This is a genomic window from Acidithiobacillus sp. (genome assembly GCF_049965315.1).
Lineage (GTDB): Bacteria > Pseudomonadota > Gammaproteobacteria > Acidithiobacillales > Acidithiobacillaceae > Acidithiobacillus_B.
Map to the genome: position 1 here is coordinate 1 of NZ_JBMFWL010000004.1, position 53,651 is coordinate 53,651.

The 53,651-nt window shown below is 64.6% G+C and carries 61 protein-coding genes and 1 tRNA gene (1 of these 62 running past the window's edge); 40 read left to right on the forward strand and 22 right to left on the reverse strand.

The genetic code is table 11. The features are described 5' to 3' along the window. Nucleotides 1-251 precede the first annotated feature (251 nt). A complete protein-coding gene (locus tag ACP5MM_RS01855; protein ID WP_427934021.1) occupies nt 252-698 on the forward strand; it encodes a hypothetical protein in 447 nt (148 codons plus the stop codon). A 58-nt stretch (nt 699-756) separates the two neighbouring features. Further along, complete coding sequence (locus ACP5MM_RS01860; RefSeq protein WP_427934022.1) at nt 757-1,449, forward strand: lysozyme inhibitor LprI family protein; 693 nt, start codon at nt 757-759, stop codon at nt 1,447-1,449. A gap of 62 nt (nt 1,450-1,511) precedes the next feature. Here the strand turns inward: ACP5MM_RS01860 and ACP5MM_RS01865 are convergent, their stop codons facing one another. From ACP5MM_RS01865 to ACP5MM_RS01895, 7 genes are all read right to left on the reverse strand, one after another. After that, complete coding sequence (locus tag ACP5MM_RS01865; RefSeq protein WP_427934023.1) at nt 1,512-2,129, reverse strand: Yip1 family protein; 618 nt, start codon at nt 2,127-2,129, stop codon at nt 1,512-1,514. A gap of 391 nt (nt 2,130-2,520) precedes the next feature. Beyond that, nucleotides 2,521-3,105, reverse strand: coding sequence for a [NiFe]-hydrogenase assembly chaperone HybE (gene hybE, locus ACP5MM_RS01870; RefSeq protein WP_427934024.1), 585 nt, complete (start codon nt 3,103-3,105; stop codon nt 2,521-2,523). Further along, nucleotides 3,102-3,659, reverse strand: a complete 558-nt coding sequence (locus ACP5MM_RS01875; RefSeq protein ID WP_427931298.1) for a TorD/DmsD family molecular chaperone — start codon at nt 3,657-3,659, stop codon at nt 3,102-3,104. The genes hybE and ACP5MM_RS01875 overlap by 4 nt, the downstream gene beginning before the upstream one ends. Beyond that, nucleotides 3,640-4,674: an NrfD/PsrC family molybdoenzyme membrane anchor subunit gene (gene nrfD, locus ACP5MM_RS01880; RefSeq protein ID WP_427931300.1), complete on the reverse strand. Its 1,035-nt coding sequence runs from the start codon at nt 4,672-4,674 to the stop codon at nt 3,640-3,642. The genes ACP5MM_RS01875 and nrfD overlap by 20 nt, the downstream gene beginning before the upstream one ends. Beyond that, entirely contained in the window at nt 4,671-5,294 is a 624-nt protein-coding gene (locus ACP5MM_RS01885; RefSeq protein ID WP_427931302.1) for a 4Fe-4S dicluster domain-containing protein, read from the reverse strand. Before ACP5MM_RS01885 ends, nrfD begins: the two co-directional genes overlap by 4 nt. Nucleotides 5,295-5,304: 10 nt before the next feature. Then, nucleotides 5,305-8,055: a molybdopterin-dependent oxidoreductase gene (locus tag ACP5MM_RS01890; RefSeq protein ID WP_427931304.1), complete on the reverse strand. Its 2,751-nt coding sequence runs from the start codon at nt 8,053-8,055 to the stop codon at nt 5,305-5,307. 266 nt (nt 8,056-8,321) lie between these two features. Beyond that, a complete protein-coding gene (locus tag ACP5MM_RS01895) occupies nt 8,322-9,398 on the reverse strand; it encodes an agmatine deiminase family protein (protein ID WP_427931306.1) in 1,077 nt (358 codons plus the stop codon). A gap of 52 nt (nt 9,399-9,450) precedes the next feature. Here ACP5MM_RS01895 and ACP5MM_RS01900 point away from each other — a divergent pair, with 52 nt between their 5' ends. From ACP5MM_RS01900 to ACP5MM_RS01910, 3 genes are all read left to right on the forward strand, one after another. Beyond that, nucleotides 9,451-10,149 (forward strand): pseudouridine synthase, encoded by a 699-nt coding sequence (locus ACP5MM_RS01900; RefSeq protein WP_427931307.1) that lies wholly within the window; start codon nt 9,451-9,453, stop codon nt 10,147-10,149. An 8-nt stretch (nt 10,150-10,157) separates the two neighbouring features. After that, entirely contained in the window at nt 10,158-10,601 is a 444-nt protein-coding gene (locus ACP5MM_RS01905; RefSeq protein WP_427934025.1) for an NUDIX hydrolase, read from the forward strand. 313 nt (nt 10,602-10,914) lie between these two features. Next, nucleotides 10,915-11,436 carry an RNA pyrophosphohydrolase gene (locus tag ACP5MM_RS01910; RefSeq protein ID WP_427931311.1) on the forward strand — a complete coding sequence of 174 codons (522 nt, stop codon included), beginning with the start codon at nt 10,915-10,917 and terminating at the stop codon, nt 11,434-11,436. Here the strand turns inward: ACP5MM_RS01910 and ACP5MM_RS01915 are convergent. Genes ACP5MM_RS01915 through smpB form a run of 4 tightly spaced genes read right to left on the reverse strand, consistent with a single transcriptional unit; the run spans nt 11,433 to nt 14,626 of the window. Next, nucleotides 11,433-11,933 carry a disulfide bond formation protein B gene (locus tag ACP5MM_RS01915; protein ID WP_427931313.1) on the reverse strand — a complete coding sequence of 167 codons (501 nt, stop codon included), beginning with the start codon at nt 11,931-11,933 and terminating at the stop codon, nt 11,433-11,435. The genes ACP5MM_RS01910 and ACP5MM_RS01915 overlap by 4 nt on opposite strands. A gap of 29 nt (nt 11,934-11,962) precedes the next feature. After that, on the reverse strand, nt 11,963-12,505 hold the full coding sequence (locus ACP5MM_RS01920) for a thioredoxin fold domain-containing protein (RefSeq protein ID WP_427931314.1): 543 nt from the start codon (nt 12,503-12,505) through the stop codon (nt 11,963-11,965). Further along, the gene (locus ACP5MM_RS01925) at nt 12,502-14,172 is read right to left on the reverse strand and encodes an ArnT family glycosyltransferase (protein ID WP_427934026.1); all 1,671 of its coding nucleotides are present in this window, start codon (nt 14,170-14,172) and stop codon (nt 12,502-12,504) included. Before ACP5MM_RS01925 ends, ACP5MM_RS01920 begins: the two co-directional genes overlap by 4 nt. After that, nucleotides 14,165-14,626, reverse strand: coding sequence for an SsrA-binding protein SmpB (gene smpB, locus ACP5MM_RS01930; RefSeq protein ID WP_427931317.1), 462 nt, complete (start codon nt 14,624-14,626; stop codon nt 14,165-14,167). The genes ACP5MM_RS01925 and smpB overlap by 8 nt, the downstream gene beginning before the upstream one ends. 216 nt (nt 14,627-14,842) lie before the next feature. On the opposite strand from smpB, the gene ACP5MM_RS01935 reads away from it, so the two are divergent. Beyond that, nucleotides 14,843-16,000: a phospholipase D-like domain-containing protein gene (locus ACP5MM_RS01935; RefSeq protein ID WP_427934027.1), complete on the forward strand. Its 1,158-nt coding sequence runs from the start codon at nt 14,843-14,845 to the stop codon at nt 15,998-16,000. A 9-nt stretch (nt 16,001-16,009) separates the two neighbouring features. After that, a complete protein-coding gene (locus tag ACP5MM_RS01940) occupies nt 16,010-16,468 on the forward strand; it encodes a type II toxin-antitoxin system RatA family toxin (RefSeq protein ID WP_427934028.1) in 459 nt (152 codons plus the stop codon). A 189-nt stretch (nt 16,469-16,657) separates the two neighbouring features. Here the strand turns inward: ACP5MM_RS01940 and ACP5MM_RS01945 are convergent, their stop codons facing one another. Then, nucleotides 16,658-17,002 carry an outer membrane protein assembly factor BamE gene (locus ACP5MM_RS01945; protein ID WP_427931322.1) on the reverse strand — a complete coding sequence of 115 codons (345 nt, stop codon included), beginning with the start codon at nt 17,000-17,002 and terminating at the stop codon, nt 16,658-16,660. Nucleotides 17,003-17,068: 66 nt separating this feature from the next. Here ACP5MM_RS01945 and fur point away from each other — a divergent pair, with 66 nt between their 5' ends. Next, nucleotides 17,069-17,521, forward strand: a complete 453-nt coding sequence (gene fur / locus ACP5MM_RS01950; protein WP_427931324.1) for a ferric iron uptake transcriptional regulator — start codon at nt 17,069-17,071, stop codon at nt 17,519-17,521. A gap of 132 nt (nt 17,522-17,653) precedes the next feature. Continuing rightward, nucleotides 17,654-18,037 carry a TraR/DksA family transcriptional regulator gene (locus tag ACP5MM_RS01955; protein WP_427931326.1) on the forward strand — a complete coding sequence of 128 codons (384 nt, stop codon included), beginning with the start codon at nt 17,654-17,656 and terminating at the stop codon, nt 18,035-18,037. On the opposite strand, the gene proB is transcribed toward ACP5MM_RS01955, so the two are convergent. Genes proB through rplU form a run of 4 tightly spaced genes read right to left on the reverse strand, consistent with a single transcriptional unit; the run spans nt 18,034 to nt 20,915 of the window. Continuing rightward, complete coding sequence (proB, locus tag ACP5MM_RS01960; protein ID WP_427934051.1) at nt 18,034-19,167, reverse strand: glutamate 5-kinase; 1,134 nt, start codon at nt 19,165-19,167, stop codon at nt 18,034-18,036. The genes ACP5MM_RS01955 and proB overlap by 4 nt on opposite strands. An 11-nt stretch (nt 19,168-19,178) precedes the next feature. Further along, a complete protein-coding gene (cgtA, locus tag ACP5MM_RS01965; RefSeq protein ID WP_427934029.1) occupies nt 19,179-20,279 on the reverse strand; it encodes an Obg family GTPase CgtA in 1,101 nt (366 codons plus the stop codon). Between the two features lie 52 nt (nt 20,280-20,331). Beyond that, entirely contained in the window at nt 20,332-20,592 is a 261-nt protein-coding gene (gene rpmA, locus ACP5MM_RS01970) for a 50S ribosomal protein L27 (RefSeq protein ID WP_123102372.1), read from the reverse strand. An 11-nt stretch (nt 20,593-20,603) separates the two neighbouring features. Further along, complete coding sequence (gene rplU, locus ACP5MM_RS01975; RefSeq protein WP_427931330.1) at nt 20,604-20,915, reverse strand: 50S ribosomal protein L21; 312 nt, start codon at nt 20,913-20,915, stop codon at nt 20,604-20,606. A 199-nt stretch (nt 20,916-21,114) separates the two neighbouring features. Here rplU and ACP5MM_RS01980 point away from each other — a divergent pair, with 199 nt between their 5' ends. The 9 genes from ACP5MM_RS01980 (at nt 21,115) to ACP5MM_RS02020 (ending at nt 29,143) form a co-directional block, all read left to right on the forward strand. Next, nucleotides 21,115-22,083, forward strand: coding sequence for a polyprenyl synthetase family protein (locus tag ACP5MM_RS01980; RefSeq protein ID WP_427931377.1), 969 nt, complete (start codon nt 21,115-21,117; stop codon nt 22,081-22,083). Between the two features lie 13 nt (nt 22,084-22,096). Beyond that, nucleotides 22,097-22,173: transfer RNA gene (locus tag ACP5MM_RS01985), tRNA-Pro, on the forward strand. A 214-nt stretch (nt 22,174-22,387) separates the two neighbouring features. Then, nucleotides 22,388-22,912: a hypothetical protein gene (locus tag ACP5MM_RS01990; RefSeq protein ID WP_427931332.1), complete on the forward strand. Its 525-nt coding sequence runs from the start codon at nt 22,388-22,390 to the stop codon at nt 22,910-22,912. 70 nt (nt 22,913-22,982) lie between these two features. Beyond that, on the forward strand, nt 22,983-23,183 hold the full coding sequence (locus ACP5MM_RS01995; protein WP_427931334.1) for a hypothetical protein: 201 nt from the start codon (nt 22,983-22,985) through the stop codon (nt 23,181-23,183). After that, nucleotides 23,180-25,237 carry an O-antigen ligase family protein gene (locus ACP5MM_RS02000; protein WP_427934030.1) on the forward strand — a complete coding sequence of 686 codons (2,058 nt, stop codon included), beginning with the start codon at nt 23,180-23,182 and terminating at the stop codon, nt 25,235-25,237. The genes ACP5MM_RS01995 and ACP5MM_RS02000 overlap by 4 nt, the downstream gene beginning before the upstream one ends. 2 nt (nt 25,238-25,239) lie before the next feature. Then, nucleotides 25,240-26,622: a phosphomannomutase/phosphoglucomutase gene (locus ACP5MM_RS02005; protein WP_427934031.1), complete on the forward strand. Its 1,383-nt coding sequence runs from the start codon at nt 25,240-25,242 to the stop codon at nt 26,620-26,622. A gap of 253 nt (nt 26,623-26,875) precedes the next feature. After that, the gene (locus ACP5MM_RS02010) at nt 26,876-28,549 is read left to right on the forward strand and encodes a peptidoglycan D,D-transpeptidase FtsI family protein (protein WP_427934052.1); all 1,674 of its coding nucleotides are present in this window, start codon (nt 26,876-26,878) and stop codon (nt 28,547-28,549) included. Beyond that, nucleotides 28,546-28,857, forward strand: a complete 312-nt coding sequence (locus ACP5MM_RS02015; RefSeq protein WP_427931339.1) for a hypothetical protein — start codon at nt 28,546-28,548, stop codon at nt 28,855-28,857. The genes ACP5MM_RS02010 and ACP5MM_RS02015 overlap by 4 nt, the downstream gene beginning before the upstream one ends. Then, the gene (locus tag ACP5MM_RS02020; protein ID WP_427934032.1) at nt 28,850-29,143 is read left to right on the forward strand and encodes a hypothetical protein; all 294 of its coding nucleotides are present in this window, start codon (nt 28,850-28,852) and stop codon (nt 29,141-29,143) included. The genes ACP5MM_RS02015 and ACP5MM_RS02020 overlap by 8 nt, the downstream gene beginning before the upstream one ends. A gap of 35 nt (nt 29,144-29,178) precedes the next feature. Here the strand turns inward: ACP5MM_RS02020 and ACP5MM_RS02025 are convergent, their stop codons facing one another. Further along, the gene (locus ACP5MM_RS02025) at nt 29,179-31,038 is read right to left on the reverse strand and encodes an ABC-F family ATP-binding cassette domain-containing protein (RefSeq protein ID WP_427931343.1); all 1,860 of its coding nucleotides are present in this window, start codon (nt 31,036-31,038) and stop codon (nt 29,179-29,181) included. A gap of 139 nt (nt 31,039-31,177) precedes the next feature. Between ACP5MM_RS02025 and ACP5MM_RS02030 the strand changes: the two genes are divergently transcribed. From ACP5MM_RS02030 to xerD, 9 genes are all read left to right on the forward strand, one after another. Further along, nucleotides 31,178-32,029 carry a uracil-DNA glycosylase gene (locus tag ACP5MM_RS02030; RefSeq protein WP_427931345.1) on the forward strand — a complete coding sequence of 284 codons (852 nt, stop codon included), beginning with the start codon at nt 31,178-31,180 and terminating at the stop codon, nt 32,027-32,029. A 37-nt stretch (nt 32,030-32,066) separates the two neighbouring features. Beyond that, the gene (gene ffh, locus ACP5MM_RS02035; RefSeq protein ID WP_427931347.1) at nt 32,067-33,443 is read left to right on the forward strand and encodes a signal recognition particle protein; all 1,377 of its coding nucleotides are present in this window, start codon (nt 32,067-32,069) and stop codon (nt 33,441-33,443) included. Nucleotides 33,444-33,511: 68 nt separating this feature from the next. Beyond that, nucleotides 33,512-33,772 carry a 30S ribosomal protein S16 gene (gene rpsP, locus ACP5MM_RS02040; RefSeq protein WP_427931349.1) on the forward strand — a complete coding sequence of 87 codons (261 nt, stop codon included), beginning with the start codon at nt 33,512-33,514 and terminating at the stop codon, nt 33,770-33,772. After that, nucleotides 33,756-34,271, forward strand: a complete 516-nt coding sequence (rimM, locus tag ACP5MM_RS02045) for a ribosome maturation factor RimM (protein WP_427931350.1) — start codon at nt 33,756-33,758, stop codon at nt 34,269-34,271. Before rpsP ends, rimM begins: the two co-directional genes overlap by 17 nt. Further along, nucleotides 34,271-35,050, forward strand: a complete 780-nt coding sequence (gene trmD, locus ACP5MM_RS02050; protein ID WP_427931352.1) for a tRNA (guanosine(37)-N1)-methyltransferase TrmD — start codon at nt 34,271-34,273, stop codon at nt 35,048-35,050. Before rimM ends, trmD begins: the two co-directional genes overlap by 1 nt. Beyond that, the gene (rplS, locus tag ACP5MM_RS02055) at nt 35,037-35,381 is read left to right on the forward strand and encodes a 50S ribosomal protein L19 (protein ID WP_123102350.1); all 345 of its coding nucleotides are present in this window, start codon (nt 35,037-35,039) and stop codon (nt 35,379-35,381) included. The genes trmD and rplS overlap by 14 nt, the downstream gene beginning before the upstream one ends. Then, nucleotides 35,381-36,592 (forward strand): hypothetical protein, encoded by a 1,212-nt coding sequence (locus tag ACP5MM_RS02060; RefSeq protein WP_427931354.1) that lies wholly within the window; start codon nt 35,381-35,383, stop codon nt 36,590-36,592. Before rplS ends, ACP5MM_RS02060 begins: the two co-directional genes overlap by 1 nt. After that, complete coding sequence (locus ACP5MM_RS02065; protein ID WP_427931356.1) at nt 36,550-37,053, forward strand: methylated-DNA--[protein]-cysteine S-methyltransferase; 504 nt, start codon at nt 36,550-36,552, stop codon at nt 37,051-37,053. The genes ACP5MM_RS02060 and ACP5MM_RS02065 overlap by 43 nt, the downstream gene beginning before the upstream one ends. 15 nt (nt 37,054-37,068) lie before the next feature. Further along, nucleotides 37,069-37,971, forward strand: a complete 903-nt coding sequence (xerD, locus tag ACP5MM_RS02070) for a site-specific tyrosine recombinase XerD (RefSeq protein ID WP_427931358.1) — start codon at nt 37,069-37,071, stop codon at nt 37,969-37,971. A gap of 166 nt (nt 37,972-38,137) precedes the next feature. Here xerD and ACP5MM_RS02075 read toward each other — a convergent pair whose 3' ends face one another. The 3 genes from ACP5MM_RS02075 to ACP5MM_RS02085 all read right to left on the reverse strand — a co-directional run bounded on the left by ACP5MM_RS02075 (nt 38,138) and on the right by ACP5MM_RS02085 (nt 41,260). Further along, nucleotides 38,138-39,637, reverse strand: a complete 1,500-nt coding sequence (locus tag ACP5MM_RS02075; protein ID WP_427931359.1) for a Do family serine endopeptidase — start codon at nt 39,635-39,637, stop codon at nt 38,138-38,140. 92 nt (nt 39,638-39,729) lie between these two features. Next, nucleotides 39,730-40,599 carry a tetratricopeptide repeat protein gene (locus ACP5MM_RS02080; protein ID WP_427931361.1) on the reverse strand — a complete coding sequence of 290 codons (870 nt, stop codon included), beginning with the start codon at nt 40,597-40,599 and terminating at the stop codon, nt 39,730-39,732. A gap of 106 nt (nt 40,600-40,705) precedes the next feature. Then, nucleotides 40,706-41,260, reverse strand: coding sequence for a hypothetical protein (locus ACP5MM_RS02085; RefSeq protein ID WP_427931363.1), 555 nt, complete (start codon nt 41,258-41,260; stop codon nt 40,706-40,708). A 213-nt stretch (nt 41,261-41,473) separates the two neighbouring features. On the opposite strand from ACP5MM_RS02085, the gene ACP5MM_RS02090 reads away from it, so the two are divergent. From ACP5MM_RS02090 to ACP5MM_RS02150, 13 genes are all read left to right on the forward strand, one after another. Then, nucleotides 41,474-42,625, forward strand: a complete 1,152-nt coding sequence (locus tag ACP5MM_RS02090; RefSeq protein ID WP_427931365.1) for an iron-containing alcohol dehydrogenase — start codon at nt 41,474-41,476, stop codon at nt 42,623-42,625. A 79-nt stretch (nt 42,626-42,704) separates the two neighbouring features. Continuing rightward, complete coding sequence (locus ACP5MM_RS02095; RefSeq protein WP_427931366.1) at nt 42,705-43,814, forward strand: S-(hydroxymethyl)glutathione dehydrogenase/class III alcohol dehydrogenase; 1,110 nt, start codon at nt 42,705-42,707, stop codon at nt 43,812-43,814. Nucleotides 43,815-43,822: 8 nt separating this feature from the next. Next, the gene (gene fghA / locus ACP5MM_RS02100) at nt 43,823-44,659 is read left to right on the forward strand and encodes an S-formylglutathione hydrolase (protein ID WP_427931368.1); all 837 of its coding nucleotides are present in this window, start codon (nt 43,823-43,825) and stop codon (nt 44,657-44,659) included. Nucleotides 44,660-44,845: 186 nt separating this feature from the next. Then, on the forward strand, nt 44,846-45,622 hold the full coding sequence (locus ACP5MM_RS02105) for a hypothetical protein (RefSeq protein WP_427931370.1): 777 nt from the start codon (nt 44,846-44,848) through the stop codon (nt 45,620-45,622). Between the two features lie 165 nt (nt 45,623-45,787). After that, entirely contained in the window at nt 45,788-47,032 is a 1,245-nt protein-coding gene (gene glyA, locus ACP5MM_RS02110) for a serine hydroxymethyltransferase (protein ID WP_427934033.1), read from the forward strand. 5 nt (nt 47,033-47,037) lie between these two features. Next, complete coding sequence (gene nrdR / locus ACP5MM_RS02115; RefSeq protein ID WP_427931373.1) at nt 47,038-47,535, forward strand: transcriptional regulator NrdR; 498 nt, start codon at nt 47,038-47,040, stop codon at nt 47,533-47,535. Further along, complete coding sequence (gene ribD, locus ACP5MM_RS02120; RefSeq protein ID WP_427934034.1) at nt 47,522-48,622, forward strand: bifunctional diaminohydroxyphosphoribosylaminopyrimidine deaminase/5-amino-6-(5-phosphoribosylamino)uracil reductase RibD; 1,101 nt, start codon at nt 47,522-47,524, stop codon at nt 48,620-48,622. The genes nrdR and ribD overlap by 14 nt, the downstream gene beginning before the upstream one ends. Next, nucleotides 48,622-49,281 (forward strand): riboflavin synthase, encoded by a 660-nt coding sequence (locus ACP5MM_RS02125; RefSeq protein WP_427932434.1) that lies wholly within the window; start codon nt 48,622-48,624, stop codon nt 49,279-49,281. The genes ribD and ACP5MM_RS02125 overlap by 1 nt, the downstream gene beginning before the upstream one ends. After that, nucleotides 49,278-50,414: a 3,4-dihydroxy-2-butanone-4-phosphate synthase gene (gene ribB / locus ACP5MM_RS02130; protein ID WP_427932436.1), complete on the forward strand. Its 1,137-nt coding sequence runs from the start codon at nt 49,278-49,280 to the stop codon at nt 50,412-50,414. The genes ACP5MM_RS02125 and ribB overlap by 4 nt, the downstream gene beginning before the upstream one ends. Next, entirely contained in the window at nt 50,411-50,875 is a 465-nt protein-coding gene (ribH, locus tag ACP5MM_RS02135; RefSeq protein WP_427932437.1) for a 6,7-dimethyl-8-ribityllumazine synthase, read from the forward strand. The genes ribB and ribH overlap by 4 nt, the downstream gene beginning before the upstream one ends. Then, entirely contained in the window at nt 50,872-51,324 is a 453-nt protein-coding gene (nusB, locus tag ACP5MM_RS02140) for a transcription antitermination factor NusB (protein ID WP_427932439.1), read from the forward strand. Before ribH ends, nusB begins: the two co-directional genes overlap by 4 nt. 116 nt (nt 51,325-51,440) lie before the next feature. Further along, nucleotides 51,441-51,773 carry a DUF2934 domain-containing protein gene (locus tag ACP5MM_RS02145; RefSeq protein WP_427934035.1) on the forward strand — a complete coding sequence of 111 codons (333 nt, stop codon included), beginning with the start codon at nt 51,441-51,443 and terminating at the stop codon, nt 51,771-51,773. 115 nt (nt 51,774-51,888) lie between these two features. Then, nucleotides 51,889-52,446 carry a tetratricopeptide repeat protein gene (locus tag ACP5MM_RS02150; protein WP_427932443.1) on the forward strand — a complete coding sequence of 186 codons (558 nt, stop codon included), beginning with the start codon at nt 51,889-51,891 and terminating at the stop codon, nt 52,444-52,446. 69 nt (nt 52,447-52,515) lie between these two features. Here ACP5MM_RS02150 and ACP5MM_RS02155 read toward each other — a convergent pair whose 3' ends face one another. Then, complete coding sequence (locus ACP5MM_RS02155; RefSeq protein WP_427932445.1) at nt 52,516-52,860, reverse strand: LapA family protein; 345 nt, start codon at nt 52,858-52,860, stop codon at nt 52,516-52,518. A 40-nt stretch (nt 52,861-52,900) separates the two neighbouring features. Then, nucleotides 52,901-53,651, reverse strand: the 3' portion of a protein-coding gene (ubiB, locus tag ACP5MM_RS02160; RefSeq protein WP_427932446.1) for a ubiquinone biosynthesis regulatory protein kinase UbiB. It continues 929 nt past the right edge of the window; the window shows 751 of its 1,680 coding nt (coding positions 930-1,680); the start codon falls outside the window, past its right edge — the gene reads right to left on this strand; the stop codon is at nt 52,901-52,903.

Here is a 53,651-nt window from a genome sequence, read left to right on the forward strand (position 1 = left end):
GAAGCGGCGGCAGCCCTGAGCCAGTTCGTCACGGCATTGTCCAGCCTGATGGAAAGCCGTTATGGGCGACAAATAAGGCACGCCCGGCACTACCCCCCTCAAGCGCAGAAAGAGCCCTTCTGAGGGTAACCACCCCGCGCGGGATGGCTATCGCTATCCCGCGCTTCTCCGGGTGCGTGTTCTTGCCGAAAGACCGTGGGACAACCCCTCCGTTTCGACCTCAAACAGCTTGGGATAAGGCACCTAATTTATTGCGGGACGTAACAAACGGTAACGTCCTGGTTTGGGGTTTCCAACCTCACAATGCGCAGGTGCAGTCGCTGGCCGTGGTCAATCGCCAGGGCGCGGTGCAAGTCCTCGGCATCGTGGACGGGCTTTATCTGTCTCTGCCCTCGGGAAAAACCCGATGGGAGCCCGGAAAAGACGCCCGGATCGCCCTTTTCGTTCGCGATCCGGCCGCCCTGACCCAGAATTTGTCCGCCATCCGCGCCTGGGCGGCGGCCAGCGTCCTGGGCTTCAATCAGGATTGTCCGGGCAAGGACCAGGCCCGCTGCCAGACGGCGCTGAAGCAGCCCCTGCCCATTCAGGCCTATAACCTGAATTGCAGAACCGCCAACGGAAAAATCATCAACCAGCACTGCGCCGTTCCCTTGCCGCAAGTGCCGGGTAACGTCTCGCCAGGATTATTCTGGCAGTGAGAAGCCGAATCAATCAATGATGCAGGATGTTGTTTCACCTGATAGAAGGAGCGTATCCATGTCTGTAAACACCTTGTCCCGTTATGGCACCCTGTTGATCCTGTCCGCCGGGCTATGGGCGTCACCTGCCCTGGCGCAGACGGGCCTCCCTGCCGCCCAGTGCGGCCGGGCGGCCACGCCCAGCGAAGGGGCACTTTGCGCCAACCCCCAATTGCGCGCCCTGGACGCGGAACTCGCCGAGGCCTACCACCACGCCCTGGCCGCTACTGCCAAGGGCAGCACCGGGCGCCAGGAACTCATTGCCGAGCAGCGGCAGTGGCTTGCCATGCGTGATGCCTGTAAGGCGGATGCCGGGTGTTTGGCGGCGGCGTACCGCGAGCGCCTGGCGCAATTGCACCCAGGGGCCGTGCTGGAGCTGTCTCCGCTCGCGCTTCCCCAGTTCCTGGCGAAGCATCCAGACGCGGTCATTCAACTCACCAGTCAAAGTCCGGGCTGTACATATTGTACGGACCAAGATCGCAGGACTTTCGCTGAGGTGGTGGCGCATCTGCCCGCGCATGTGGCTATCGCCAGGATAGAGTGGACACCGTGGTACCTTTTTCCCAAGGAAACTGCTTCGCTCACCGGATCCATGCCGGGAATTCCAATGATCGCGATATTGCGTGATGGGAAGGTGGTCGATCGCATTTCAGGTGCGCAGATAGACCCGGCATCGCTGTCCCAGACCATGGCCTCGGTGTTTCGGGAGTGATCGGGCTTGGGCAAAGACGACCGCCCATCTCCCAAGAGATTGAACGGCCGCGCCCATGGGGTCTAGAAGGGCGTGCCGGCGCGGGAGGCCAGCCACATGCCTCCCTTGATCATCCCGAGGAGGATGGCGGTCAGCACTCCGATGATGGCGATCACCGCGGTGTAGGTGCCCGCTTTTTGCGCCGAGCAGCGCATGGTCAGTGGTAAGCCGAGGAAGATCTGATAGATGGCGTACACCCATGCGGCAAGGCTCGCCAGGGCGCCCAGAAAGGGCACGGGGAGCGCCTGAAAGACCCCTGCAAGCCAGACCGGCGTAAAGGCATAGGCCACGGTCTTGGTGGCCTGGGCAAGATCGGGCTGGCCATCAAAGGACTTGGCCAGGGCCATGGTGGCCCAGGCCAGGACCGCCACCAGGACGATTTGAAGAATATAGCCCATGACCAGGTTTTGGATGACAAAGGGACCGACGCCTCCCATGCCGAGCATGGTCGCAGGACCCATTATCCGTGACCACATCAACGAAGCCCCTATACTGGAAAATACGGGTGGAATGGCCGCCAGCCACAAGATCCAGCCCAGGTAGAGGGTGCGAACGGAAGTCGCCTCGTCGGCAATCTGCGGCCAGATCTCTTTGGGCTTGGTCAGGATGGCCATGATGCGCTGCACGGATGGTGTCTGCATAACTGCTCCCTCCTCAGTTGAGATTGTCGTAAAAGTGTGGGTTATGGCCAAGCCGGGAGTCAAGCCGTCCGCCCCGGTGCCATGCCCATCGGCAAGGGATGGACCATGGGCCGTGATGGCCGGGAAGCGGTGCAATCTTAATCCATGAGTTCAGGCAGGCGTTGCCGGACATTTCGGCGACGGAGTTTGCAGCCTTCGCACAAAGGCAATACATTGCCATCGAAGCTGAATCCGTGACCTTGTGGACGGTTGCTGCGGGTTGGGAGGCCACGGTTTGCGCATGAGGGGGTGCTTTCGGACGAGGTTTCCGGGAGCAGCCTTCTCTGCCGCACTGGGGGATGGTTCGGCTATAGACCCGCCTGTCCTGACGGTGGGCGCTTGGAAACAAAAATCAAAGCGCCCCATCTTTCGGAGTGGGCATGAGACGCCGCAAAAAGGCGCGGCGGTCGCATTGTTGCTGTTTTTCCAGGTTGGCGCGGGTTTGTTGGCGGAAGCTGAGGACTTGGCCCCAGGCGGCGAAAACGGCGTTGGCATCGGGGTAGCGGCGAAGGCCCTGCACTTCGGGCTGGAGGAGGAAGTGGCCCAGTTCGGGCAGATGGTGGAGATGGCCCTGGCCGATGAGCCCCGGGACGGGCAGGGGGAGGAGGGGGCCGAGGGCGAGGCAGGGATGGGCGGCTCGCTCGGCGGCGGTCCAGCCTTCGGGGAGGGGAAGGGCGGGGATGGCAGTGGGTATGCAGATGCGGTAGAGGGCGATAGGGGTGAGCAGGTGGCCCAGCCACCAGCCGGTGACGGGGCGTAGATCGCGCAGTTCCACGCCCAGATGCGGATGGGCCGCCTGGCTGTCGCGAAAGCAGGCCTCATGCCAGTGGCGAAAGGCGGCGGTAATCTGGAGAGTGAGGGCTTCCGCCGTTGCGGCGGGCAGAATTTGCCATGTCCCGGTCATCCCGGATTCGTCAACAGTGCTTTTGCGCGTCATGCCTGGAGCTCCGGGGTGAGGCAGGCGTAGACCAGCCCCGCCAGTTCCTGGGCAAGGCCGCGGTAAAAGAGCAGTTCGCTCTGAGCCGTGAGGTCGCTGAGGAAGCGATCCAGCCAGTCGCCGAGGGTATCCTGGCAAAAGCCCTGCAGGACTTCTGGTTCACCTTGCTCCCGGAGGAAGGCGGCACATTCGCAGATGGTGCCCAGATAATCGGCGGGGAGACCGGTGGGCAGCAAGCCCAGTTCGCCATAGAACCTTTCCAGGGCGGCGGCGCGATGGCCGTTCAGGGTGCCCTCTTCCAGATAGGCCGAGGCAAAGGGCGGACAGAGGGCCGGGAAGGTGAAGAGCCGGGTATGTTCCCCCTGCCAGGCATCCAGGGGGAGGGCGCTCAGTTCCCGCAGGGCGGCGGCCAGCCAGGGGGGCTGGCAGGGTTGTTCCTGCAAGAGGTCCAGGGACTCGGCATCCGGTTCCGCCAGCGCCATGGCGCAGAAGCGCCAGGTGGCGATGGTGTCGGGGCGCCTTGCCGAGGCCGCTTCAGTGGCTGGTAAGGACATGATAAATACCCGCGCCGAGGACGCCGTCGTGGCCGGCATTGCCCCAGGGAAAGACGTAAACCCCGCTGGCCAGGAAGTAATGGCGCAGCAGGAAGCCGCCCAGCAGGACCATGCAGGCCGTGAGAATTACCGGGGCGCTGCGTTGCCAGCCCATGAAGGTGCCCTTGCTTTCCATGACGAAGGGCAGGATCAAGCCAATGCCGAGGAAGCCGACGATCCAGCCCCAACTGTGCCAGAGGATGGATAGGCTGGCCTGGCCGCTGAGACTGCCGGGCAGTACAACAAAAAGAATACTGAAGATGAGCACGATTTCCACGGCGATGAGGATGAGATCCAGGCGCTCATACCAGCGGGCCATGGTGCCATGCTGGCGCAGCACGGCGTAGAGAACGAGGAGTTGATAGGCCAGTGCCGTGGAAAATGCGGAAACGGTGAACAAGGGCGGGACCAGGTCATTGGCCCACAGGGCCGCGGCGGGAAAGGAGCGCAACAGCAAACCGGTATAAACCGCCGTGCCTACCCCATTGAGGATGGCGACCCAAGCGATGGGGGTGCGCAGGCGCGTGGCCCAGTCACCAATGAGACGGATCAGTGGCAGATCGAACCATCTTCCCAACCAGGGGCCGGCCACGGGCAGCTTGCGCAACCACGGCTCATCCAGCAGCAAGGGCCAGACATAGAGCAAACCGAAGACCATGGCCCAGATGATGAACTGGGTGCCCCAGGCGATCCAGGACCAGGGCAGGAAGAGCACGTTCCAGGGCAGCAGGATTTCCCAGACCCGGATGGGATGGAGCAGATCCACCAGCAGGAGGGCGGAGCCGAAACCCAGGAAGGCCTCGCCGGAGAGGGTGCCCCAGAGGGTGATGGCGCGTCCCGCCTGGAAATAGCGGTGGCTGAAGAGACTCAGGGCGATGAGGGCGGCGCCCAGACCGCCCAGGAAAAGATAGGCGGCGACCAGCACGCCCCAACGGTCCTGGGTGGCGAAGGTGGTGGCGAAATGAACGGCGCTCATAGCAGTTCCTCCGGAATCTTGTGGACATAGTAGACGTTGGGGCCGGTGCCCAACTCCGTGAGCAGGCCCTGGGCCTTGCCGGTGGCGACGACCTTGGTGAGGAGATCGTTGGGGTTGTCCAGATCGCCAAAGATGCGGGAGTGGGCCACGCAGGTCTCCACGCAGGCCGGTTGCAGGCCTTCCTGCAGGCGTTCATAGCAGAAATCGCACTTGTCGATGCTGGGCACGGTGCGCTTGAGGAAGTCCTTGCCGTAATAGGCCTCGCCGTGGCTGATATCCTCACGGTCGGCACCATAGCGGGCATCGTAGGGGCAGGCCATGGCGCAGGCCTGGCAACCCATGCAGATTTCCGGATTGACGCGGACGATGCCGTTGGCCTCCTTCCAGGTGGCGCCGGTGGGACAGACGCTCACGCAGGGCGGGTTGTCGCAGTGGTTGCAGAGCTTGGGAAAGAACTGGCGCAGGATCTTGTCCCCCACCTCGATCTCCTCGTCATAGACATAGGTGCGGAACTTGTCGGGGTTCCACACCGGGGTCTGGTTTTCCATGGCGCAGGCCGCCATACAGGCGTTGCAGCCGACGCAGGTGTCCAGATTGATGAGCATGGCATATTTGGTCATGGATGATTCCTCAGGCGCGTTCCAGGCGCACGGTGAATTCCTGGGAGCGGAAACCGCCGCTCACCGGTTCGATGAAGTTGGGAGTGATCTTGTTGAGGGCCGTGCCCATGCCCACCGCGTGGGTGAGCGCGGGGTTCTGGTCGCCGAAGCCGCTATAGAGAAACACCGTGTCGGCGCGAATGAGGCGGGTGACATGGACGGCGGCATCGGCCTTCTGCTGGGTGAGCAGATTGGTGACGCGCACCTGGTCGCCCTCGCGCAGCCCGAGCTTTTCCGCCCGCTGGGCATGGACCCAGAGGCCGGTATAGATGTCGCCGCGGAACTTGTTGATGCCCACCAGCGGCTGGAAGTCGTTGTTGGGCGAGCAGTGGGAGACGGTGGGGACCATGCCGAAGGTGAAGTAAAATTCGTTGTCTCCCATGGGCGCCTTGGCCTCTGGTCGGCAATCGGCGGGGATATGGGTGGCCAGCACGGAGAAATACGGGTTGTCCCACAAGCCGAATTGATCCCGCAATTGACCATACAGGTTGCTGTAGAACTCGGCGCGGCCGCTGGGGGTGGGCAGGGCCATCTTGCGCGGCATGCCGTAGTTGGCGATGAGATCCTCGGCCTTGGCGACGGGATAGACCCCCTTTTCCCGCAGGACGGCATCCAGCTTTTGCGGCGTGATGCCGAGCCCTTTGGCCTTCATTTCAAAATCCACCTGGCGGCTGGCCATGTTGAAGGGGTTTTTGATGCCTTTGGCGCGATTTTCGGCAGTCAGGGCCTTGAGGCGGGCGGCGGGCACGCCGGCGAGTTGCTCCAGAGCCCGATAATAGGGCTCGCTGCTGCCGCTGATGATCTCCGTCAGCTTCAGCAAGGCATCGGGCAGAATGACGTTGTCGTAGAGGGGCGGCACGGCCTGATAACGGGTGATGAGCATGTTGTCGGGATTGGTGCCGTTGCCGTAGATGGCCGGCTCATCGCGCTCCAGGTAGGTGAGTTCCGGTAGGACCACGTCGGCATAGGCCAGGGTATCCGAGGGCATCACGTCCATGACGACGACCAAGTCCATGTTGGGATGGTTCAGGACCTCTTCCCAGAAGCCCTCGGGCGCATCGCGCAGGGGATTGGTGCCGTTGAAGAGGATGGCTTTGCAGAGATAGGGCGCGCCTTTCCAGGTCAGCTTGCCTTTGACGGCGGAATCCAGGCCGACTTCCGTGGTGAAGGGAAACGCCGCCCAGTCGGGGGAATCCTTGGGGGTCTGATCGCGGTGCACCGCCGCCCAGGCCGGATAGCCGTGGGGATAGGTGTTGGGATCGGCTGCCGCCTTGGCGCTCCAGTAAACGAAGGGCATGCCCGCCAAGCTGGCCATGGGCGGCGCCTTGGGGTCATTCTTCACCTCCCACATGTGCCGCACCTGCTCGCGGTAGTCGCCGCCGAAGATCCAGCCGCCGGGCACGTCGAACCCGCCCTTGAGGCCCTGGATCATGGCCTGGACCCTGCGCAGCATCTGGATGTTGCCATAGCGGGCGCCGGACCATCCGGGGATGAGGATGGGCGACTTGGCCTGATGAAAATCGCGAACGATCTTGCGGATGTCGGCGGCGCTGATGCCAGTGTTGGCGGCGGCCCATTCGGGCGTGTAGGACTGAATCTCCTGATGCTGGGCATCAAAGACCGTCAGCATGGCCTCGCCATTGTGGCTAAAGCCTTGGGGTGCGCGAAGCAGGGGGGTCACGCTGTTGCCGTTGCTGCCTTGCAGATTGTGGTTGCTGAAGGCGGGGAGAAAGACCACCTGACCGCTCTTGGCGTCGATGACGGCGGGTTCTTTTTGCGCCGAGAGATAGAGTTCCCAGGCGTTGTGGGCATTTTTGCGCACCAGGAAGGGCATGTTGCTGTGGCTGACGAGAAATTCCTCATCATACCAGCCGTTATTCATCATCTCCCGCAGCATGGCGAGGGTGAAATCCAGGTCGGTGCCGGGCTTGATGGCGTACCACTCGTCGGCCTTGGCCGCCGTTTCCGAGGCGCGCGGGTCGAGGACCACCACCTTGGCCCCTTTCTCTATGCCGGCGGCGAAACGCACGGCACGGCAGGTGGAGACGCCGCCGATGCTGGCGTTGCCGATGATGGAGAGGATGTAGTCGCTGTTTTCGTAATCCTCAATGTTCTCGCCGTGAACGACATAGTTGCCGGTCATGGAGTTGGTGCCGAAATGGCCGTTGAAAACGCAGTTTTGGGTGGGCGAGGTGATGAGATTGGGGATCTGATTGGCGGCGGTGAAGCAGAAGGTGTTGGGAATATAGAAGGAACAGGTGCTCCAGCCGCCATAGATGGTCCATTCCCACGGCTTGATCCCCTTGCTCTTCTGGGCGATGTAATCCCAGGCCTCATCCCAGGTGGCGGCGCGGAATTTCATCTCCCCGCGCTTGCTGCCGGCCACGCGGATCAGCGGGGTCTTGACGCGGTTGGCGCTGTAGACCTGGCGCAAGCCTGACTGGCCGCGGGCGCAGATCTTGTCGCCATTGAGGGTGGAGTTGGGGTTGCCGCCCAGCTTCATGATGCGCTCCCGCCCCTTTTTTTGGGCGACCGTGATGCGCAGGGAACAGAAGGAAGAGCAATAATTGCAAATGGAATAGGCGAAATGATCGGCCGGATCGGGCTTGTCGGGGCCGGCGATCCGAATCCAGTTCGGGTGGTAAAGGGTGGCGCCGACCGCCCCCAGGCTGGTGTTTTTGAGAAAACTGCGGCGGGTCATTTTGGGGAACTGCCAAGCCATGATAAGGCCTCCTGCCTGCGAATGCGCGTTATAGCGAACCGGTTTGAACCGGCGCGGGATGGTGGTTTTGTTTCTAACGATATAACGAAATGCTAATATGCTTATATAATACTCTTGAAGACCGAAGTCACAAGAGATGAACATCGTTTTATCTATTGTTTTATTGAATCTGCATATTTAATAATTTGATGAATTTATGGGATGCCGCCGGGCGCGGGTTGACGCCAGGAACGATTACGGCTTGGGCCCAATGGCCGTTTCCCGGACTATTGGCTGCTGCGGGGCAATTGCATGGTGATACAGTGCAGGCTGCCGTGTTGGCGGGTCAGTTCGAGGCAGGGGATCGGGATGATTTCACGATCCGGGAAGGCTCCTTGCAGGCGTTCCCGGGCCACGTCATCGGCGGGATCATCATAGGCGGGGAGCAGCACCGCGCCGTTGATGATGAGGAAATTGGCGTAACTGAGGGGCAGGCGGGTGCCATCATCGTCAAAACGCGCCTGGGGCCAGGGCAGGGGGATGAGATGGTAGGGACTGCCGTCGCTGCCGCGGAGGCCGGAAAGTTCGGCGGCCATCTGCTGGAGCGGCGCAAAATGGCTGTCGTCCGGGTCGTCGCAAGCCTGGTAGCTGATGCTGCGGGGGCTGCAAAAGCGCGCCAGGGTGTCGATATGGGCGTCCGTATCGTCCCCTTCCAGGTGACCGCTTTCCAGCCACAGCACCCGTTCCATGCCGAGATGCTGGCAGAGCAGGGCGCTGATCTCGCCGCGCGCATACTGCGGGTTGCGGTTGGGGGAGAGGAGGCAGGCACTGGTGGTGAGCAGATTGCCCGCGCCATCCGCTTCGATGCTCCCGCCTTCCAGGATCATCCCCAGGGTGCGCAGCGGAACATCGCCGTAGGCCCCTTGGGCGTGAAGACGGCGGGTGATCTGATTGTCGAGGTCAGCGCGGAATTTGAGGCCCCAGGCATTGAAGCCGAAGTCCAGGAGTTGGCCCTTGCCCTGTTCATTGAGGAGGGTGATGGGGCCGTGGTCGCGGGCCCAGGAGTCGTTGCTGGGGCAGATCTGCAGGTGGCATTGCGTCAATCTGGCCCCGGCGGCGCTCAGGGTCTCGAGGCAATGGTCTGCGCTGGCCCGGTCGTGACAGACAATCAATACCGCTTCGCGCTGGCTGATCTCTCGGGCGATCCGGGCAAAGACGGCGCTGACTTCCGCCAGACGCGGCGCCCAATCGCTTTCCGGGTGAGGCCAGGTAAGCTGCACGGCCCATTGCGGGGCCCATTCGGGGGGAAGGCGATAGGCCTGGGTCATGTCCGTCTCCGGTAGAGTTTCCCTTTTCTCCATCATACGACCAAGCGCCCTTTTCGTCAGCCGCTGGTAGCGCTTACACTGCATTACCATGAACGCATCCTCCGAACGTGTCGATCATCTCCTTTCCCGTCTGGGTTATTGCAGCCGCTCCGAAGTCCGCGACCTGTTGCGCGCCGGCCGGGTGGCCGTTGACGGTGTTCCCCTGTCCCGGCCCCAGAGCAAGGTTCCACCGTCCCTGGTCACCCTGGACGGGGCGCCCCTGGAACATCCGGAGTGCCTCTATATCCTCTATCACAAACCCCTGGGCAAGGTCTGCGCCCATGACGACGCGCGCGGCATCTATGCCGATTTTCCCGCACGATGGCGCCTGCGGCGGCCCTGTTTTGCCAGCGTCGGACGGCTCGACAAGGAAACGAGCGGACTCTTGCTGCTTACGGATGATGGCGACTGGCTGCATCGCCTCATCGCCCCCCGTTTTGCCGTGCCGCGTCGTTATCGGGTGCTGCTGCAGTCGCCCCTGCGGGGGGATGAGGCGGAGCAACTAGCGAGCGGGACCTTATTGCTGGAGGGCGAGGACTCCCCCTGTCGCCCCGCCGAATTGGCGGTGCTGGGCGAGCAGGAAGTATTGCTCACCCTGCGCGAGGGCCGTTACCATGAAGTGCGCCGCATCTTTGCCGCCCTGGGCAATGCGGTCGTGGCCCTGCACCGCGAGTCCTACGCCGATCTCACCCTGGCGGGCCTGGAACCGGGCGCGTGGCGGGAACTGACCCCTGCAGAAAGGCCATAGGAGTGACCATGATCTGGATGCCGCATGTCACCGTAGCCGCCGTGGTGGAGGAGGATAAACGCTTCCTCCTGGTGGAAGAGGAGGTCGAAGGCAGGCGCTGCTTCAACCAGCCCGCCGGCCATTGGGATCCGGGGGAGGGGCTGCTGGATGCGGTGGTGCGGGAAACCATGGAAGAGACGGGCTATCCTTTCGTGCCGGAAAGCCTCATCGGCATCTATCACTGGGAGCACCCCCGCAAGGACCTCACCTATCTGCGTTTCGCCTTTGCCGGCCGGGTGGGGGCGCGGGATCCGGGGCGGCCTCTGGATACGGGGATCATTGGTCCGCAATGGCTCTCCTTGGCGGAAATACGGGACCAGCCGGGGCGGATGCGTAGCTCCCTGGTGCTGCGCTGCGTGGAGGATTTCCTTGCGGGACAGCGCTATCCGCTGAACATCCTGCAGCGGCTGTAAAGCCAGAAACGGCGGTTGGCAAAGGCGCTTTTCGCTCCAGCGGTCTTTGCCTGTTGTTCTACGGCTCATCCCTCTGGCGGTTGAAAACTCGCCCTGCGGGCTCAAACAGTTCACTTGCCGGGCGCGAGATTTCACCTAGAACGACGACGGTGCGGGCCGAAGTCGCGGCAAAACACCCGGGCCAACCGCCCCATATCGGATAAAGCGCAATGGCCTTCCTGCCGCCGGACAATGCCGCCGCTGCGCAACTGACGGCGGCCCCTCCAACATGCTATCTTTGTGCCAATGACATCGGCAGAGACGATGAGGGGCCATGATCGACGCAGACGGCTACCGCCCCAACGTGGGCATGATTATCTGTAATCACGAAAACCAGGTCTTGTGGGCCAGGCGGGTGGGCGAGAACGCCTGGCAGTTTCCCCAGGGCGGCATACAGCGCTCGGAAACGCCGGAGCAGGCCATGTTGCGGGAACTGGAGGAAGAGGTGGGCACCGCCAAGGTGGGTATCATCGGCCGTACTCGCGGCTGGCTGCGCTACGACGTGCCCCGTTCTCCCCAGCGGGCCCGCCGCCGCTATCGGGGCCAGAAACAGATCTGGTTTCTGCTGCGCTTCGAGGGCGAGGAGGGGGAGATCAACCTGCAGACCAGCCAGCCGGAGTTCGAGGAATGGCGCTGGGTGGACTACTGGGCGCCGGTGAATGAGATCATCGCGTTCAAGCGTCGTGTCTATTGGCAGGCCTTGCGCGAGTTGGCGCCCCTCATCGGCGCCGGACCGCCGCCCACGGAGCCCCGGGGCTTGCCGCGACCGATCATGATGGCACCGGAGCGTCGCTAGGCCCGTTGCCGGGCGCCGCGAGCGGCCAGGCCCAGGAGCAGGGCGTTGACGGCAAAAACCAGCACGCTCCAGTGGGTGATGGGGAGGCCCAGCCAACGCTTGCCACCGGCCGTCACGCAGGAGCCCTGACCACTGAGGCTGGCGGCAAAATCGGACCCCCATGGCCCCCAGGCGGGGGACGTTTCCAGAAAACGCACGGCGCTACAGCTTTCCACCTGCGGTGCTGCGGCAACGAGATGCCATTGCCAGGCCCCGGCTGCGGCACCGCCCAGGGCCGCCAGCGCGGCTACCCAGAGGAGAGCAGGGCGCATGCCGCCGCGCCAAAGGAGGGCGGCGCCCGCACCGGCGATCATCAGCAGGTCGGCAATGCGCTGATAGATGCACAGGCTGCATGGGGCGATACCCCGATCGAACTGCAGCCAGAGGACAATGCCCAGGGCGGCGCTCCCGCTGAGCACGGCAAAGGCAGCGATACCATCAATCCCGTATTTCCGCATGGTCCCGTTTCCTCGCACTCCGTAGGGGCTCAGGGCGTCTGCAACAGCGCCGGCCAGTCGCTTTTCCGGGGCAGGCCCATGATGAACCCCATCTGTCCGCTCCTGTCGCGATAAATCAGAAACGGCACCCCATTGCCGCCGGCCATCTCCAACAGATTTTCATTGTAGCGGAGCTCTCGTTGGGCCTGAGCATCGGGCGCAATGGCGGCGATGCCCCCGCTGGGTTTGCCGCTGCTGCCAAAATGAATTTCATTTTCCTGGAGGGCCTGGCGCGGGTCCTTGGCTTGGAGGATGGCCGCCGCCTTGCCGGCACTGCTGGGAAAGAGGATGGCCACGGGGATGAAGCGCGCCCGCAGCCGCCCGGCGCTGATGGGTTTTTGCAAATCTCCATAGAGCAGATGGCAATAGGGACAGTTGGGATCAAAAAAGACATAGACCACGGGGCCTTTCCGCCCTTCCTCGACGTAATGGGCATGATCCAGTGCCTGCCAGAAGCTGGGGGCATGCTCGGCCAGGGCCGGGGCGGCGAGGCTGCTCAGGCAGCAAAACAGCAGGATGCGCAAAACGCTCATGGCTTCTCCGCAAGGACACTGGTCAGGCGCAGCAGGGCGATCCTTTTGCGGCTATAGAGTTCATAGCCTGCGTAGAGTTCCTGGCTGTGGATGCTTGTGGGCAACGCTTTTCGGACGGCGGCGAGATCCGCTTCGGGCAGGGCGAGGAAGGCGGTTCCCTGCCCATCCGCCACGATCCGCGCCAGCCGGGTCAGCCGCTCCGGTTCATGCCCGGGCATGGCGCCGCGGCCGGCGTAAAAGAGAAAGCTCGGCTGGAACCAGTGCCAGGTGGCAATGGCATAGGGCTGCGCCCCTTCCATGGTGCGGATCATTCGGCCCATGGTCACGGAAGGTTTGAGGGAGTCCAGGGCCGGCATGGCGACGAGAACGAGGACGCCCGTGAGGGCTACGGCGCCGATACCCAGGCTGCCGATGATCGCCATGAGCCGGCCGCCCCAGGCAAAATAGAGGGCCGCCAGCGCCGCCAGGAAATAGGGGAGACCCAGATAGGCGACATCGCCCAGGGGCGGAATCTCCTTGGGGACCAGCCACCAGCCCAGGCCGGCCAATGTCAGGCCGATGCCCAAGAGCGCGCTCAGGGAGAGCAGGACACCCCAGCGCCGCAAGGGAATGATCCCGTGCAGGGCCAGGTGCAGGCGCTGGGCCAAGAGCAGAAAGAGGGGGGGGTAGGCTTCCCACACATAGTTGGGCAGTTTGGTGGCCGCCAGGCTGAAAAAGACTACCCAGGTGATGGCCCAGAGCAGCATGAAGGCATCTTCGGGCGCCTTGGTGAAGAGGGTCCCGCGCCGCTGCCAGAGTTCCGCAGCGGTCTGGGGAAGGAAAATGGACCAAGGCAGCAGGGCCAGGGGAATGGTGAGGAGGTAGTAGTAAATGGGTCCGCGGTGCCCCTCCATGCTGGCGGTATAGCGACCGATGTTTTGCTGGTCGATGAAGAGGCGATCCCAGAGCCAGTGGGTTTCGACCCCAACGGCCAGGTACCAGGGCAGGGCGATCAACAGGAACAGCGGCACACCCAGGGCGAGTTGTCCTTGCCGCCAGAGATGGGGCAGATCGCGGCGGCCGAGGAGAAACAGGACGATGATCAGACCGGGCAGAAGGAAGCCGATGGGCCCCTTGGCCAGGGTGGCCAGGGCCATGGCGGCATAGCTGATGAGATAATCGCGCCGCCGCTCCTCGGCCAGGAGATAGCCGCGCAGGTACGAGATCAGGCTGACGGTGACGAAGAAGATCAGCAGGGGATCGGGAACGGCCGCGCGGAAGATGATTTGGCTGTGCAGAGCGGTAGCGGTCAGCAGGCCCGTCAACAGGGCCGTGCGCTCCCCGTAAAGACGGCGGAGGGCCAGGGCAAGATAGAAGACCAGCAATGCCCCCAGGGCTACGGAGCCGATGCGCAGCCCCCAGCCATTCATGCCCAGGAGACGCACGCCAGCCCCCATGAGCCAGTAGTTGAGAATGGGCTTGTCCGGGCGCAGGGCCTCGTTGAAGGTGGGGACCACGAGGTTGTGGTGGGCCAGCATTTCTTTCAGGGCTTGGGCGTTGTTGGGTTCGTCGATATCCCAGAGGCTGGCGTTACCGGTGTGGAAGGCCAGCAGCCAGAAGGCGAAGAGAAAGAGGAGCAGTGCTTGCAGCAGAAAGGATTGCGATGGGGCGCTGGCGGGTTTATGCATCCCGGGCGCCACCCTTGAGGATGCGGGCCTTGTCCCGCTGCCACTCCCGTTCCTTGAGGGTGGCGCGTTTATCATGTTCCTGCTTGCCCTTGACCAGGGCGATCTCCACCTTGGCCCGCCCCTGTTTCCAGTACATGGCCAGCGGCACGACGGTAAAGCCCTTGCGCTCCACGCTGCCGATGAGGCGGTTGATCTCTTCCTTGTGCATCAGGAGCTTGCGCGTGCGCGTCGGATCGGGGTTGATGTGGGTACTGGCGGTGGGCAGGGGGCTGATATGGGCGCCCAGCAACCACAGCTCGCCGCCCTTGACGAGCACGTAGCTGTCCTTGAGATTGAGCCGCCCGGCACGCAGGGACTTGACCTCCCAGCCCTGCAAGACCATCCCGGCCTCGAAGCGCTCCTCAATGAAATACTCGTGTTTCGCCTCGCGATTCAGGGCGATGGTGCTGCTCATAGTGCCACTCCCGACGAACTCAAGGCGCATTGTAAAGCAAAAGGGCCGCGGGGATAACGCCTGTTGACCAGATGGCCGCCGCAGCCGGAACAGGGACTGTAGCGGTCGGGGGCGGCCGGGCTGGGCATCATGCCCATGGGCGAAGCCCGGCGGCTTGCCAAGCTGAGAAAGCCCCTATACTTTGCAGAGGTCCGCATCCGGCCCGGGGGGAGGGTATTGTTGCAGCAGACGCGGCGTACACCGTGGGTAGGCATTGACGCGGGCATCCTCCTGACGGAGATGGCGGATATCGCCCGTTGGCTCCTGGATCAGTTCCGCGGAGCGGAAACGGAGATCCTCCTCGAAAATTATATCTTCGAAGGAGGGGTCTGGCCGGGGCAGGTCCTTGACATCCTGGAGGCCAAGGCCCGCTCCGGTGTGCGCGTCCATGTCACCCTGGATGCCATCGGCAGTCGCGGCTTTCCGTCGGCCTGGAGTTCCCGGTTGCGGGCCGCGGGGGCCCATGTCCACTGGTATCACCGGCTGCGTTTCATCGGGATGGAGCATCGCCTGCGCCGCACCCATCGGCGCATCATCGTGGTGGATGGCCAATGGGCGGCCGTTGGCGGCTTTGCCTTTGCCGATGCCTGGCTGGGGGCGGGGGAAGGCAGCCCGCCCTATCGCGATGCCCTCTTTGCCTGTCGTGGGCCCATCGCCCAGCACTTGCGCCTGGCCTTCGCCCGCCATCACCCCGACTTCCCGGCGTTGCCGCTGCCCTTGCCGGATTCCGGGGCAATAGAGGCGGGGGCGGCCTGCTGGGGCAAGGGCCGCCTGCTGGAGGGCCTGCCGCCCCGGCGCCGCGGCATGCGCCGGCGTTTCCTGGCCGTCCTGCGCACTGCCCGCCGGGAATTGTGGATCGCTACCCCCTACTTCAATCCCGACCCCGTAGTCCGTCGCGCCCTGCAGCAGGCCGCCCGGCGAGGGGTGGACGTGCGCTTGCTGCTGGCGGGCCGGATCACCGATCATCCACTTTTGCGTTTTGGCATACAGGCGTATTATCAGCCGCTGATGCAAGCGGGCGTGCGTATTTATGAATATCAGGGTGCGTTCCTGCACGGCAAGTATGCCTTGGCCGATGGTTATTGGGTGACTCTCGGGTCGGCCAATCTCGATTTTTTGAGCTTATGGTTTAATCGCGAGCTCAACATAGAATTACGTAGCCCCTTGGCGGTCTTATTGTTACGCAGCCTTTTCGTGCGCGAGTTCGCCCATGCGCAGGAGCTTGCCATGGGCGGCTGGCAGCGACGGCCGCGCTGGCGGCGCACACTGGAGTGGCTTTTGGCCGTGCTCGACCGCTGGGCGCAAGCGCGCGCCCTCGGCCGACGCAAATATTGAGAGGTTTTCATGCATCATATTCGCAAGACGGCTGTTCTGCCTTACAGCGCAGATCAGATTTTTGCCTTGGTGGAGGACATCCCCGCCTATCCGCAGTTTTTGCCCTGGTGCGGCCGGAGCCGGATCATCGAGGATCATGGTGATGAGGCGCTGGCCGAAATTACCATTTCCCATGGGGCATTCGGGAAATCCTTTACGACCCGCAATCGTTATCAGCGCCCCAAGCTGGCGGAACTGCGCCTGATCAACGGCCCCTTTCGTTTTCTGGAAGGATTATGGCAGTTGGAGGCCGTCAGCGGCGGCACGCGCGTCACCCTGGATCTGCGTTTCGAGTTCAGCTCGCGCCTCATCGGCGCCTTTTTGGATCCCATCTTCAAGCAGGCTGCCGAAACCATGGTGCAGAGCTTCGCCAGCCGCGCCCGGGCCGTCTACGGCCCCCCCGGTGCCCGCCTTCCTGCCCAATCCTGACCTGCGCCCCGGTCAGCCGGGGCATTGGGCCACGGGCCTTGATCCGGCGGCCCATGTCCACATCCTGCCAATGCCGTGCTTGTGCAGGTCGCGGCCATGGGCCGCTCCTGCGGGTCGGGGGCACGCTGCATGATGATGAGGCGCGGCGGATGCCTGGCCGTTAGGCGTTCTGTAGCGTTGTGCCGGAGGTCAGGATGCAGCCGCCGCCGTGGCCTCTGCCGCCTTCACGTCGCCCTGGACACCCAGCAATTTGCCGTCCTTGTCAAAGAGGACGTAGATCTTGCGCACTTCGAGGGTGCCATAGGCCGGCTTCAAGCTATATACATAGACCCACTGGTCAGGGTGCCAGGGGTCCCGCAGGAGGGGCGAGCCCAGGATGGTGCGCACCTGCAACTGATCCATGCCGGGATGCAATTCGGCCAGTTCCTTGGCGGTGACGACATTGCCCTGCTGCACGTTCACGCGATAGATATTGCAGCCGGTGAGCAACAGGCCGAGAAGGGGTATCAGGAGGAAAGGGCGGAGGCTTCTCATAGTCCTTGTCTTGGGCGATCGGTGCATCTATCCTAAACCATTCTTGGATGCCATTTCTACGAGCGAATGAATAGCGACGAACTCAAGCGTGCCGGCCTCAAGGCCACTCTGCCGCGTCTCAAGATCCTGCGGATCTTCGAGGAAGGCGCCACCCGCCATCTTACGGCCGAGGATATCTATCGGCAGCTTCTGGATGCCGGCGAGGAAGTGGGGTTGGCCACGGTCTACCGCGTGCTTACCCAGTTCGAGTCGGCGGGTCTGGTGCGCCGCCATCATTTTGAAGGCGACAAGGCCATTTTCGAGCTCAATGAAAGCGGGCACCATGATCATATGGTCTGCACCGCCTGCGGCAAGGTGCTGGAATTCTTTGACGAGCGTCTGGAAGCACGGCAGCGCGAACTGGCTGAGGAAGAAGGCTTTTTCATTACCGACCATAGCCTCTATCTCTACGGAACCTGTCTGGGAATGCAGGAGCGGGGGGTCTGCTCGCTCAAGTCGGCCGATGAAGCGGATCACTGATATTTCCGCCGTTCAAGCTCCAGCGCCGCGCCGCGGTGCAGTGCCAAGTCCAACGATGTTCGATTGCGCGGAGCGGGCGAAAAAAACGCCGGCTACCCGTCGATGTATGGCCACCTTTCCAGGAGAAACCCCATGGACGCAAAACTCGTAGAAGCCTTTCAGCGCACCCTGGAAGACCGGCGCCAGGACCTGCTTGCCGGAGTGCGCACGCACCTGCTCAATGGTGAACTGGCGGCGGAGGAGCGGGAGCGGCTGGAAGTGCGGGATGTCGGTGATGACTCGGTGCTGGATCTCGCCGAGAGCCTGGGGCTGGCGCGGGATTTGCGGGAAGCTCAGGCATTGCGGGCGGTGAACCTCGCCCTGGAGCGCATTCGGGCCGGCACTTACGGGATCTGCGTGGACTGCGGGGAAGAGATTCCCGTGGCGCGCTTGCAGGTGGAGCCCGAAGCGGAGCGCTGCGTAGCATGCCAGCAGCGTTGGGAGGCGTTGCAGGAGCAGACGGAGGCGACTCTCTAAGCCCCTTCTCCGCGAATCTCCGTTTCGCTGAGGACGAGATTGTCGCGATGGATGAGTTCCGGATCCTCCAGTTCGCCAAACTCCTCGGCGATCACCTTGCTGCTTTTCCCGATGCGCTGCCGGACCATCTGCGCGTCGAGGTTGACCAGGCCCCGGGCCACTTCCCGGCCCTCCGGGTCCAGGCAAACGACCAGGTCGCCGCGCTGAAAGCTTCCCTCCGCCGCGGTAACACCGACGGGTAGCAGGCTGCCGCCTTTTTTCCTCAACACTTGCGCTGCGCCAGCATCGAGGTGCAGGGTGCCGGCCGCCCGGAGCTGCCCCGCCAGCCAGCGCTTGCGGGCGGCGAGACGGGCCAGGCGGGGATGGAAGTAGGTGCCCAGGGCTTCTCCCCGCTGCAGGCGCAAAAGCAGGTCCGGCTCGTGACCGCTGGCGACGATGGTGGCGGTTCCCGAGCGGGCGGCCCGGGCGGCGGCCCGCACCTTGGTGATCATGCCGCCGCTGCCCACATGGCTGCCCACGCCTCCCGCCATCTGCTCCAGGGCGGGATCGCCGGCGGTCACTTCGCTCAGCAGGCGGGCATCGGGATGCTGCCGGGGGTCGGCGTCATAGAGGCCGGTCTGGTCGGTGAGAATGACCAGGAGGTCGGCTTCCAGCAGGTTGCTCACCAGCGCTGCCAGGGTGTCGTTATCGCCAAAACGGATTTCTTCGCTGGCTACGGCATCATTTTCATTGATGATGGGGATTACCCCCATTTCCAGGAGGGTGCGCAAGGTGGCGCTGGCGTTGAGATAGCGGCGCCGATCGCGGAGATCCTCATGGGTGAGAAGCACCTGGCCACCGTGAACTCCCCCTTCGCGCAACCATTCTTCATAGATCTGGATCAGGGCTGCCTGGCCGACGCTGGCCGCTGCCTGCAGTTGATTGAGGGCCGTGGGCCGCGACTTCCAGCCTAGGCGCTCCATGCCGGCGGCTACGGCTCCGGAAGAGACGAGGACGATCTCGATGCCTTTCTGCCGCAAGGCGAGGCATTGCCGTACCCAGGCATGGATGGCCCCATGGTCCAGACCCTGGCCGCCATTGGTGAGCAGGCTGCTGCCAATCTTGACCACCCAGCGCCGCGCTTGCGGCATGGCAGCGCGATTCACCACTCTTCCTCCTCTTCCTCCTCCCCGATGCTCAGGGCCGGCTCGTCGTCCTCGTCCCATAGACCAATGGCCTCGGGTGGGGGCGGCGGCGGGAGCTCGGCCAAGGCCAACCAGACCTTGCGCATGAGTTCCTGGCAGCCGGCGCCGCTGGCGGCGGAAATGAGGAAGGCCGGATCCTGCCAGTCCAGGTCCCGACGCAGGGCCTGGAAGTGGGACTGGGCCGCCTCGGGGGTGAAGAGATCGGCCTTGTTGGCCACCAGCCAGCGCGGCTGCGCGGCCAGGGTTGGGCTGTAGGCGGCCAGTTCATCCTCCAGCGCCCGCACCTGCTCGGCGGGATCGCCGCCGTCGGGCGGAGACAGATCCACCAGGTGCAGCAGGAGCCGGGTGCGGGAGAGGTGTTTGAGGAAACGCGTACCCAGTCCGGCACCCTCGGCGGCACCGGGAATGAGGCCGGGGATGTCGGCCAAAACGAAGGATTCGTGCTCGGCAATGCGCACGACGCCCAAGTTGGGATACAGGGTGGTGAAAGGATAGTCGGCCACTTTGGGGCGGGCGGCGCTGACGGCGCGGATCAGGGTGCTCTTGCCGGCGTTGGGCATGCCGAGCAGGCCCACATCGGCGAGGAGGCGCAATTCCAGGCGCAACTGGCGTTCCTCGCCGCTGCCGCCCAATTCATGCTGACGCGGTGCCCGGTTGGTGCTGGATTTGTACCACATATTGCCGTGGCCTCCGCGACCGCCCTTGGCCACCAGCAGGGTATCGCCGTCGTGGCGCAGGTCCCCCAGGAGTTCGTGGGTGTCGTCGTCGTAGACCAGGGTGCCGATGGGGACGGTGATGCTCAGATCGCGCCCGCCCCGCCCCGTCATCTGCCGGCCGGCCCCCCCATGTCCGTTTTCCGCCCGAAAGCGGCGCTGGTAACGGAAGTCGATGAGGGTGTTGAGGCTGCCCTGGGCGACCAGCGTGACGTTGCCGCCCCGCCCGCCATCGCCCCCGTCGGGTCCGCCGAAGGGGATGAACTTCTCGCGGCGGAAGCTGACGGAGCCATGGCCGCCGTTGCCGGAGCCGACGGTGATGCGCACTTCATCAATGAATTTCATAGAAAAACCCCGCGCCGGAGAGTCCGGCGCGGGGCGCTCCGACGCTGGCTGGTCAAGCCGGCGAAACGACGCTGACGGTACGCACCTGGCGCGGGCCCTTGCGCTCGAATTTCACGACGCCCTCGGCCGTGGCGAAGAGGGTGTGATCCTTGCCTATGCCGACGTTGACGCCGGGATAAAACTGCGTGCCCCGCTGCCGTATGAGGATGTTGCCGCTGATGACCTGCTGTCCGGCGTAGCGCTTTACGCCCAGACGCTTGGACTGGGAATCGCGGCCGTTACGGGATGAACCGCCCGCCTTCTTGTGTGCCATGACGTTGCTCCTTAGGCCTCAATGCCGGTGATGCGAATTTCGGTGAAATATTGACGATGGCCCTGCTGCTTGCGGTAGTGCTTGCGCCGGCGCATCTTGAAGATCTGCACCTTTGCCGCGCGGCCCTGGGCGAGCACGGTGCCCTTGACGATGGCGCCATCGACATGGGGCGTACCGATCTTGACATCGGCGCCGCTGCCCACCATCAGCACGCGGTTGATGGCCAGCTCGCTGCCCTCTTCCAACTCCATTTTTTCGAGCCGGAGCTTGTCGCCCACTGCCACCCGATATTGTTTGCCGCCGTTTTCGATGACCGCGTACATCACAAACCTCCAAAATAAGGCTTTGCCGGAAGCTTCCGGAAAAGGGTAGTAAGATACCGGCAGGAGCGGTCACTGGTCAAGTGGCCTTGCCGCCACCTCCCGAAAACGCCTTGACAAGGCTGCCCTGCGATGCCGACAATCCTTTGCGCGTGCGCTTTCCGCCAGCAAATTGGGATCATCTTTGGAGCAAAAAGTGGCGATGGATTTGGAAGATGTCAACCGCCTGGTGCGGTCCGATATGGTGGCGGTGAACATCGTGATCCAGGAGCAGCTCCAATCGGCCGTGCCGACCATCCCGGCCATGGGGGCCTATATTATCGGCGCGGGCGGCAAGCGGCTGCGGCCCATCGTGCTGCTTCTGAGCAGCCGCATGGGGGGAGAGCATGGTACGCGACCCATCCCCCTGGCGGCGGTGGTCGAGTTCATCCATACCGCAACCCTGCTCCATGACGATGTGGTGGACGGCTCGGAACTGCGGCGCAGCAATGCGACGGCCAACCAGCTTTGGGGAAACGCCGCCGCGGTGCTGGTGGGGGATTTCCTCTATGCGCGCGCCTTTGAGATGATGGTGCGGGATGGGGACATCCGGGTGATGTCCACCCTCGCCGAGGCCACCAGTGTCATTGCCCAGGGCGAAGTGGCGCAATTGGAAAACGCCAACGACGCGGATCTGCAGCCCGATGCCTACTACGCGGTGATCGAGGCCAAGACGGCCAAGCTCTTCGAGGCCGCGGCACGTCTGGGCGCCATCCTCAATCATGCCGATCCCGAGCGGGAGGCGGCGCTGGCCCGCTATGGATCCTTGCTGGGTACGGCCTTCCAGTTGGTGGATGACGCCCTGGATTATTCGGTATCGGCGGAACAGATGGGCAAGAATCGCGGTGACGACTTGGTCGATGGCAAGGCGACGCTGCCCTTCATCTACGCCATGCAGGAAGGCTCGGAGGCGGAGCGGGGGGTGCTGCGGGACGCCCTGAGCAGCGGGGATCGCGCCGGGCTGGAGCGGGTCCTGGAAATCATTGCCAGGACCCGGGCGATTGATTACACTCTGGACGTCGCGGCGGCTAAGGCGAAGCAGGCTCAGGCGTGCTTGGCGGGCTTCTCCGACGGCCCGGAGCGTCGGGCCTTGTCGTTTCTTGCGGATTTTGCCGTACGTCGTGAATTTTAGTTAGGAAAACGCGCGGGGCGTGGCTCAGCCTGGTAGAGCGCCGCCTTCGGGAGGCGGATGTCGGAGGTTCGAATCCTCTCGCCCCGACCAAAAATCAAAACGTCCGGTTATCCGGGCGTTTTTTTATGGGCAAAAACCGGGGGAGGACGGCAGGGAATGGGGCATCGCTCCTGCCCTTTTGCCAAGGGCCGTTGCGCAAGGTGCCTTGGGACGGCAAGACCACCCATTTTATTCTATAACCCATTTTGATGAGGCCGGGGTAGGGGAGGTGACCGTGTTGCGTTCTTGCTTTGGATGCCTTGGGGTGGTGTTGCTTTTGCTGCTGACGGCCTGTGCCCAACAGGTTCCCTTGGCGCCCGTGGTGGCGGCCGCCCCGCCCCGGCCGGTGGTGACCCGGAATCCGGCCATTGCCTTGCACGCGGCGGAAGCGTTGCAGAACCGTTGGCAGGCCAGCCTGGGCCAGGGTGGTCAATATTCCGGCAATTGCGTGCGGCTGGGGTTGCAGCAAAGCCCCATGGCGGGCGCCTGCTGGAGCAATCTGGCCAAAAGCTATGGAGAATCCGCCCGCGACTTTGCGGCGCCCGGGCCCCGTTTCCCGCCGGCCGTTGCCGAGGATATGGCCAAGGGGCGGGCGGCCGCCGCGCGTTTTTTCGCGCTGGCCCAAGACTGGGCCAGCGCCTGCGCCGCCATGCCGGCGGGTCACTTGCAAGAGTGTGACCGTCCGCAGCTCTTTGCGCTGATGCAACGGGAAAAGATAGAGGCCAACACCGCCTTTCGCGCCGGAGTCCAGCGCTTGCGCGGGCATCCCCTGGCGGCCGGGGACCAGTGAACGGGTATTCCGGGCGCTGTCCGCTGGCGGAGCCCCGTGGCTGGCGCCGGCCCGAGGGGGTTGCCCACGCATGATGAAATGGCTATTCCTGGTGGCGTTGCTCGCCGTGCTGTTTTATCTTTGGCGGCACCGGGTGCCCCATGGCCGGGGCACGCCATCCGTCGCCCTGGTGCGTTGCGCGCGCTGCGGCGTGTGGCTGCCCCATTCCGCGGCGACCCATCGGCGGGATGGTACGCATCTTTGCCCGTATCACTCCAAGGAGGATTCGTGACGGTTTCTGCCCCAAGGTTGCGCCCGGCGCTCTATGCGCTTTTTCCGTTTTTGGCCTACTTGCTGGCGTGGTATTACAACGGACAATTGATCCCGCTCCTGGCGGGCAGCATGATCCTCCTGATGCTGTGGGGCGCCTGGGTGTGGTGGCCGCGCCTGCGGGAGGGTCTGCCCTGGCCGCGAGGCTTCCTGCCCGTCTTCATGCTGGCCTGGCTGATCTGGTTTGGGGCGACGCTGTTCTGGAGCGGGGTGCCTTATACCAGTTGGTTCTATTTCTGGGTGCTGGGCTCCCTGCCCCTGGCCTTTCTGATCTGGATCGCCCTGCCTGCCGATGTGGCGGAGGGGGCGTGGCGCTGCTTGTGGCGCGGTGCGGTCCTGAGCGCGGTGGCGCTCAGCCTCTATGCCCTCTGGCAATACGATCAGTGGATGGGGCGCGGGGTTGGACTGACCGGACTGCGGCCGCTGGGTCCGCTGCTGGATACCAACAGCTTTGCGGCCTGGTTGAACCTGCTCTTTTTCCCGGTGCTGGTGGCTTATTTCAGCAGCGATGCCCAGCGCCGGGAGCGCTTTCTTTCCGCACGGGTGCATTGGGTCAGCCTGGGTTATCTCATCACCATGACCTTGCTCCTGCTGGCCTTTTTTTCCACCAACAGCCGGGGCGGTTTTCTCGCCTGGCTGTGCACCATGCCCATTGCCCTGTGGGGGCTGCGCCGCCAGCCGGGGGCGCGGGGCCGCAGCTTCCTGGTGCTGGGTCTGGCGACCACCGCCTTTCTCCTTTTCGGTTATGTGCAGGGCTATGACCTGCTGGGTCATCTGGCCCCCGGTTTCATTACCCATAACATCAGCACCGTTTCCCGCGGCCTCATGTGGCTGGCGACTTGGCATATCTTTTTGAGCCATCCTTGGCTGGGTACGGGGCTGGGGAGTTATTTCCTCTATTATCCGGCCTATCGCCTGCCGGGAGAGCTGGCTTCGGCGGGAACCTACGCCCATAACGATTACATCGAGTATCTGGCCGAAGGCGGGTTGATCAACCTCGGCTTTCTCCTGACCTTTGCGGGGGTCCTGATTTTTTCCCTCTATCGCCTGCTGGTGCAGGGCGGGAAGGCCTTGGGACTGGCGGATGAGCAACGTTTGCAGGCGCTGGGACTGGTCCTGGGGGTGTTCGCCATCACCGGCCATGCCCTGGGCAATTTCATTTTCTACAACTTGCCCTTGAGTCTCCTGGGCGGGCTTTTCCTGGCCCGCGCCTGGCAGATTTTCGGGGCGCGCGGCTGGACGGCGCCGTTGCTGCCGCGCCTGGGGATCAATCACTCCTTCATTGCGCAAACGGTGCTGGCCATCGCCCTGGCGGCGGGGTCCTGGAACCTGGCCTGCGACGGGCTCAGTTTTTCCTTGTTGAGTGATAACGCCTGGTTGAACCGTTGGATGCCCAATGCCGGGCAGCGGGCGGTATTCCTGCTGCGCGCTGCGGACTGGCTGTCCCTGTTCCGCCCGCTGGCCACGCAACCCCATGTCTATCTGGCCAATACCTATTTGAGCCTGGCGACGAATGACCGTGTGCTCGATGCAAAAAAGCGCCGGGAATTGCTGCGGAGCGCGCTGCATGAATACCGGGAAAGTCTGGTGGGCATTCCGCGTCAGGGAGGGGTGTGGAACTCCATCGGCACCTTGTATCTTAGTGAAGGGAAACGGCTGGGTCTGAGTACGGATGCGGCGCGCCGCGCCGCCCTGCTGGCCTGGCGCAAGGGCTTGGCCATCGATCCCGAGAGCGTTGCCCTGCGCACGCAGATCGCGGAGTTGGCCTACCTCTTGCCCGGCCATGTGCAGGAGGGCCTGGCCTTCATGCGCGCGGGTCTGGACCGTCCCCTTTTCCCGGATTCCCGCAGCGCCCTGCAGATGAACATCGCCATGACCCAGTGGCGCGCCCATGACGCGGCCGGTGCGCGGCAAACGCTGGTCCGCTTGCTGCAGGAGAACCCCGCCTACACCCCGGCCGTGGGGCTTTTGCAGTCGATGCTGCATCCTCTCCCTGTTCAGCCAAAGGAGCCCTGACGATGGAAATACCCGCCAGCATCTTTCGTGAATATGACATCCGCGGCGTAGTGGGGCGTGATCTCACCCCTGCGCGCGTGGAGGCCATCGGCCGCGCCATCGGCAGCGAGGCACGGGCCCAGGGGCTGTCGCGGCTGGCGGTGGCCAGGGACGGCCGGCTGTCGGGGCCGGAACTGGTCCAGGCCCTGCGCAACGGTTTGCGGGCGACGGGCTGTGCGGTGCTGGATGTGGGCATGGTGCCGACGCCGACCTTGTATTTTGCCATCCACCATCTCCACGCCGACGGAGGGGTCATGCTGACGGGCAGCCACAATCCGCCCAATTACAACGGCTTCAAGATGGTTCTGGGGGGCAGGACCCTGCATGGGGCGGCGATCCAGCAGATCCATGAGCGCATCCGCGCGGATGACTTTTGGCTCGGTCCGGTGGGAGATGTCGAAAACGACGAGATCCTCCCCGCCTATGTGCAGCGCATCGTCGGCGATGTGCACCTCGCGCGCCGGCTGCGCATCGGCATGGACTGCGGCAGCGGCGTGACCGGTGTGGTGGCGCCGGAATTGTTCCGGGCCCTGGGTTGTGAGGTGCATGGACTCTTTACGGAGGTGGATGGCCATTTTCCCCATCATCATCCCGATCCCAGCGAGGAGAAAAACCTCCAGGATCTCATTCGTCTCGTGGCGGAGCAGGGACTGGATCTGGGCCTGGCCTTTGATGGCGACGGGGATCGCCTGGGTGTGGTGGCGCCTGGCGGGGAGATCATCTGGGCCGACCGGCAGATGATCCTCTTTGCCCAGGATGTCCTGTCACGGGTGCCTGGGGCGCCCATCATCTTTGACGTGAAATGTTCCCATTTCCTGCCCGAGGCCATCCGCGCGGCGGGTGGTGTGCCGCTCATGTGGAAGACGGGGCATTCCCTGATCAAGGCGAAGATGGCGGAGATGGCGGCGCCGCTGGCGGGGGAGATGAGCGGCCATATCTTCTTCAAGGAACGCTGGTATGGCTTTGATGACGGGCTGTATGCCGGCGCCCGCCTGCTGGAGATCCTCAGTCGGCGGGCCGAGGCCCCCGGCGCCGTGTTACGCGCCCTGCCCAAGGGCTTCAGCACGCCGGAACTGCGGGTGGAACTGGCGGAGGGGGAGCATTTTGCGCTCATGGAACGGATTCGCGCGGAGGCCGCCCAGCGTTTCCCCGATGCGACGCTCATCGCCCTGGATGGCGTTCGCGTGGAACTGGCCGATGCCTGGGGTCTGGTGCGGGCCTCCAATACCCAGCCGGTATTGGTCTTGCGCTTTGAGGGCGACAGCGCCGCCGCCCTGGCGGGTATTCAGGGGCGTTTCCGGGAGCTTCTGCAGGCGGTCAAGCCGGGGGTGATCCTGCCGTTTTGACGGCGTGGCAGGATTGCCGCTCGGGAGGAAGGGGTGGACGCGATGAACGTGACAAAGGCGGTGGATGGGGCGTTTTGCCAGGACCCTTGGCCCATGGCCTTAGCCGTGGGACTGGGGAGAGAAAACCGCGGTGCCAAGCGCGGAATCTAGGATGAAAGGGGGCGAAATTCCGGTGCCAAGAGGTCCAAAGCCTTTTTCCAGGGCATTGCCGCACTGGCGGGCGGGCCTGCTCTTGTCGCTTCTGCTCCTGGGCATGGGTGGCATTCTGCTGCGCGATCTGCAACTCCAGTGGTTCCAGACCCGGGCGCTACGCGCCCAGGGGAGGATGCGCTACCTGCAGACGCGGCCTTTGCCCGCCGGGCGCGGGATGATTTACGCCCGCAATGGCGATCCGCTGGCGGTGAATGCGCCGGCGGTCACCCTCTGGGTGGACCCGCGGATATTCTGGCAGCATCAGTCCCAATGGGGGCGGGTGGCCCAGGTGATCGGCATGTCGCCGGCGGAGCTGAGCACCCGGGTTGGGCAGGGTGGGGCGGATTTTGCGTATCTGCGGCGGCAGGTATCGCCCTCCCTGGGCAAGGCGGTGCATGCCTTGGGCATCCCCGGCCTCTATGTCCAGCCCACCAGTCGGACCTATTATCCCCTGGGGGCCATGACCACGCCGCTACTGGGCCTGGTGCATCTGGATCACCAGGGGGCCGCCGATCTGGAGCTGGGCTACAACCAGTGGCTGGCGGGCCGGCAGGGCCGGGAGCGGGTGCTGGTGGATGGCCAGGGACAAGTCCTGCGCGTCCTGCAGGAGGCCGAACATCCTCAGCCGGGACATAATCTGCACCTTACCATCGACCCGCAAATCCAGTATTGGGCCTATATGACCCTGCTCGCCGCGCAGCAGCATTTTGGGGCCAAGGTGGGCTCGGCCGTGGTGATGAATGTCCATACCGGGCAGATCCTGGCCATGGTCAGCGTGCCTTCCTGCAATCCCAATGGCCGCGGGAGCTGCAGCGACCCTCTGGATTATGCCAATAATGCGGTGCACCAGGCCTTCGAGCCGGGCTCGGTGATGAAGCCGTTCATGGTCGCGGCGGCGCTCACCACCCATAGCATTCAGCCAGACCAGAGTTTCAATGTTTCCCATTGCCTGCCGGTGGGCGGCTTCTGCATTCGCGATGACGTGGTCCACCACGAACTGAATGTCGCCCATATCCTCAAGTATTCCAGCGATATCGGCGCCGCCAAGATCGCCCTGCGCACGCCGCGGGAGGCCATTTATGCCATGTATCGGGCGGCCGGCTTCGGGCGACCGCCGGGGCTGGGTTTTGTCGGCGAAACGGGCGGTGTCCTGCCCGACTGGCACGGCTGGGGACGGGCGCGTCATGCCACCATTGCCCTGGGCTATGGCGTGTCGGTGACGACCCTGCAATTGGCCGAGGGCTATGCCGCCATCGCCAACGGCGGCTACCATGTCCGGCCGACCCTCCTGCTCGGCCAGCCGGTACAGCGCCGGCGCATCATGCCGGCCGGGGTGGCCAACCGCTTGCGGCGCTGGCTGGAAGGGGTATGTGCACCCAATGGCACGGGCATCCTGGCGGCCATTCCCGGTTATCGCGTGGCGGGCAAGACGGGCACGGCCAATATGGCCAACGGCAAGGATGGTTTTTTGCACAACGAGACCAATGCCACCTTTGTCGGCTTTGCCCCCGGCTTTGCCCCGGATCTGGTGATGGCCGTCTCGCTGCGGGCGAGCAAGCGGTACTGGAACTTTGGCGGGGTGGAGTCGGCGCCGGTCTTCCGCGTGACCATGCGCCACGCCCTGGAGGAAATGAATATTGCGCCGCGCTGGTGCGGCCATCGCGCCTGCGTTTCGCAGGCGCGGAATATCACCGCCACGCAGGCGGAAATCTGGGCGGAGGGGGGTGGGCAATGACGGGCGGGGAAAAAAAGGTAGTGGCCATTCTGGCGGCGGGGGTATTTGCCATCCTCCTGGGTATTTTCATCACGGCGACGCGGACGCGCATCCCGGTTTCGCACATCTACGTCAATGCCCAGGGCGCCCATCTCCTGGCTCGGGCCGGAGAGACTGCGACCGCGGCGGCGGACTGGCCCGGCGCCTTCCGCGCCAACCCGAGGGCTGCCGATGCGGCCTTCTGGCCCACGGCCACTCTGGATTTCGCTGGCGGCCACAGCGTTACCATGCCCCGCCGGGATGTGCTGCTCTGGGTCTATCGTGGTTAAGCCTTCGCCCTGGCGCCAAGGGCTGGCGGGCCTGGGCTGGGTCCTGCTGATATTGCTGGCGGTGGGCCTGCTGTTGCTGGTGGATGCCCTGCTCCTCATTCCCGGCCTGTTGCTGGCCTATGGGATGGTGGGTCTTTCCTGGCGCTGGCAGGGGGTCATTCCCGATCCCGTCCATATTCCCGGCCCCTGGCTGAGCATGGCGGTAGGCATCCTCGCCACGGCCTTGCCGGCCGTGGCCGATGGCTTGCTGCTGCAGGTCTTCCTGGGACAACGCCGCCGTTCATGATCATGGATGCGGCCGTTGGCGGTGGGGTTTTAGGGTTACCCCGTCGCGTCCAGGGCAGCCTTTTGCTCCAGGGCTTCCCAGCGCGCATAGGCTGTGGCCAGTTCCCGTGCGGCGGCGTCCGCCTCTGCCTGCAAGGCCCTGGCCGCTGCCGGATCCTGATACACCGCCGGGTCGCTCAAGGCCTCGGTAATGGCTGCCTGGCGTTGTTCCAGGGTTTCGATGCGGGCGGGTAGCTGGGCGAGTTCCTGGCTTTCCTTGAAGCTCATGCCCTTTTCCTTCTTTGCCGCGCGCCCCGCGCTGGGACGAGACTTGCCCGTCTTGCGCTCGGCCGCTCCCGCATCCGCCCGCTCCCTTTGCCAGCGCAGCCAGTCGCTGTAGCCGCCGGCCATGCTGGTGAGCTGCCCATCCTCGCCAAAGGCGATGACCTGCGTGACCACGTTGTCGAGAAAGTCGCGGTCGTGGGAGACCAGGAAGAGGGTGCCGGGGTAGTCCTGCAGACGTTCTTCGAGGATCTCCAGGGATTCCAGGTCCAGGTCGTTGGTGGGTTCGTCCAGGACCAGGATGTTGGCGGGCTTGGCGAAGAGACGGGCCAGCAGCAGCCGGGCGCGCTCGCCTCCGGAGAGGGCCTTGACCGGGCCGCGGGCGCGGGAGGGGGGAAAAAGGAAGTCCTGCAGGTAGCCGAGGATATGGCGGCGCTCGCCGCCGATGTCGATGAATTCGGCTCCGTCGGCAATGACGTCGGCGACCCGCGCTTCCGGATCGAGGGCGGCGCGCATCTGGTCGAAATAGGCTACCTGCTGGCGGGTGCCCCGCTCCAGGGTGCCGCTGTCGGCCTGGAGATCCCCGAGGATCAGGCGCAGCAGCGTCGTTTTGCCGGCACCGTTGGGTCCGACAATGCCGACGCGGTCGCCGCGCTGAATGCGCGTGCTGAAGTCGCGGATGATGGGGCGCCCGCCGTAGCGGAAGGAGACATTCTCCAGATTGGCAATGAGTGCCCCGGAGCGGTCCCCGCTTTCGATGCGCAAGGCCGGGCCGCCGCTTTGCTCGCGGCGGGCGTCGCGTTCACCGCGCAGGCGCTCCAGGCGGCGCAAGCGGCCCTGATTGCGCCGGGCGCGGGCCTTGACGCCCTGCCGCGCCCAGGCCTCCTCCTCGGCCAGTTGCCCCTCCAGGCGGGCATCGGCGGCGGCCTCGGCGTCAAGGATCTCGGCCTTGCGCGCCTGGTAGCCGCTGAAGCTGCCGGGAAAGCTGCGCAGGCGGCCGCGGTCCAGTTCGATGATGCGGGTGGCCAGGCGGTCGAGGAAACGGCGATCATGGGTGATGAATACCAGGCTGCGGCGCTCGCGCAGCAGGAGCTGCTCCAGGCCCTGGATGGCGGGGAGATCGAGGTGGTTGGTCGGCTCGTCGAGAAAGAGCAGTTCGGGTTCGGCGATGAGGGTGGCGGCGATGGCGACGCGCTTGCGCTGGCCGCCGGAGAGGTCGCCGACGCGGCCGCTGGCGGGCAGGCCGAGGCTGTCGCGCAGGGCCTCGGCCTTGTAGTCGATGCTCCAGGCATCGTGGAAGTCGGCGAGGTCGTGGGCGGCGCTGGTGCCGACGTCGGCGGCATTGGCGCGATTCCAGGCGTCATGACCGGATTTGATGGCATCCAGGATCTCCTGCTGCGGATCCAGGACCGGTTCCTGCGCCAGATAGGCCCGGTGGATCCCGGGAGCAATCCACAAATTGCCGCTATCCAGCGGATAAAGGCCCGCGCAGACCTGCAGGAGGGTGGATTTGCCTTCGCCATTGCGGCCGATGAGCCCCACCCGTTCCCCCGCCTCCAGGCTCAGGCTGGCATCATCCAGCAGGACCCGGCCGCCCCATTCCAGGTGGCCGTTATCCAGTTGCAGGATGGCCATGTCAGGTCGCCCCGGCAGGCTGCGCCCACGCGCTGGCGGGCAGTCGGATCAGGGAAAAGGGCATCGTAATCTCCTCGGAATGGGACGGTGGCAGCACGGCCACCTGTACCGGAATGGACTTTTTCTTTAGCATGCCATTATGACCTCGCCCTTTACGGAAGAACAACAGCGTTTTTTACGCCTGCTCGAAGTCCCGGTACCGGGGCGGTTGGCGGGGGAGGGGGGCGCGCCGTCCCGCGCCGCGCTTCCCAAGGCCGTCGCGGCCGCGCCGCCACTCCGCGAGGACCCGGTGTTCGCCGCGCCGCCCGCCCCGCCGCGCAAGCCAGTCACCCCGGCAGCCCCGCCCACGGTGCCGGATGCATCCCCCCTTGGGGACATGGCCGCCCAAGAGCGGCGCGCGAGCGTCATTGCTGGCCTCGCCTGGGCCGATCTCGCCGCCAGGGTGTCGGTCTGTCAGGATTGCCCCCTGGGGGCGACGCGCCAGCACGCCGTCTTCGGCGCAGGCAATCCGCAGGGGCGCTGGCTCTTTGTGGGCGAGGCGCCGGGGGCGGAGGAGGATCGACGGGGCGAGGCCTTCGTCGGCCGCGCCGGACAGCTTCTGGATGCCATGCTCAAGGCCATGGGCCTGGAGCGCAGCCGGGATGTCTACATTGCCAATGTGCTCAAATGTCGCCCGCCCAACAATCGCGATCCCCTGGGCCCCGAGGTCCGGGAATGCCTGCCTTATCTGCATCGCCAGATCGCCCTCATTCGGCCGCAGGTCATCGTCGCCCTCGGCCGCTTCGCCACCCAGGGCCTGCTGCAGGTGGATACCCCCCTCAACAAGCTGCGGGGCACCGTTCAGCATTACGGCGAAATCCCCGTGGTGATCACCTATCACCCTGCCTATTTGCTGCGCAATCCCATCGACAAGCGGCGCGTCTGGGAGGATCTCAAAAGGGCGCGGCAGGTCTTCGCGGAAACAGGCAGGGCATTGCCAGAGGCCCGCTGACGGGCCAGAATGCGGCAAACACTGCACGGAGCTTTCCATGTTTGACAATCTCACCCAAAAACTGACGCAAACGTTCAAAAACTTGCGCGGCCAGGGCCGACTGAGTGAGGAAAACATCAGCGAGGCACTGCGCGAGGTACGTCTGGCCCTGCTCGAAGCCGACGTGGCCCTGCCGGTGGTCAAGGACTTCATCGGCCGGGTCAAGACCAAGGCCATGGGCGAGGAGGTGACGCGCAGTCTGACGCCGGGACAGGTCTTCATCAAGATCGTCCACGACGAACTGGTCCATCTCATGGGCGACCACAACGACCGCCTGGACCTCAGCGCCCGCCCCCCGGCGGTGATCCTGCTCGCCGGCCTGCAGGGTTCCGGCAAGACCACCACCAGCGCCAAGCTCGCCCTGTGGCTCCAGGAAAAGGAAAAGAAGCGGGTGCTGCTGGTGAGCACGGATGTCTATCGCCCCGCGGCCATGGAGCAGTTGGCCCATCTGGGGCGGGATATCGGGGTCGACGTTTACCCTACCCGGGCCAACGAGCAGCCGGTGGATATCGCTCGCCGCGCCCTGGAAGAGGCGCGGCGGCGCAACGATGATGTGCTCATCGTCGATACCGCCGGCCGCCTCCATATCGACAGCGAAATGATGGCCGAGGCGCAAGATCTGGCGCGGGCCGTGAACCCCGTTGAACTGCTCTTCGTCGTCGACGCCATGACCGGCCAGGATGCCGTCAATACCGCCAAGGCCTTTGATGCGGCCCTGCCGTTGACGGGGGTGATCCTGACCAAGACCGATGGCGATGCCCGCGGTGGGGCGGCCCTCTCGGTGCGGGCCGTTACCGGCAAGCCCATCAAGTTCCTTGGCGTCGGCGAAAAGGTGCGCAAGGGCCTGGAGCCCTTCCACCCCGAGCGCATGGCCTCGCGCATCCTCGGGATGGGCGACATTGTCAGCCTGGTGGAGCAGGTGCAGCAGGAGGTGGACGAGGACCAGGCCCGGCGCATGGCGGACAAGCTGCGCAAGGGCAAGGGCTTCGACCTGGAGGATTTTCGCGAGCAGTTGCGCCAGCTCGACCGGATGGGCGGCATGGCCAGCCTCATGGACAAATTGCCGGGCATGGGGGAACTGCCGGCCGAGGTGCAGGGACAGTTGCAGGACAACAAGCAGTTCCGCCGCCTGGAGGCGATCATCAACTCCATGACCGTGGAAGAACGGCGCCATCCCGACATCATCAAGGCCTCGCGGCGGCGGCGCATCGCCCTGGGCTCCGGAACCAACGTGCCGGAAGTGAATCGCCTGCTCAAGCAGTTCGAGCAGATGCAGAAAATGCTCAGGAAAATGGGCAAGGGCAAGGGCGGGCTGAGCCGCCTCCTGGGCATGAATCCCAAAGCGATGATGAAAGGCGGTCTGCCCTTCCGTTGACGCCTGGTTTTAGTTACTATACGCGCCTTTCCCGCGACAGGATCTCGGGCATTGGCTAAGGAGAAGACATGGTAGTCATTCGTATGGCCCGGGGCGGCGCCAAGAAGCGGCCCTTTTACCACATCGTGGTGGCAGACAGCCGCAGCCGTCGTGATGGCCGTTTCATCGAGCGTCTGGGCTTTTACAATCCCCTGGGGAGCCAGCCCGAATTGCGGATCAACCGCGAACGTGCGGCGTACTGGCTGAGCCAGGGTGCGCAGCCTTCGGACACCGTTGCCACTTTCCTCAAGAAAGAAGGCGTGAGCAAGACGGGTGTCGCCAGCGTCTGAGCAGCCTGCCTGGGTGGTGCTGGGGCGTATCTCCGGTCTCTACGGTGTGCAGGGTATGGTCAAGGTATTCTCCTATACGGAGAATCGGGACGGCATTCTGGATTATGCACCTTGGTATCTGGGCGCCGAACATCGGCCGGTAACGGTGCTGGATGGGCGCCTCCAGGGCGCGGGCGTGGTGGCCTTGCTGGAGGGCGTGCGGGATCGCGAGCACGCGCGCCTGCTCATCGGCCAGGAGATTGCCGTCCCCGCCCAGGCATTGCCGGCGCTGGAAGAGGGCGAATATTATTGGAGCCAGTTGCTCGGCCTGGCGGTGGAGAATCGGGAAGGACAGCGGCTGGGTGAGGCGGCCGGCTTTCTCGAAACCGGGGCCAACGACGTGCTGCTGGTCCGCGATGCGGCGGGCAGGGAGCATCTCATCCCCTGGTCGGATAGGGCGATTCTGGCGGTTGAACAAGCGCAGGGCCGGATTCTGGTGGACTGGCAAGCCGACTGGTGATGCGCTTCGACGTCATCACCATCTTCCCCGAGATGATCACCGCCTATTTCCAGGCGGGGGTGATCGGTCGGGCCCGGGCGCGGGGCTGTTTTGCGATCCATACCTGGAACCCGCGTGATTTCGCGCCGGATCGGCACCGTACGGTGGATGATCGGCCCTTCGGCGGTGGTCCGGGCATGGTCATGATGGCGCCGCCCCTGCTGGCGGCCATCGCCGCCGCCCGGACGGCCAACCCGGGGGCGCCGGTTTGTTATCTGTCGCCCCAGGGGCGGCCGCTGCAGCAGCAGGCGGTGGTCCGGATGGCGCGGCGACCGGGGTTGATCCTGCTGGCCGGCCGCTATGAAGGGGTGGACGAGCGGGTCATGTCCGCGGTGGACGAGGAATGGTCCATTGGCGATTATGTATTGGCCGGCGGCGAACTGCCGGCCCTGGTGGTGATGGAGGCCGTAGCGCGGCTGCTGCCCGGGGTGCTCGGGCATGCGGACTCGGCCGTGGAGGAAAGTTTTGGCGAATCGGGCCTGCTGGACTGCGCCCATTATACGCGGCCGGAATTGATGGACGGGGCGCCGGTGCCGGAGGTGCTGCTTTCGGGCGACCATGGGCGCATCCGCCGCTGGCGGCTGCAGCAGTCCTTGGGGCGGACCTGGGAGCGCCGGCCAGAGATCCTGGCCCAGCGCGGCCTGCGCTCGGGCGAAGCGGAATTGTTGGAAGAATATCGCCGTCAACGCGGTGAAACGCAGTGTGACCAGAGGGAAGGAGTTGGGGATGAACATCATTGACGAAATCAATCGCGAACAACTGACGGCGACCATGCCCGAGTTCGCTCCCGGCGACACCGTCGCCGTGCATGTGAAGGTGAAGGAAGGCGAGCGCGAGCGCGTCCAGATCTTCGAGGGCATCTGCATCGCCCGCCGCAACCGGGGCCTGCATTCGGCCTTTACGGTGCGCAAGATCTCCAACGGCGAAGGGGTGGAGCGCGTCTTTCCCATGCATTCGCCGAATATTGCCAAAGTGGAACTGAAGCGGCGCGGCGATGTGCGCCGGGCCAAGCTCTACTACCTGCGCGGCTTGTCCGGTAAGGCGGCGCGGATCAAGGAAAAGCTGGGCTGATGACGGAGCGGACGGCGCTGGAGGCATTCCGGCGCTGGCGGGAGACGGGAGCCGCGGGGCAAGGGGTCATTCTGGCCGATCCGGCCCAACGCCGGGAAGTCTGCGAAGGATTCCAGGCTTTTTTTCTTCCCTATTGGTGGGGGGAGGCCGCGGCGCCCATGTCCTTGCATGGGGTTCTGGATCTTTGGGCCCTCTTTGCGGCCCTGGGCGAGATCCCCGGCGATCATTTCGGCGCCTTCCTTGCTGCCCAGGAAAAAGAGCTCAGCCCTCCCGGGCATGCCTTGCCCGACGCCTTGCAATGCGCGGCGGCGGAGCCTTTGCCCATGGACATGGAGCTGGACCTGCTGGCCGCGGCCATGGAGGAACGGGACCTGGCCAAGGCCGCGCCCCTGGTCTTCAGCATGGTGGAAGACGAGGGTGCGCGCCGTGCCCTGCTGGAGCGTCTGGGGCAACGCCTTGCCGATGACAACTACGAGCAGGGTTTGCGGACGCTCCTCTTTGCCCAGTGGCGGGATGCGGCGGCGGGGCTCGCGCCCCGGAGCCTGGGGGCCGGGGCCTTGGCCCTGCTCCACTGCCATTGGCGGCTGCCTGCGGGTCTGACGGTGGTGGTTCCCGAGGCGCGGGCTGGCCACGATGGTCGTGTTTTCGACAAGCCCCTCCTCCACGCCCTGCGCGAGCGCGATCTTCCGGCCTTTATGGGGCGCATCCGCGCCATGGGGGATCAACCGCTGGACGCCGTCCGCCAGCTTTTGCTGTCGGTGACCTTGCTGATTCTGGAACGCGGCGGGGGGGAGGATCGGGAGGCGCTGGCGCGACTCTATGTCTGGCTGGTAACCTTGCTGACCATGCCGCAGCGCAGTCTGCGCCGAACCCGGCGAATCCTTTTCAGCGCGGCGGCCACCACCTTTGCCTTTGCCGGCTGGAAGGCGACGGGTGACTGGCCGGACTATGCCGCTTTGGCCGCCTACCATAGCCAAGCGGGTGCCGGCGCCGCTGCGGCGTCGGCCCTGAGTTGGCAGGGAGTGCTGGATGCCCACGCGGCGGGCGCGGGCCCGGACTGGGCCGTGCGCTTTGCCGAAATCGTGGCCCTGCCGGCGGCGCCGCAGGGTTTTTGGCCTTTATGGCGGGCCGTCAATCGGGCGGGCGCCGTGACCGGCGGGCCTCTATCATGGATTCATCCCCTCGTTCTGCTGCGTCTCTACGCGCCCTGAGCGCGCCGCGGCGCTATGCCTCTCCCCTCGGGCCGCTGGTGTTGGGCGTCGCCGATGCGCGGGTTTACGACCTTGCCTACGCCGACCGGCCCGATCTTCCGCCTCTGGACGGCATCGCGCGGGAAGTATTGGATGCCTACTTCGCCGCAGACCCCGTTTACCCTTCCCTTTTGGCGCAAATCACCCTCGCGCCCCGGGGGACCCCTTTCCAGCAGCGGGTGTGGCGGATGCTGCTGCGCATCCCCTGGGGGCAAACGCAGACCTATGGTGTCCTCGCCGCCCTCCTGCCCAGTGCCGCCCAGGCGGTGGGTCAGGCCTGCAAGGCCAATCCCATTGCCGTGCTCATTCCCTGCCATCGCGTCGTGGCGGCCAGCGGTCTCGGCGGCTACGGCGGTGCGCGAGGGGGCGGGGATTGGGAGCGCAAGGGCTGGCTCCTGCGCCATGAGGGCGCCTTGCTGTGAGCTGCAGGATCTAGGATGAAGGCAACAGGGGCGGAGCAGGAGCGCATAGACGCCTTTCTCGACGCGCTGTGGCTCGAAAAGAACCTGGGCGCCAACACCTTGGCGGCTTATCGGCAGGATCTCAGGGCGTTGCTAAAGGCCCTGCAGAGCCAGGGCAGCACATTGCTGAGCGCTACGGAAGGGCAGTTGTCGCGGGTCTTGAGCGGCCGTTTGCAAGGGGGCGCGGCATTGCGTTCGGTGGCCCGCCAGCTTTCCACCATTCGCCGCTTTTACGGCCATGCCCAGCGGGAGGGCTGGCTCGCCCAGGATCCCAGCCTCTTTCTGGAAGGGCCGAAGCTGGGGCGGCCCTTGCCGCTGGTCTTGAGCGAAGGGGACGTGGAGGCCCTGCTGGCGGCCCCGGATCGCGCCCAGCCGCGGGGTCTGCGCGATCAGGCCATGTTGGAGCTGATGTATGCCTGCGGCTTGCGGGTTTCGGAACTGATCGCTTTGAAGATGGTGCAGGTGAACCTCGATGCCGGGGTGGTGATGGCCTACGGCAAGGGCCGGCGCGAGCGCCTGGTGCCCATGGGGGACATGGCCGTCGCTGCGCTGCGTCTGTATCTGGAAAGCGCCCGTGCCCTGATCCTCGGCGGGCAGATGAGCGACGTCCTCTTTGTCACGGCCCAGGGCGGACCCATGACGCGCCAGCGTTTCTGGCAGCAGGTGCGGCATTATGCCCGGCGCGCGCAGATTGCCGCGCATTTCTCCCCTCACGGCCTGCGCCATGCCTTTGCCACCCATTTGTTGAACCATGGCGCCGATCTGCGCAGTGTCCAGTTGATGCTGGGGCATGCCAAACTCGGCACGACGGAAATCTATACCCATGTGGCCAATGCCCGCCTGAAGGTCCTGCACCAGCAGCACCATCCGCGGGGATGAACGCAAAAATACCCCGCCCGCGTCCCAGTGAAAGCGAGAGCCGGCAAAACACCTCCGCCATCTGTCCTTTTCGGGTAAATCCGCAGCGCGTGCGTAAGTCTCCGGAGACAAAAAATCCTCCCCGCAGGGGGAGGATCAGAGATCGGCACCGCCGGATGCGGGGCGCCTATTTTCCTTTGGGCAGGGTGATGACCACGTAAATGCTGGCCTTGCCCTGGCGCACCAGGACCGGTATCGGCTGATCGGCGGGCAGCTTGGCGACGATCTTCTGCAACTGGGCCGGCGTGTCCACGGGCTCTTGGGCGATCTGCTGGATGACCATGCCGGGCCTGATGCCCGCGGTGGCTGCCGGCCCGGGCGCCACCGCCAGGATCAGGACACCGCGATGGATATCCATTCCCTTCATGGCCTGGGGGGTGAGCGCCTGGACCTGGATGTGCAGGCGGGGGATGTCCCCGCTGGGGGCGCTCCTGCTCGTTTGCAGGTTTTCCGGCAAGGCGCTTACGGTGGCGGTGATGGTCTCTGCGTGCCCGTTACGCAGTATGCCGATTTGGGCGTGGCTGCCGGGCAAGGTGTCACCGACCATGGGGGGCAGTTGCCCGACATTGTAGATGGGCTTGTTGTCGTAGGTGACGATCACGTCGCCTGGCTTGAGGCCGGCCTTGGCCGCCGGGCTGCCGGCCATCACCGAGGCGACCAGGGCGCCGACGGGTTCCTTCATGTGGAGGGCCAGGGCCATCTGCGGCGTCACGTCCTGGACCTCTACCCCCAGCCAGCCGAACTGGATGGCCTTGTGTTCCTGCAAGTCGCGTACCACGCGCATGGCGGTGTTGATGGGGATGGAGAAGGATAGCCCCATATAGCCGCCGCTGTTGGTGTAGATCTGGTCATTGATGCCGACGACCTGCCCCGCCATGTTGAACAGCGGTCCCCCGGAGTTGCCGGGATTGATGGGGACATCGCTCTGGATGAAGGGGATGTATTCATCGTCAGGCAGAGGCCGGTTGACGGCGCTGACGACGCCCTGGGTGACGGTGTTGTAAAAGCCGAAGGGTGCGCCCACGGCGAGCAGCCATTGTCCGACCTGGAGTTGGCTGGAGTTGCCGATGGGCACGGTGGGCAGATCGCTGGCATCGATCTTGAGCAGCGCCGTATCGTAGCGTACCGACAAGCCCACCAGCTTGGCCGGATAGGCATGGTGATTGGTCAGCGTCACGACAATGTGATTGGCGCCGCGCACGACGTGTCCTGCGGTGACGATGTAGCCGTTGGGACTGATGATGAAGCCGGACCCCAGGGATTCCACTTTCTCATGCTGGGGGGCACCCTGCCCCTGGGGAGCCATGAATTGATGGAAGAACTGATAGAAGGGCGAGTTGGGTGGAAAGGGATTGCCCGGCATCTGCCCATGGACGACCTTGGTGCTGGTGCTGCTGATATTTACTACCGCCGGGCCATAGCGCTGGATGATGGGGGTGAAGTCCGGCAGGTTGACCAGCGTTTGCTGGGCAGCGGTGTTGGTGGGAATGGAAAGGGCCGGCGCCACGGGAGCATCGGCATTGGCCCACTCGGCCGCACCCAAGCCAAAGCCCAGGGTGGCGGCGACGATGGCGGTTGAAATGATTTTTCCGGTGTTGCGGCGGTGCCATGGGCGGCTTTTCGCCATGGGGTTTCTCCTTATTTCGTGACGAACTGCCTATATGGACCGTCAGCGGGCGTGGATGGTTCCATGATCGGACCCAAGCCGGAGAACGGCGATTAAAAGAGGGCGCGCGACAGGCGGGTGCGAAAACGGTCCACCAGGGCACCCTGATTGCCCAGCAGGGCGAAGACCCGGAGAACGGTCTTGCGGGCGAGATCGTCCTGATAACCGCGGTGCCGCTCCACCATTTCCATGAGCTGCTCCAGTGCCCCTTCGAGGTCGCCCTGCAGAACCAGGCGCGCGGCGCGCTGATACATGGCCAGGGCGCGCTCGTCTCCCTTGCTGGTGGCGATGATCTCGGTCAGGGCGGGCAGGTCGGGGGCATCCTTGACGGCGCTGGCAAAGTCGATCAGGGCCATCACGCCGCTGACCTCGGGCTCCATGCGGAAGGTGGGGGACATGGCGGCCACGAGGGCATCGGCGTCGGCGAAGCGACCGCCATGCACGGCCATGCGCGCCAGTTCCAGCCGTGCGCGGTCATTGTTTGGATTGGCTTCCAGGGCTTTGTGCAGCAGGGCCTCGGCCTGCGCGGTTTCCCCTCGTTCGAGCAGCAGCAGGGCCTCGCGACGCCATTCGTCGCCGGGTGGAGGCAGCAGCCTATCGATGAACTGGCGCACGGCCGATTCCGGCAATGCCCCGGTAAATTCATCCACCACCCTGCCGTCGCGAAAGGCCTTGACGGCGGGAATGCCGCGCACCTGATATTCGCGGGAGAGTTCCGGGTTCTCGTCGGAATTGATCTTGGCGAGAATGAAGCGGCCGCCATGCTCCGCGGCCAGTTTTTCCAGGACCGGTCCCAAGGCCCGGCACGGTCCGCACCACGGGGCCCAGAAATCCACCACGACGGGGACCTGTCGGGATATCTCGATTACGCTTTCCTGGAAGTTGCCCAAGTGGACATCCATTACATGCTTGCCTGTTGCCATGACTGCTCCTGTGCAGGTTGGTCGTTCCGCGAGCCTTCGGGGTTGGCTCCGGGAAGAAAAATCTGGGTGGAAAGATCGGGGCGGCCCAGCGTTTTTCAAGGTGTCCTTATTGCTCTTCGGCCTTGGCCAGTTCGTCGAGGACGGAGAGCAGGAGGCTGCGGCCCAAGGCGCCCATGCCCCGGCCCAGGCGCTGGGGATCGCGCTCACCGCGGGATAGCGGCCCCAAGGCCGCGCCCATGCGCGCCATGTCGCCGCCGGCGCGCTGCATCTGGCTGGCCATCCTGCCCAGCCAGGCGATGGCCTCGGGCTCGCCGCGGCGGGCGGCGAGGATAACGCTGGCCAGGCCCGGCGCCGCCATGCCGGCATCGGCCTTGTTTTCTCCCCTGGGCAGAGTCGCCGGATTTTGGATGCCTTCGAGGATGGACTGGATGATGGTGCCATCTTCTTCATCCAACCCGGCGAGCAACCCCGGCTCGCGCTGCCCGTTGAGGATCCGGCGGATGACGCCCACCAGGATGGCCCAGCCGTTGGCATCGGCTACCCGCAGGGAATCCTCCAGGGCCGGGCGCAGGGCCGGATTCTGACAGGCCACGACCACTTGATGTATCAATGCTGCATGGGCGCTGCGAATCTGCTCGCGGCGTTCGGGTAGCGTGCTCATGGGTGACTCCCTGCCGATCCGCAAATTTTAATGATGCCGTCAGATCGGGTGTGGAGGCAAGGCGTGCTGCCCCTGCAGATAGCCATTCCTCCTTGCAAAACCGACCGGTTGGTATATAATAATAACTGATGATAGAGAACTAGGAATGTCGCCCGATCCAGGGTGTCCCTGGATCTTGAGTTTATCCCGCTGCTGCAGATCCCGGGAGGATCCATGCAAAATTTTTCCTTTTACAACCCCACCAAAATCCTCTTCGGCCAAGGCCAGATCGCCGCGCTGAAAGGGGAGTTGCCCGCTGCCGCCAAGATCCTGCTTACCTATGGCGGCGGCAGTATCCACCGCAATGGCGTCTACGCTCAGGTCAAGGCCGCGTTATCCGGGCACCGCGTAGTGGAATTTGACGGTATCGAGGCAAACCCGCGCTTTGAGACCCTGATGCGCGCGGTGGATCTGGCGCGGGTGGAAAAGGTGGATTTCATCCTCGCGGTCGGGGGCGGTTCGGTCATCGATGGCAGCAAGTTCATCGCCGCGGCCTTTTATCATGAGGGCGACGCCTGGGCAATCCTGGCCGATCACGCCCCGGTGCAGCGGGCCTTGCCCCTGGGTACCGTCCTCACCCTGCCGGCGACGGGTTCGGAGATGAACGCCTTTGCCGTGGTGACGCGCGAGTCGACCCATGAAAAACTGCCCTTCAGCAGTCCCCTCGTATATCCGCGTTTCTCGGTGCTCGACCCGACCACCACCTTCACCCTTCCCGCGCGGCAGATCGCCAATGGGGTTGTGGATGCCTTTACCCATACCATGGAGCAGTACCTGACCTATCCGGTCAACGCCCCCCTGCAGGACCGTTTTGCCGAAGGCATCCTGCAGACCCTGATCGAGGAAGGGCCGAAGACGCTCGGCCATCCCCAGGATGTTGATGCGCGGGCCAACATGATGTGGTGCGCCACCATGGCCCTCAACGGCCTGATTGGCGCCGGCGTGCCCCAGGACTGGGCGACGCACATGATCGGTCACGAGATCACCGCCCTGCACGGCCTGGACCACGCGCAGACCCTGGCCGTGGTCCTGCCCGCCACCATGCAGCGTCAGCGCGACGTCAAGCGCGACAAGCTCATCCAATATGGGCGCAGGGTCTGGGGTATCGCGGGGGACGGCGATGCCACCATCGATCAAGCCATTGCCAGGACCCGGGCCTTCTTCGAGTCCTTGGGCGTCAAGACCCGCTTGCGGGATTATGGTGTCGCTCCGGAGGCCATTCCCGCCCTGGTGGCGCAACTGGAAAAGCACGGCATGGTCAAGCTCGGGGAACGCGGCGACATCACGCCGGAGCGCAGCCGCGAGATCCTGGAGCTCTGCGCCTGAGTGGTGCCTGGCCCTGTATACGGACCGGACAGGCTTGGCCCTGCCCGGTTCTCCTTGAAAGCTCACCCTAGGAGATTTTATGGACGTCCGTGCCGCCGTCGCCTTTGGCGCCAATCAACCCCTGTCAATGGAAACCGTCCAACTGGAAGGACCCCGCGCCGGAGAGGTGCTGGTGGAGATCAAGGCCACCGGTGTCTGTCACACGGATGCCTATACTCTGTCGGGGATGGACCCGGAAGGGCTCTTCCCCACCATTCTCGGCCATGAAGGGGCGGGGGTCGTGGTGGAAGTGGGCGCCGGGGTACGCTCCCTGAAGCCCGGCGACCACGTGATCCCCCTCTATGTGCCCGAATGTCGGGAGTGCGAATACTGTACCAGCGGCAAGACCAATCTCTGCCAGGCGGTGCGCGAAACCCAGGGCCGGGGCGTGATGCCCGACGGCAGCAGCCGTTTCTCCTTCCAGGGCAAGCCCCTGTACCACTACATGGGCACCTCCACCTTTGCCAATTATACCGTGGTGCCGGAGATCGCCCTGGCCAAGATCCGCGAGGATGCACCCTTCGACAAGGTCTGTTATATCGGCTGCGGCGTGACCACCGGCATTGGCGCGGTGATCAATACGGCCAAGGTGCGGCCGGGGGACAAGGTGGTGGTCTTCGGCCTGGGCGGCATCGGCCTCAATGTCATTCAGGGGGCGCGCATGAGCGGCGCGGGCATGATCGTGGGGGTGGACATCAATCCGGCCAAGCGCCCCCTGGCGGAGCAATTCGGCATGACCGATTTCGTCAATCCCAAGGAAGTCGAGGGGGATCTGGTCCCCTACCTGGTGAACCTGACCAAGGGCGGGGCGGATTACAGCTTTGAATGCATCGGCAATGTGGATCTCATGCGTCAGGCCCTGGAATGCTGTCACAAAGGCTGGGGCACCAGCGTCATCATCGGCGTCGCCGGCGCCGGTCAGGAGATCCGCACGCGGCCATTTCAACTGGTGACCGGCCGCAACTGGCGCGGCTCGGCCTTTGGCGGCGCCAAGGGACGGAGCGATGTCCCCAAGATCGTGGACTGGTACATGGAAGGCAAGATCCACATCGACGAGATGATCACCCACACCCTGCCGGTGGCGCAGATCAATGAGGCCTTTGACCTGATGCACCGGGGGGAATCCATCCGTACGGTCCTGACCTTTTGAGGGTCCCCATGAGCGAGGATCTGGAATTGCTGGAGGAACACGCCGCCTTCGGCGGCCGGGTGCAGCGTTATCGGCATATCTCGCAATCCTGCGCCGCACCCATGTCTTTCTCCGTATATCTGCCGCCCCAGGCGGCCCCGGGTCCGCTGCCGGTGCTTTATTTTCTGGCGGGGCTGACCTGTACGGAAGAGACCTTCATGATCAAGGCCGGTGCCCAGCGTTACGCCGCCGAACACGGTATCCTCCTGGTGGCGCCCGATACCAGTCCGCGCGCTACGGGCACACCGGGTGAGGATGAGGACTGGGATTTTGGCAGCGGAGCGAGTTTTTATGTGGATGCCACCGTGGCGCCCTGGTCTGCCCACTATCAGATGTATCGCTATGTGACTGAAGAACTGCCGGCGTTGGTGGCCAGGCATTTCCCGGCGGATCCACAGCGGGAATCCATCTTTGGCCACTCCATGGGTGGCCACGGCGCGCTGGTCTGCGCCCTGCGCAATCCGGGGCGGTATCGCTCCGTTTCCGCCTTCGCGCCGGTTTGCGCACCCAGCCGCAGTCCCTGGGGCCAGAAGGCCTTCTCCCGCTATCTGGGTGGAGATGAAAGGGCTTGGCAGGCCTACGACAGCATCGCCCTGCTGCAGAAGCAAAAAGCACCGTTGCCCATTCTCATCGATCAGGGCCTGCAGGACCCTTTTCTGGAGAGTGAATTGAAGAGCCGTTGGCTGGAGGCGGAAGCGGGGGATAAAGTCACCCTGCGCTGGCAGGAAGGCTACGACCACAGTTATTACTTCATTGCCAGCTTTATGGGAGACCATCTGGCCTTTCATGCCCGCCATTTGCGCTGAGCCCCGGCCGTCCCGGTTATTTGTCCTGCTGCCCGCGCTCTACTAAACTGGCGCTTTGAGGACCGGATCGCGCCGTCGCGGGATCGGCACCTCGCCGCCAGGGGCGGGCGGCTAGGCCAAGCGAATGCGTGGGCGGAGATCGTTGGGGCAAATGGATATCGCGCAGGGCGCCGAGGGGGTGCAGACGTGGGTTGGCGCTGGTTGAATCGCATGGGGTCGTGGTTGGAGGGCGGCGCCGAGCTGGTGGCGGTGCGTCCGGTGCGTTGGCTGGCCTTCGCCGGCGGCGCCGCGGCCCTTGCCGCCATTCCTTTCCCCGCCTGGCTGATGGAGGCGCTGGCTCCCCTGGGCCTGCTCGCCGGCCTGCGCCTGGCGGGGCGCTGTGCGGGGGAGTCCTATACCTGGGAGCAAACGCGCCATGCCCTGGCGGTGGCGGTGTTGTGGGGAATGGTCCTCGCGATTTTCGGCATGATCTTCCTCTTCGGTCAGGATCTGGTATTGATGGGAGCCGTCCTGTCAGGCATTCAAATGCCCTGGGACAATGGCATCCCCCATGGGTTCTGGGACTGGTGGTTCGGTTTCGGGGAGCGTTTTTCGGACTTGGCCGAGACGCCTTACTACTGGTTCGCGCCGGCCTTTTTCGGCGTGGCCCTGGCCTTGCACAAGGGTCATGGCTGGCTGGAATCGGAAGTGGAGACCACCTTGGCCCTGGCCTTCAAGCCGGAATTGCGCGATCCCCTCATCGCCTTGTGGGGCGGGCTCATGATCAGCGGCGTGCTGCTGCCTGACATCTCCCAGGCATGGCTGGCGCTGCTGGTCTGGGTATTCGGGCCGCCGGTGGTCTATGTGGCCTACCAGGATGTCTTTGCCGACAAGCAGCGGCCGCGTCGGCGCAAGCGCGAGGCGGGAACCGTTCCGGCCTTGCTGCCCCAAGGACAGCCCCAGCCGGTGCGGGTCAAGGCCTGACCGGGATCAGTCCGCCCCGAACTCCTTCCCAACGGCCAAATCCGGGAAGACGTGAAAGATATTCACCGGGGAAGGGAATTTTTCACGCTTGCCCCGGGGGCGGCCTTCCATTAGTGTTTAGCGTTATTTTTACCGGCCTTCGGCAGTACCTTGAGGAGTATGCCCATGTTTTCCAAGACATTGACCATCAGCGACTTTGATCCCGCCCTGTGGGAGGCCCTGACCAGGGAGCATCAGCGTCAGGAAGACCACGTCGAACTGATCGCCTCGGAAAACTACGCCAGCCCCATGGTCATGGCGGCCCAGGGCTCGGTGCTGACCAACAAGTACGCCGAAGGCTATCCGGGCAAGCGCTATTACGGCGGCTGCGAATATGTGGATGTGGCGGAGCAACTGGCCATCGACCGGGCCTTGCAGATCTTCGGCGCCGAGCACGCCAACGTCCAGCCCCATTCCGGCTCCCAGGCCAACCAGGCCGTCTATCTCTCGGTGCTCAAGCCCGGCGACAAGATCATGGGCATGAGCCTCGCCCACGGCGGCCATCTGACCCACGGCGCCAAGGTCAATATCTCGGGCAAGCTCTTCGAGGTCGCGGCCTACGGCGTGCGCGCCGAGGACGGCCGGATCGACTACGACGCCATGGCGGAGCAGGCCGAGCGCGAGCGGCCCAAGATGATCGTGGCCGGGGCCAGCGCCTATTCGCGGATCATCGACTTCGCCCGCATCGGCGAGATCGCCCGCAGCATTGGCGCCTATCTTTTGGTGGATATGGCCCATATTGCCGGTCTGGTGGCCGTCGGCCTGCACCCGAGCCCCGTTCCCCATGCCGATTTCGTCACCACCACCACGCACAAGACCCTGCGCGGCCCCCGCGGCGGCCTCATTCTCTGCCGCGAGGAATATGCCAAGAAGGTCAACTCCCTCATCTTCCCGGGGCTGCAGGGCGGCCCCCTGATGCATGTCATCGCCGCCAAGGCGGTGGCCTTCCTGGAGGCCCAGCAGCCCGAGTTCAAGAGCTATCAGCAACAGGTCATCCACAACGCCCAGAGCCTGAGCAGGGTGCTGGCCGCCCGTGGCTACTCCGCGGTTTCGGGGGGCACCGACAATCACCTCTTCCTCCTCAACCTGGGCGAAAAGGTCACGGGCAAGGAGGCGGAGGAAGCCCTGGGGCTGGCCAACATCACCGTCAACAAGAACGCCGTACCCTTCGACACCAGGCCCCCGGCCGTCACCAGCGGTATCCGCATCGGCACCCCGGCGGCCACCACCCGCGGCTTCGGCGAAGCGGAAATGCATCGGCTGGGCAACGGCATCGCCGACGTCCTGGACGGCGGCGGCGACGCGGCCATCGTCGCCCGCGTCAAGGCGGAGATGCTGGAGCTCTGCCAACGCTTCCCGGTCTATGGCTAAGGCCGGTGCGCTGTCCGTTTTGTGCCCATGACGACACCCGCGTCGTCGATTCGCGGCTCTCCGACGAGGGCAGCAGCGTTCGCCGGCGCCGGGAATGCCCTGCCTGCGGACAGCGCTTCACCACCTTTGAGCGTGCCGAACTGAGCCTGCCCGCGGTGGTCAAGGCCGATGGCCGCCGCGAGCCCTTCAGCGAGGAAAAACTCCTGCGCGGACTCTTCCGGGCGCTCAGCAAAAGGCCCGTCGCCACCAACCTTGTCCATGCCGCGGCGCGCAACATCCAGCGGCGCATCCGCGAGCGCGGCGAGCGCGAAATTCCGGCGCGCCTGATCGGTGAGCTGGTGATGGAGGCCCTGCGCGACCTGGATCCCGTCGCTTATGTGCGTTTTGCCTCGGTCTATCGGCGCTTTGAGGATGTGGATGCCTTCAGCGCGGAAGTGGCCCGGATGAAACGGGGGGAAGAGGGCGCGCAAGCGGCCAACGCGCAAGATCGTGACCAAGACTGACGAAGACTTCATGGCCCTGGCCCTCGCCCTGGCCGAGCGGGGATCATGGAGTACCGATCCCAATCCGCGGGTCGGCGCGGTGGTGGTCAAGGATGGGGTCATCATCGGCCAGGGCTGGCACCGTCAGGCCGGCGGCCCCCACGCCGAGGTCTTTGCCCTGGCCGAGGCGGGTGCCCGGGCCCAGGGGGCCACCGTCTACGTGACCCTGGAGCCCTGCAGCCACCACGGGCGCACTCCGCCCTGTGCCGATGCCCTCGTTGCGGCCGGCGTGGGGCGGGTGGTGGTCGCCCTGCGCGATCCCAATCCCCTGGTGGCGGGCCAGGGTCTGGAACGGCTGCGGGCGGCGGGAGTGGCGGTGGCGGAGGGGGTTCTGGCGGAGGCCGCCGCCGCCCTCAACCCCGGCTTCCTGCGGCGCATGACTCGCGGCATGCCCTGGGTGCGGCTCAAGCAGGCCATGAGTCTCGATGGGCGGGTGGCCCTGGCCAACGGCGCGAGCCAGTGGTTGACGGGGGAGGCGGCGCGGGCCGACGTGCAGCGGGAGCGGGTGCGGGCCAGCGCCATCGTCGTGGGCGCGGGGACGGTGCTGCGCGATGACCCGCGCCTGGCGCCGCGCGTGGGGGAAGATCTCCTGCGCCACCCCGTCAAGGTGGTGCTGGATAGCCGTCTGCGGACACCGCCCACGGCCCGGCTTTTCCACACCCCCGGCGCGGTGTGGATCTGCCACGGCCCCCAGGCCCCGGCGAACGCCATGGCCTCCCTGCAGGCCGCCGGGGCCGCCTTGCTGGCCGTCCCCGCGGCGGCGGAGGGACTGGACCTGCTTGCGGTCCTGCGCATCCTGGCGGCGCGGGAGATCAACGAATGCTTGGTGGAGGCGGGCCCCACCCTGGCGGGGGCCCTGCTGGGGGCGGGGCTCGTCAGCGAATGGCTGCTCTACGTGGCGCCCAAGCTCCTTGGCCACGACGCCCAACCCGTCGCCCGCCTCGGGCCCTTCGCCGCCCTGGAGCAAGTACCGCAATGGCGGATCCAGGCCAGCAGCCGGCTCGGTGCCGATCTCAAGCTGCTCTTATACCCCAAGGAGAACGCCTGATGTTTACCGGAATCATCCAGGGCCTCGGCAAGATCCATTCCCTGCAGCCCCAGGGTGGTGACCTGCGCATGGAAGTGGACGCCGGGGCCCTGGACCTGAGGGACGTTGTCCCGGGCGACAGCATTGCCGTTTCCGGGGCCTGTCTCACCGTAACCGCCCTCCACGGTTCCCGTTTTGCGGTGGACGTCTCCCGGGAAAGCCTGGACAAGACCACCCTCGGCGCCCTGCGCCCGGGCAGCGCGGTCAATCTCGAAAAGGCCCTGCGCCTGGCGGACCGCCTCGGCGGCCACCTGGTGGCCGGGCACGTGGATGGGGTCGGCGGCATTCGCGAGCAACGTCGCGAGGGCCGTTCCCTGGTCTTCGCCATAGCGGCACCGGCGGGCCTGCGCCGCTACATCGCCGCCAAAGGCAGCATCTGCGTGGACGGCATCAGCCTGACGGTCAATGCCGTCGACAGCGCCGCCTTTTTCCTCAATCTCATTCCCCATACCCTGGAGCATACCACTGCGGCCCATTGGCAGGTGGGGCAGCAGGTAAACCTGGAAGTGGACCTCATCGCCCGCTATCTGGAGAGTTTGATGGCAAGCGAGGGCGCTGCCGGTGTAAGATCAGCACCCATGGATCGGGATTTTTTGGCGCAAAAAGGGTTCCCCGTATGAAAGAGCTCACTATCAGCCCCACGGCCGAGATCATTGCCGAGATTGCCGCAGGCCGCATGGTCATCCTCATGGACGACGAAGGCCGGGAGAATGAAGGGGACCTCATCATGGCCGCCGAATTCGTTACCCCCGCCGCCATCAATTTCATGGTCCGCCACGCCCGCGGTCTGGTATGTCTGCCCCTCACCCCGGAGCGCTGCCGGCAGCTCCATTTGCCGCAAATGGTCGGCCACAATCGCGCCAGCCTGGGCACCGCCTTCACGGTCTCCATAGAAGCCGCCCAGGGCGTCACCACCGGCATTTCCGCCGCCGATCGGGCCGCCACGGTCCAGGCCGCCATTGCCGACGACGCCGGCCCCGATGACATCGTCATGCCCGGCCACATCTTCCCCCTCATGGCCGAGCCGGGCGGCGTGCTGGTGCGCGCCGGGCATACGGAGGCGGCCGTCGATCTCGCCCGCCTCGCCGGCTGCAAGCCCGCCGGGGTCATCTGCGAGATCCTCAACGAGGACGGCGAGATGGCGCGCCTGCCCGATCTCCTTCCCTACGCCGCCCGGCACGGCCTCAAGATCGGCACCATAGCCGATCTCATCAGCTATCGCCTGGAGCGGGAACGCATCGTCGTGCGCGAGGCCAGCGGCCCCTGGTCCACCCCCTACGGCTCCTTCCAGCTTTATGCCTATCGCGACTGGGTGGCCAACGAAAGCCATTTCGCCCTGGTTTACGGGGACATGGAGGCGGTGGAGGAGGAGCCCGTACTGGTTCGGGTGCAAGTGCAAAAAGCGCTGACGGATCTTTTTTCCGGTACCGAAGCCCCCAACGCCCTGGCTATGGAACGCATCGCCGCCGCCGGCCGCGGCGTGCTGATCTACCTGCGCCACAACGAAAACGATGCCGAATTGCTGGAGCAGATCCGCGCCCTGCCGGTCAAGCCTCTGGGCCCCGGCCAGGCCGGCGATAGCGGGCGGGTCCTGCGCACCTTCGGCATTGGCGCCCAGATCCTCACCGATCTGGGAGTGCGCAAGGCCCTGGTTCTCAGCGACAGCCATTTCCAGTATCGCGGTATCGGCGGATTCGGCCTGGAAATTGTCGGCCAACGTCCTTTTCATGAGAAGCCCGAGGATCTCCAATGATGCAACGTATCGAAGGGGCGCTCACCTGCAGCGACGCCCATTTTGCCCTCCTGGTCAGCCGTTTCAACAGTTTCATCACCCAGCAGTTGGAGCAGGGGGCTGTGGACGCCTTGCTGCGCCATGGCGCCACCGAGGAACAGATTCACATCGTCTATGCCCCCGGCGCTTATGAAATGCCGCTGCTGGCCAAGAAACTCGCCGGCAGCGGCCGCTATGAAGCGGTCATCTGTCTGGGGGCCGTCATTCGCGGCGGTACGCCCCATTTCGACTATGTCGCGGCGGAGGTCTCCAAAGGGGTGGCGCAGGTGGGGATGGATACCGGCGTGCCCGTCATTTTCGGGGTGCTGACCACCGATAGCATCGAGCAGGCCATCGAACGGGCGGGCACCAAGGCGGGCAACAAGGGCTTTGACGCCGCCATGACCGCCGTGGAAATGGTCAACCTGCTGCGTCGGCTATGAAGGGCAGTCGCCGCCTGGCCCGGCAGGCCGTGGTCCAGGCCCTGTATCAATGGCAACTCAATCCCAGTTCCTGCGACGAGATCGAGGCGGAATTCCTGGCTGACCCGGAGCGTCTGGCCGGGGCCAATCAGGGCTTCTTCCTGGAGTTGTGGCGGGGGGTCCATGCCCATCTGGAGGCGCTGGACCCGCTCATCGCCGCCCAGATCCCCGATCGCAACTGGACCAGCGAGATCAGCGAGGTGGAACGCGCCATTCTGCGCCTGGCGGCCTACGAACTGCGCTATCACCCCCAGACCCCCTACCGCGTCATCATCAATGAAGCCATCGAGCTGGGGAAGGGCTTCGGCGCCGAGCAGGGCCACCGCTTCGTCAATGCGGTGCTGGACAAGCTGGCGCAGGAATGGCGCGGCGTAGAATTCATGACCAAAAGCCAGACTTCTTCCGGATAGCGTCGGGCGCCGCCGGGGCAGCGCCGACGTTTTTCCGTGACCTTTTGAAATGCCGTCAACATTGTGCTATTACCCATAAAGCAATCTTTTGGTCTGTCCCCGACAGGAGGTATCCCATGGTAGCCGAGACACCCAAAACCACCCCCAAGAAAAGCGGCCGGAGCACCTCCGGCAAGACCGCCGCGGCTCCGGCCCCAACGCCCGTAGCCGGTGCCCGGAAGGGGGCAGCGGCGAGCAAGGCGGAAACGCCGCCTGCTGCGGCCCCGCAGCCTCGCCGCAGCGGCAGAAAAACCGTGGACGCCGGCGATCGCGAGCAGATGATTGCCGTGCGCGCCTATTATCTGGCGGAGGAGCGCGGATTTGCCGACGGTGACTGCGTGGCGGACTGGCTGGCGGCCGAGGAGTGGGTGGACGGACAGCTTCGGGCAGGCAAGCCGGCGGCGTCATAGGGGTGGCGGGGATTCCGCTGCTCGGGGAGGGGCCGCAGAAAGCTCTGGCAAAGCCTGACCTTTTTGCGCTAAGCTCTTCAACGGTAAAGCAACCCCGCAAGATCAGGAGTGTGTAATGCGCCAGTTACCCCGTCTCAAATCGCCTCTCGTAGCCCTCGGCTTGTGTTTCCTGGGCTGGGCCGCAGTCGCCAGTGCCGCGCCCGTCAGCCATGTCGACGCCGAGGATGTGGCCACCACCCAGCCCGCCGATTTGACCACGGCCAAGCTGGAAAACACCATCGGCACGCGCTGCGTCCTTGGCGACGGGGTGCCCAAGGATTATCGCTTGGCGGTACAGTGGTTCGAGAAGGCCGCCCAGCATGGCTATGGCAAGGCCCAGTACAACCTGGGCATGCAATACTATTTCGGGCAGGGCGTCGCGCAAAACTACAGCCAGGCGGCCTATTGGTGGGAAAAGGCGGCCGCCCAGGGCATCGCCGCAGCCCAATACAACTTGGGCAATCAGTACTTCATGGGCCAGGGCGTTCCCCAGGACTACGCCAAGGCGGCCGCCTGGTGGCACAAGGCCGCCGCCCAGGGCAACAAGGACGCCCAGCGCAACCTTATGACCCTGGCCCAGGTCAGCATGGAACGCCCCGTCCAGGCCGAGCAGAAACTGGCCGTCGCGCAGTAAGCCGGCACCATCGCGGAAGCAGGAAGGGAGGGGCTTCGCCCTTCCTGATCCCCATGTCCGCTGCCCTTTTTAGGGTTCCGAATCTCCCCCGCCGTCCTGGTTGGATTTCTTGATCCGCAAGGCAGCGGCATGCTCGCGCTCGATAAAATCCCGTTTGGTCTTTTCTTCTGCCAATTGGCTCTCCAGCTCGGCCAATTGCCGCTCACGGCGGCGCAATTGCCACTTCCGTCCCAGATGGGAAGGCATGTAGATCAGCAAGGCGGACAAAAATCCGGCCACGAAACCAACCAGCAGAACCACCCCCTGGGATTGCACGAATTGCCAGGCAAAAAAGTGGATGGTGGCGGGTGTGCCGTTCTGGATGGCGAAGATCACCGCAAGGGCGGCGATCACAAAGGAAACAATCAGCAGCATGGTACCCTCCTCATGGCCGTTCAAAGCGCCGTGCAGTACGTCAATCTTCGGACAAGAAACGCTGCAGCCAGGTCATCACTCCCCACAAGACCAGGGGCAGCCCCATGAGCCACAGCCAGAAGGGGAGGCCGGCGATCAGGGTGTCCAGCTCGTGATCGACGGCGGCCATGATGCCGATGCCCACCAATAAAAAGGTCCCGCCCACGCCAAAGACCAGCCGCCGCAGCCCGCGCTGCAGCTCCTGACGAATGCCTTCCAGGTCCTGGTTGCGAATGACCAGGGGCAACTCGCCCTGCTGGGCCTGGCGCAGGATGCCGTGCAGGAGCACCGGCATTTCCGGCAGCGCCAGGCCCCATTGGGGGAAATACCTTTTCAGCTCCATCCACCAGCCCCGTGGTCCCCGTTGCCGGTTCAGCCAATCGCTGAGCAAAGGGGTAGCCACTTCCCAGATATTGAGCTTGGGGTTGAAGTCGCGGGCAATGCCTTCGACGTTGACCAGGGTTTTTTGCAGAAGGAGCAGTTGCGGCTGGGTCTGCATGTGAAAGGCGCGGGTGGTCTGAAAGAGGCGCAGGAGGAGATTGGCTACGGAAATCTCGTTCAAGGGGCGCTCGAATACGGGCTCGGCAATGGCCCGGATGGCCGCTTCAAAGTCCTGCACATTGGTATCTGGCGGCACCCACCCCGCCTCCACATGGGCCTCGGCCACCCGCCGGTAATCGCGGCGGAAAAAGGCCACCATGTTTTCCGCCAGATAATGCTGGCTGGCATCATCCAGGCTGCCCATGATGCCG

Coding starts and splice junctions, on each gene's coding strand:
- ACP5MM_RS02090 (WP_427931365.1), top strand. CDS start 41,474: ATGCAAAATTTTTCCTTTTACAACCCCACCAAAATCCTCTTCGGCCAA.
- rplS (WP_123102350.1), top strand. CDS start 35,037: ATGAACATCATTGACGAAATCAATCGCGAACAACTGACGGCGACCATG.
- trmD (WP_427931352.1), top strand. CDS start 34,271: ATGCGCTTCGACGTCATCACCATCTTCCCCGAGATGATCACCGCCTAT.
- ACP5MM_RS01920 (WP_427931314.1), bottom strand. CDS start 12,505: ATGAGCGTTTTGCGCATCCTGCTGTTTTGCTGCCTGAGCAGCCTCGCC.
- ffh (WP_427931347.1), top strand. CDS start 32,067: ATGTTTGACAATCTCACCCAAAAACTGACGCAAACGTTCAAAAACTTG.
- ACP5MM_RS02015 (WP_427931339.1), top strand. CDS start 28,546: ATGACGGGCGGGGAAAAAAAGGTAGTGGCCATTCTGGCGGCGGGGGTA.
- ACP5MM_RS02065 (WP_427931356.1), top strand. CDS start 36,550: ATGGATTCATCCCCTCGTTCTGCTGCGTCTCTACGCGCCCTGAGCGCG.
- ACP5MM_RS02005 (WP_427934031.1), top strand. CDS start 25,240: ATGGAAATACCCGCCAGCATCTTTCGTGAATATGACATCCGCGGCGTA.
- nrfD (WP_427931300.1), bottom strand. CDS start 4,674: ATGAGCGCCGTTCATTTCGCCACCACCTTCGCCACCCAGGACCGTTGG.
- ACP5MM_RS01995 (WP_427931334.1), top strand. CDS start 22,983: ATGATGAAATGGCTATTCCTGGTGGCGTTGCTCGCCGTGCTGTTTTAT.
- smpB (WP_427931317.1), bottom strand. CDS start 14,626: ATGAGCAGCACCATCGCCCTGAATCGCGAGGCGAAACACGAGTATTTC.
- ribH (WP_427932437.1), top strand. CDS start 50,411: ATGATGCAACGTATCGAAGGGGCGCTCACCTGCAGCGACGCCCATTTT.
- cgtA (WP_427934029.1), bottom strand. CDS start 20,279: ATGAAATTCATTGATGAAGTGCGCATCACCGTCGGCTCCGGCAACGGC.
- proB (WP_427934051.1), bottom strand. CDS start 19,167: ATGCCGCAAGCGCGGCGCTGGGTGGTCAAGATTGGCAGCAGCCTGCTC.
- ACP5MM_RS01925 (WP_427934026.1), bottom strand. CDS start 14,172: ATGCATAAACCCGCCAGCGCCCCATCGCAATCCTTTCTGCTGCAAGCA.
- ACP5MM_RS01910 (WP_427931311.1), top strand. CDS start 10,915: ATGATCGACGCAGACGGCTACCGCCCCAACGTGGGCATGATTATCTGT.
- ACP5MM_RS02085 (WP_427931363.1), bottom strand. CDS start 41,260: ATGAGCACGCTACCCGAACGCCGCGAGCAGATTCGCAGCGCCCATGCA.
- hybE (WP_427934024.1), bottom strand. CDS start 3,105: ATGACGCGCAAAAGCACTGTTGACGAATCCGGGATGACCGGGACATGG.
- ACP5MM_RS01890 (WP_427931304.1), bottom strand. CDS start 8,055: ATGGCTTGGCAGTTCCCCAAAATGACCCGCCGCAGTTTTCTCAAAAAC.
- glyA (WP_427934033.1), top strand. CDS start 45,788: ATGTTTTCCAAGACATTGACCATCAGCGACTTTGATCCCGCCCTGTGG.
- ACP5MM_RS01900 (WP_427931307.1), top strand. CDS start 9,451: ATGAACGCATCCTCCGAACGTGTCGATCATCTCCTTTCCCGTCTGGGT.
- ACP5MM_RS01955 (WP_427931326.1), top strand. CDS start 17,654: ATGGACGCAAAACTCGTAGAAGCCTTTCAGCGCACCCTGGAAGACCGG.
- nusB (WP_427932439.1), top strand. CDS start 50,872: ATGAAGGGCAGTCGCCGCCTGGCCCGGCAGGCCGTGGTCCAGGCCCTG.
- ACP5MM_RS01860 (WP_427934022.1), top strand. CDS start 757: ATGTCTGTAAACACCTTGTCCCGTTATGGCACCCTGTTGATCCTGTCC.
- ACP5MM_RS01895 (WP_427931306.1), bottom strand. CDS start 9,398: ATGATGGAGAAAAGGGAAACTCTACCGGAGACGGACATGACCCAGGCC.
- ACP5MM_RS01865 (WP_427934023.1), bottom strand. CDS start 2,129: ATGCAGACACCATCCGTGCAGCGCATCATGGCCATCCTGACCAAGCCC.
- ACP5MM_RS01945 (WP_427931322.1), bottom strand. CDS start 17,002: ATGAGAAGCCTCCGCCCTTTCCTCCTGATACCCCTTCTCGGCCTGTTG.
- rplU (WP_427931330.1), bottom strand. CDS start 20,915: ATGTACGCGGTCATCGAAAACGGCGGCAAACAATATCGGGTGGCAGTG.
- ACP5MM_RS02080 (WP_427931361.1), bottom strand. CDS start 40,599: ATGGCAACAGGCAAGCATGTAATGGATGTCCACTTGGGCAACTTCCAG.
- ACP5MM_RS02025 (WP_427931343.1), bottom strand. CDS start 31,038: ATGGCCATCCTGCAACTGGATAACGGCCACCTGGAATGGGGCGGCCGG.
- ACP5MM_RS01940 (WP_427934028.1), top strand. CDS start 16,010: ATGCATCATATTCGCAAGACGGCTGTTCTGCCTTACAGCGCAGATCAG.
- ACP5MM_RS01885 (WP_427931302.1), bottom strand. CDS start 5,294: ATGACCAAATATGCCATGCTCATCAATCTGGACACCTGCGTCGGCTGC.
- ACP5MM_RS02155 (WP_427932445.1), bottom strand. CDS start 52,860: ATGCTGCTGATTGTTTCCTTTGTGATCGCCGCCCTTGCGGTGATCTTC.
- ACP5MM_RS02060 (WP_427931354.1), top strand. CDS start 35,381: ATGACGGAGCGGACGGCGCTGGAGGCATTCCGGCGCTGGCGGGAGACG.
- ACP5MM_RS02150 (WP_427932443.1), top strand. CDS start 51,889: ATGCGCCAGTTACCCCGTCTCAAATCGCCTCTCGTAGCCCTCGGCTTG.
- fur (WP_427931324.1), top strand. CDS start 17,069: ATGAATAGCGACGAACTCAAGCGTGCCGGCCTCAAGGCCACTCTGCCG.
- rpsP (WP_427931349.1), top strand. CDS start 33,512: ATGGTAGTCATTCGTATGGCCCGGGGCGGCGCCAAGAAGCGGCCCTTT.
- ACP5MM_RS02125 (WP_427932434.1), top strand. CDS start 48,622: ATGTTTACCGGAATCATCCAGGGCCTCGGCAAGATCCATTCCCTGCAG.
- ACP5MM_RS02075 (WP_427931359.1), bottom strand. CDS start 39,637: ATGGCGAAAAGCCGCCCATGGCACCGCCGCAACACCGGAAAAATCATT.
- xerD (WP_427931358.1), top strand. CDS start 37,069: ATGAAGGCAACAGGGGCGGAGCAGGAGCGCATAGACGCCTTTCTCGAC.
- ACP5MM_RS02095 (WP_427931366.1), top strand. CDS start 42,705: ATGGACGTCCGTGCCGCCGTCGCCTTTGGCGCCAATCAACCCCTGTCA.
- ACP5MM_RS01875 (WP_427931298.1), bottom strand. CDS start 3,659: ATGTCCTTACCAGCCACTGAAGCGGCCTCGGCAAGGCGCCCCGACACC.
- fghA (WP_427931368.1), top strand. CDS start 43,823: ATGAGCGAGGATCTGGAATTGCTGGAGGAACACGCCGCCTTCGGCGGC.
- ACP5MM_RS01980 (WP_427931377.1), top strand. CDS start 21,115: ATGGATTTGGAAGATGTCAACCGCCTGGTGCGGTCCGATATGGTGGCG.
- ACP5MM_RS01905 (WP_427934025.1), top strand. CDS start 10,158: ATGATCTGGATGCCGCATGTCACCGTAGCCGCCGTGGTGGAGGAGGAT.
- ribB (WP_427932436.1), top strand. CDS start 49,278: ATGAAAGAGCTCACTATCAGCCCCACGGCCGAGATCATTGCCGAGATT.
- ACP5MM_RS02030 (WP_427931345.1), top strand. CDS start 31,178: ATGACCTCGCCCTTTACGGAAGAACAACAGCGTTTTTTACGCCTGCTC.
- ACP5MM_RS02010 (WP_427934052.1), top strand. CDS start 26,876: ATGGGTGGCATTCTGCTGCGCGATCTGCAACTCCAGTGGTTCCAGACC.
- ACP5MM_RS01915 (WP_427931313.1), bottom strand. CDS start 11,933: ATGCGGAAATACGGGATTGATGGTATCGCTGCCTTTGCCGTGCTCAGC.
- rpmA (WP_123102372.1), bottom strand. CDS start 20,592: ATGGCACACAAGAAGGCGGGCGGTTCATCCCGTAACGGCCGCGATTCC.
- ACP5MM_RS02145 (WP_427934035.1), top strand. CDS start 51,441: ATGGTAGCCGAGACACCCAAAACCACCCCCAAGAAAAGCGGCCGGAGC.